Source organism: Parapedobacter pyrenivorans (assembly GCF_014636865.1).
GTDB classification, from domain to species: Bacteria; Bacteroidota; Bacteroidia; order Sphingobacteriales; family Sphingobacteriaceae; genus Parapedobacter; species Parapedobacter pyrenivorans.
The window spans coordinates 304,255-360,007 of record NZ_BMER01000005.1; the positions used below are offsets into that span (position 1 = coordinate 304,255).

Annotated in this window: 63 protein-coding genes and 1 pseudogene (2 of these 64 running past the window's edge); 42 read left to right on the forward strand and 22 right to left on the reverse strand. The window is 46.6% G+C overall.

What is annotated here, in order from left to right; translation table 11 throughout:
• The 4 genes from IEV98_RS20360 to IEV98_RS20375 form a co-directional block, all read left to right on the forward strand.
• Positions 1-403, forward strand: partial view of a hypothetical protein gene (locus IEV98_RS20360; protein WP_188507875.1) — the final stretch only. It extends 503 nt beyond the left edge of the window; only the last 403 of its 906 coding nucleotides appear in the window; its start codon lies beyond the left edge, outside the window; the stop codon is at positions 401-403.
• Complete coding sequence (locus IEV98_RS20365) at positions 400-705, forward strand: hypothetical protein (RefSeq protein WP_188507876.1); 306 nt, start codon at positions 400-402, stop codon at positions 703-705. Before IEV98_RS20360 ends, IEV98_RS20365 begins: the two co-directional genes overlap by 4 nt.
• An 85-nt stretch (positions 706-790) precedes the next feature.
• Entirely contained in the window at positions 791-1,258 is a 468-nt protein-coding gene (locus tag IEV98_RS20370; RefSeq protein WP_188507877.1) for a MauE/DoxX family redox-associated membrane protein, read from the forward strand.
• Positions 1,259-1,419: 161 nt separating this feature from the next.
• Positions 1,420-1,782, forward strand: coding sequence for a hypothetical protein (locus tag IEV98_RS20375; protein WP_188507878.1), 363 nt, complete (start codon positions 1,420-1,422; stop codon positions 1,780-1,782).
• Positions 1,783-1,826: 44 nt separating this feature from the next.
• Here the strand turns inward: IEV98_RS20375 and IEV98_RS20380 are convergent, their stop codons facing one another.
• Genes IEV98_RS20380 through IEV98_RS20390 form a run of 3 tightly spaced genes read right to left on the reverse strand, consistent with a single transcriptional unit; the run spans position 1,827 to position 7,938 of the window.
• Complete coding sequence (locus IEV98_RS20380; RefSeq protein ID WP_188507879.1) at positions 1,827-3,203, reverse strand: RagB/SusD family nutrient uptake outer membrane protein; 1,377 nt, start codon at positions 3,201-3,203, stop codon at positions 1,827-1,829.
• 4 nt (positions 3,204-3,207) lie between these two features.
• The gene (locus IEV98_RS20385) at positions 3,208-6,405 is read right to left on the reverse strand and encodes a SusC/RagA family TonB-linked outer membrane protein (RefSeq protein WP_188507880.1); all 3,198 of its coding nucleotides are present in this window, start codon (positions 6,403-6,405) and stop codon (positions 3,208-3,210) included.
• A 3-nt stretch (positions 6,406-6,408) separates the two neighbouring features.
• Complete coding sequence (locus tag IEV98_RS20390; RefSeq protein ID WP_188507881.1) at positions 6,409-7,938, reverse strand: TlpA family protein disulfide reductase; 1,530 nt, start codon at positions 7,936-7,938, stop codon at positions 6,409-6,411.
• Between the two features lie 842 nt (positions 7,939-8,780).
• On the opposite strand from IEV98_RS20390, the gene IEV98_RS20395 reads away from it, so the two are divergent.
• The 5 genes from IEV98_RS20395 to IEV98_RS20415 all read left to right on the forward strand — a co-directional run bounded on the left by IEV98_RS20395 (position 8,781) and on the right by IEV98_RS20415 (position 13,179).
• Positions 8,781-9,296 (forward strand): hypothetical protein, encoded by a 516-nt coding sequence (locus IEV98_RS20395; protein ID WP_188507882.1) that lies wholly within the window; start codon positions 8,781-8,783, stop codon positions 9,294-9,296.
• A 334-nt stretch (positions 9,297-9,630) separates the two neighbouring features.
• Positions 9,631-10,257 carry a DUF4760 domain-containing protein gene (locus IEV98_RS20400; protein ID WP_188507883.1) on the forward strand — a complete coding sequence of 209 codons (627 nt, stop codon included), beginning with the start codon at positions 9,631-9,633 and terminating at the stop codon, positions 10,255-10,257.
• A gap of 27 nt (positions 10,258-10,284) precedes the next feature.
• Positions 10,285-10,974: an HNH endonuclease gene (locus IEV98_RS20405; RefSeq protein WP_188507884.1), complete on the forward strand. Its 690-nt coding sequence runs from the start codon at positions 10,285-10,287 to the stop codon at positions 10,972-10,974.
• Between the two features lie 147 nt (positions 10,975-11,121).
• Positions 11,122-12,363 carry a ParB/RepB/Spo0J family partition protein gene (locus IEV98_RS20410; RefSeq protein WP_188507885.1) on the forward strand — a complete coding sequence of 414 codons (1,242 nt, stop codon included), beginning with the start codon at positions 11,122-11,124 and terminating at the stop codon, positions 12,361-12,363.
• Between the two features lie 3 nt (positions 12,364-12,366).
• Entirely contained in the window at positions 12,367-13,179 is an 813-nt protein-coding gene (locus IEV98_RS20415) for an alpha/beta hydrolase (protein ID WP_188507886.1), read from the forward strand.
• A 32-nt stretch (positions 13,180-13,211) separates the two neighbouring features.
• Here IEV98_RS20415 and IEV98_RS20420 read toward each other — a convergent pair whose 3' ends face one another.
• Positions 13,212-14,645: a MutH/Sau3AI family endonuclease gene (locus IEV98_RS20420; RefSeq protein ID WP_188507887.1), complete on the reverse strand. Its 1,434-nt coding sequence runs from the start codon at positions 14,643-14,645 to the stop codon at positions 13,212-13,214.
• 59 nt (positions 14,646-14,704) lie between these two features.
• A complete protein-coding gene (dcm, locus tag IEV98_RS20425; RefSeq protein ID WP_229738879.1) occupies positions 14,705-15,937 on the reverse strand; it encodes a DNA (cytosine-5-)-methyltransferase in 1,233 nt (410 codons plus the stop codon).
• 158 nt (positions 15,938-16,095) lie between these two features.
• On the opposite strand from dcm, the gene IEV98_RS20430 reads away from it, so the two are divergent.
• Positions 16,096-16,368 carry a hypothetical protein gene (locus tag IEV98_RS20430; RefSeq protein WP_188507888.1) on the forward strand — a complete coding sequence of 91 codons (273 nt, stop codon included), beginning with the start codon at positions 16,096-16,098 and terminating at the stop codon, positions 16,366-16,368.
• Between the two features lie 33 nt (positions 16,369-16,401).
• On the opposite strand, the gene IEV98_RS20435 is transcribed toward IEV98_RS20430, so the two are convergent.
• The 3 genes from IEV98_RS20435 to IEV98_RS20445 form a co-directional block, all read right to left on the reverse strand.
• Positions 16,402-16,851 carry a very short patch repair endonuclease gene (locus tag IEV98_RS20435; protein WP_188507889.1) on the reverse strand — a complete coding sequence of 150 codons (450 nt, stop codon included), beginning with the start codon at positions 16,849-16,851 and terminating at the stop codon, positions 16,402-16,404.
• Between the two features lie 23 nt (positions 16,852-16,874).
• Complete coding sequence (locus IEV98_RS20440) at positions 16,875-17,291, reverse strand: DUF3037 domain-containing protein (protein ID WP_188507890.1); 417 nt, start codon at positions 17,289-17,291, stop codon at positions 16,875-16,877.
• Between the two features lie 106 nt (positions 17,292-17,397).
• Entirely contained in the window at positions 17,398-17,733 is a 336-nt protein-coding gene (locus IEV98_RS20445; RefSeq protein WP_188507891.1) for a hypothetical protein, read from the reverse strand.
• 156 nt (positions 17,734-17,889) lie between these two features.
• On the opposite strand from IEV98_RS20445, the gene IEV98_RS20450 reads away from it, so the two are divergent.
• From IEV98_RS20450 to IEV98_RS20475, 7 genes are all read left to right on the forward strand, one after another.
• Positions 17,890-18,267, forward strand: coding sequence for a hypothetical protein (locus IEV98_RS20450; RefSeq protein ID WP_188507892.1), 378 nt, complete (start codon positions 17,890-17,892; stop codon positions 18,265-18,267).
• 18 nt (positions 18,268-18,285) lie between these two features.
• A complete protein-coding gene (locus IEV98_RS20455) occupies positions 18,286-18,975 on the forward strand; it encodes a KilA-N domain-containing protein (RefSeq protein ID WP_229738880.1) in 690 nt (229 codons plus the stop codon).
• Positions 18,976-18,977: 2 nt separating this feature from the next.
• Positions 18,978-19,118, forward strand: coding sequence for a hypothetical protein (locus IEV98_RS24545; RefSeq protein WP_229738881.1), 141 nt, complete (start codon positions 18,978-18,980; stop codon positions 19,116-19,118).
• A 34-nt stretch (positions 19,119-19,152) separates the two neighbouring features.
• A complete protein-coding gene (locus tag IEV98_RS20460) occupies positions 19,153-19,506 on the forward strand; it encodes an STAS-like domain-containing protein (protein WP_188507893.1) in 354 nt (117 codons plus the stop codon).
• 455 nt (positions 19,507-19,961) lie between these two features.
• On the forward strand, positions 19,962-20,450 hold the full coding sequence (locus IEV98_RS20465; protein WP_188507894.1) for an ExbD/TolR family protein: 489 nt from the start codon (positions 19,962-19,964) through the stop codon (positions 20,448-20,450).
• Positions 20,451-20,772: 322 nt separating this feature from the next.
• Complete coding sequence (dinD, locus tag IEV98_RS20470) at positions 20,773-21,618, forward strand: DNA damage-inducible protein D (protein WP_188507895.1); 846 nt, start codon at positions 20,773-20,775, stop codon at positions 21,616-21,618.
• Positions 21,619-21,644: 26 nt separating this feature from the next.
• Complete coding sequence (locus IEV98_RS20475) at positions 21,645-22,019, forward strand: hypothetical protein (protein WP_188507896.1); 375 nt, start codon at positions 21,645-21,647, stop codon at positions 22,017-22,019.
• A 124-nt stretch (positions 22,020-22,143) separates the two neighbouring features.
• On the opposite strand, the gene IEV98_RS20480 is transcribed toward IEV98_RS20475, so the two are convergent.
• The gene (locus IEV98_RS20480; protein WP_188507897.1) at positions 22,144-23,181 is read right to left on the reverse strand and encodes a PDDEXK nuclease domain-containing protein; all 1,038 of its coding nucleotides are present in this window, start codon (positions 23,179-23,181) and stop codon (positions 22,144-22,146) included.
• Positions 23,182-23,653: 472 nt separating this feature from the next.
• Between IEV98_RS20480 and IEV98_RS20485 the strand changes: the two are divergent.
• From IEV98_RS20485 to IEV98_RS20525, 9 genes and pseudogenes are all read left to right on the forward strand, one after another.
• Positions 23,654-23,797: pseudogene (locus IEV98_RS20485) on the forward strand (ExbD/TolR family protein); the annotation flags it as partial.
• 62 nt (positions 23,798-23,859) lie between these two features.
• Positions 23,860-24,096, forward strand: a complete 237-nt coding sequence (locus IEV98_RS20490; protein WP_188507898.1) for a DUF1016 N-terminal domain-containing protein — start codon at positions 23,860-23,862, stop codon at positions 24,094-24,096.
• A 323-nt stretch (positions 24,097-24,419) separates the two neighbouring features.
• Positions 24,420-25,424 carry an aldo/keto reductase gene (locus tag IEV98_RS20495; RefSeq protein WP_188507899.1) on the forward strand — a complete coding sequence of 335 codons (1,005 nt, stop codon included), beginning with the start codon at positions 24,420-24,422 and terminating at the stop codon, positions 25,422-25,424.
• Positions 25,424-26,320, forward strand: a complete 897-nt coding sequence (locus IEV98_RS20500) for a helix-turn-helix domain-containing protein (protein ID WP_188507900.1) — start codon at positions 25,424-25,426, stop codon at positions 26,318-26,320. Before IEV98_RS20495 ends, IEV98_RS20500 begins: the two co-directional genes overlap by 1 nt.
• Positions 26,321-26,530: 210 nt before the next feature.
• Positions 26,531-27,151 carry a DUF6563 family protein gene (locus tag IEV98_RS20505; RefSeq protein ID WP_188507901.1) on the forward strand — a complete coding sequence of 207 codons (621 nt, stop codon included), beginning with the start codon at positions 26,531-26,533 and terminating at the stop codon, positions 27,149-27,151.
• Between the two features lie 476 nt (positions 27,152-27,627).
• Complete coding sequence (locus IEV98_RS20510) at positions 27,628-28,080, forward strand: hypothetical protein (RefSeq protein WP_188507902.1); 453 nt, start codon at positions 27,628-27,630, stop codon at positions 28,078-28,080.
• Between the two features lie 30 nt (positions 28,081-28,110).
• Complete coding sequence (locus tag IEV98_RS24760; protein WP_188507903.1) at positions 28,111-28,305, forward strand: DUF1016 N-terminal domain-containing protein; 195 nt, start codon at positions 28,111-28,113, stop codon at positions 28,303-28,305.
• Positions 28,254-28,433: a PDDEXK nuclease domain-containing protein gene (locus IEV98_RS20520; RefSeq protein ID WP_188507904.1), complete on the forward strand. Its 180-nt coding sequence runs from the start codon at positions 28,254-28,256 to the stop codon at positions 28,431-28,433. Before IEV98_RS24760 ends, IEV98_RS20520 begins: the two co-directional genes overlap by 52 nt.
• Positions 28,434-28,451: 18 nt before the next feature.
• A complete protein-coding gene (locus IEV98_RS20525; protein ID WP_229738882.1) occupies positions 28,452-28,934 on the forward strand; it encodes a GNAT family N-acetyltransferase in 483 nt (160 codons plus the stop codon).
• Between the two features lie 399 nt (positions 28,935-29,333).
• On the opposite strand, the gene IEV98_RS20535 is transcribed toward IEV98_RS20525, so the two are convergent.
• Together IEV98_RS20535 and IEV98_RS20540 are read right to left on the reverse strand one after the other, a co-directional pair.
• The gene (locus IEV98_RS20535; protein ID WP_188507905.1) at positions 29,334-29,885 is read right to left on the reverse strand and encodes a hypothetical protein; all 552 of its coding nucleotides are present in this window, start codon (positions 29,883-29,885) and stop codon (positions 29,334-29,336) included.
• A 331-nt stretch (positions 29,886-30,216) separates the two neighbouring features.
• A complete protein-coding gene (locus IEV98_RS20540; protein ID WP_188507906.1) occupies positions 30,217-30,591 on the reverse strand; it encodes a hypothetical protein in 375 nt (124 codons plus the stop codon).
• 319 nt (positions 30,592-30,910) lie between these two features.
• On the opposite strand from IEV98_RS20540, the gene IEV98_RS20545 reads away from it, so the two are divergent.
• From IEV98_RS20545 to IEV98_RS20560, 4 genes are all read left to right on the forward strand, one after another.
• On the forward strand, positions 30,911-31,675 hold the full coding sequence (locus IEV98_RS20545; protein ID WP_188507907.1) for an SDR family NAD(P)-dependent oxidoreductase: 765 nt from the start codon (positions 30,911-30,913) through the stop codon (positions 31,673-31,675).
• Between the two features lie 18 nt (positions 31,676-31,693).
• Positions 31,694-32,608 (forward strand): helix-turn-helix domain-containing protein, encoded by a 915-nt coding sequence (locus tag IEV98_RS20550; RefSeq protein ID WP_188507908.1) that lies wholly within the window; start codon positions 31,694-31,696, stop codon positions 32,606-32,608.
• Between the two features lie 74 nt (positions 32,609-32,682).
• Entirely contained in the window at positions 32,683-33,072 is a 390-nt protein-coding gene (locus IEV98_RS20555) for a (deoxy)nucleoside triphosphate pyrophosphohydrolase (RefSeq protein WP_188507909.1), read from the forward strand.
• Between the two features lie 108 nt (positions 33,073-33,180).
• Entirely contained in the window at positions 33,181-33,510 is a 330-nt protein-coding gene (locus tag IEV98_RS20560) for a hypothetical protein (protein ID WP_188507910.1), read from the forward strand.
• 13 nt (positions 33,511-33,523) lie between these two features.
• Here IEV98_RS20560 and IEV98_RS20565 read toward each other — a convergent pair whose 3' ends face one another.
• Positions 33,524-33,874: a VOC family protein gene (locus IEV98_RS20565; protein ID WP_188507911.1), complete on the reverse strand. Its 351-nt coding sequence runs from the start codon at positions 33,872-33,874 to the stop codon at positions 33,524-33,526.
• Positions 33,875-34,037: 163 nt separating this feature from the next.
• On the opposite strand from IEV98_RS20565, the gene IEV98_RS20570 reads away from it, so the two are divergent.
• From IEV98_RS20570 to IEV98_RS20600, 7 genes are all read left to right on the forward strand, one after another.
• Entirely contained in the window at positions 34,038-35,186 is a 1,149-nt protein-coding gene (locus IEV98_RS20570; RefSeq protein ID WP_188507912.1) for a glycoside hydrolase family 5 protein, read from the forward strand.
• 78 nt (positions 35,187-35,264) lie between these two features.
• Positions 35,265-35,813, forward strand: coding sequence for a hypothetical protein (locus IEV98_RS20575; protein WP_188507913.1), 549 nt, complete (start codon positions 35,265-35,267; stop codon positions 35,811-35,813).
• Between the two features lie 134 nt (positions 35,814-35,947).
• Complete coding sequence (locus IEV98_RS20580) at positions 35,948-37,522, forward strand: metallophosphoesterase family protein (protein ID WP_188507914.1); 1,575 nt, start codon at positions 35,948-35,950, stop codon at positions 37,520-37,522.
• Positions 37,523-37,627: 105 nt separating this feature from the next.
• Positions 37,628-40,879 (forward strand): SusC/RagA family TonB-linked outer membrane protein, encoded by a 3,252-nt coding sequence (locus IEV98_RS20585; protein WP_188507915.1) that lies wholly within the window; start codon positions 37,628-37,630, stop codon positions 40,877-40,879.
• 18 nt (positions 40,880-40,897) lie between these two features.
• Positions 40,898-42,643 carry a RagB/SusD family nutrient uptake outer membrane protein gene (locus IEV98_RS20590; RefSeq protein WP_188507916.1) on the forward strand — a complete coding sequence of 582 codons (1,746 nt, stop codon included), beginning with the start codon at positions 40,898-40,900 and terminating at the stop codon, positions 42,641-42,643.
• Between the two features lie 81 nt (positions 42,644-42,724).
• Positions 42,725-43,492 carry an endonuclease/exonuclease/phosphatase family protein gene (locus IEV98_RS20595; protein WP_188507917.1) on the forward strand — a complete coding sequence of 256 codons (768 nt, stop codon included), beginning with the start codon at positions 42,725-42,727 and terminating at the stop codon, positions 43,490-43,492.
• Between the two features lie 28 nt (positions 43,493-43,520).
• Entirely contained in the window at positions 43,521-44,132 is a 612-nt protein-coding gene (locus IEV98_RS20600; RefSeq protein WP_229738890.1) for a porin family protein, read from the forward strand.
• 59 nt (positions 44,133-44,191) lie between these two features.
• On the opposite strand, the gene IEV98_RS20605 is transcribed toward IEV98_RS20600, so the two are convergent.
• The 3 genes from IEV98_RS20605 to IEV98_RS20615 all read right to left on the reverse strand — a co-directional run bounded on the left by IEV98_RS20605 (position 44,192) and on the right by IEV98_RS20615 (position 46,711).
• Positions 44,192-44,722 (reverse strand): DinB family protein, encoded by a 531-nt coding sequence (locus IEV98_RS20605; RefSeq protein WP_188507919.1) that lies wholly within the window; start codon positions 44,720-44,722, stop codon positions 44,192-44,194.
• A gap of 13 nt (positions 44,723-44,735) precedes the next feature.
• On the reverse strand, positions 44,736-45,887 hold the full coding sequence (locus IEV98_RS20610) for a DUF418 domain-containing protein (protein WP_188507920.1): 1,152 nt from the start codon (positions 45,885-45,887) through the stop codon (positions 44,736-44,738).
• Positions 45,888-45,955: 68 nt separating this feature from the next.
• Complete coding sequence (locus IEV98_RS20615; RefSeq protein WP_188507921.1) at positions 45,956-46,711, reverse strand: helix-turn-helix domain-containing protein; 756 nt, start codon at positions 46,709-46,711, stop codon at positions 45,956-45,958.
• 121 nt (positions 46,712-46,832) lie between these two features.
• Here IEV98_RS20615 and IEV98_RS20620 point away from each other — a divergent pair, with 121 nt between their 5' ends.
• Complete coding sequence (locus IEV98_RS20620; protein ID WP_188507922.1) at positions 46,833-47,519, forward strand: hypothetical protein; 687 nt, start codon at positions 46,833-46,835, stop codon at positions 47,517-47,519.
• A gap of 158 nt (positions 47,520-47,677) precedes the next feature.
• On the opposite strand, the gene IEV98_RS20625 is transcribed toward IEV98_RS20620, so the two are convergent.
• The 6 genes from IEV98_RS20625 to crtID form a co-directional block, all read right to left on the reverse strand.
• Complete coding sequence (locus IEV98_RS20625) at positions 47,678-48,631, reverse strand: fasciclin domain-containing protein (RefSeq protein ID WP_188507923.1); 954 nt, start codon at positions 48,629-48,631, stop codon at positions 47,678-47,680.
• Between the two features lie 236 nt (positions 48,632-48,867).
• Positions 48,868-49,566 (reverse strand): lycopene cyclase domain-containing protein, encoded by a 699-nt coding sequence (locus IEV98_RS20630; protein WP_188507924.1) that lies wholly within the window; start codon positions 49,564-49,566, stop codon positions 48,868-48,870.
• Entirely contained in the window at positions 49,563-50,021 is a 459-nt protein-coding gene (locus IEV98_RS20635; RefSeq protein WP_188507925.1) for a sterol desaturase family protein, read from the reverse strand. The genes IEV98_RS20630 and IEV98_RS20635 overlap by 4 nt, the downstream gene beginning before the upstream one ends.
• The gene (locus IEV98_RS20640; RefSeq protein WP_188507926.1) at positions 50,018-50,503 is read right to left on the reverse strand and encodes an SRPBCC family protein; all 486 of its coding nucleotides are present in this window, start codon (positions 50,501-50,503) and stop codon (positions 50,018-50,020) included. Before IEV98_RS20640 ends, IEV98_RS20635 begins: the two co-directional genes overlap by 4 nt.
• Complete coding sequence (locus tag IEV98_RS20645; RefSeq protein WP_188507927.1) at positions 50,500-51,336, reverse strand: phytoene/squalene synthase family protein; 837 nt, start codon at positions 51,334-51,336, stop codon at positions 50,500-50,502. Before IEV98_RS20645 ends, IEV98_RS20640 begins: the two co-directional genes overlap by 4 nt.
• The gene (gene crtID, locus IEV98_RS20650) at positions 51,320-52,813 is read right to left on the reverse strand and encodes a bifunctional phytoene desaturase/3,4-desaturase (RefSeq protein ID WP_188507928.1); all 1,494 of its coding nucleotides are present in this window, start codon (positions 52,811-52,813) and stop codon (positions 51,320-51,322) included. Before crtID ends, IEV98_RS20645 begins: the two co-directional genes overlap by 17 nt.
• A gap of 291 nt (positions 52,814-53,104) precedes the next feature.
• On the opposite strand from crtID, the gene IEV98_RS20655 reads away from it, so the two are divergent.
• The 4 genes from IEV98_RS20655 to IEV98_RS20670 all read left to right on the forward strand — a co-directional run bounded on the left by IEV98_RS20655 (position 53,105) and on the right by IEV98_RS20670 (position 55,394).
• Positions 53,105-53,779: a MarR family winged helix-turn-helix transcriptional regulator gene (locus tag IEV98_RS20655; protein ID WP_188507929.1), complete on the forward strand. Its 675-nt coding sequence runs from the start codon at positions 53,105-53,107 to the stop codon at positions 53,777-53,779.
• 122 nt (positions 53,780-53,901) lie between these two features.
• Positions 53,902-54,777 (forward strand): SDR family NAD(P)-dependent oxidoreductase, encoded by an 876-nt coding sequence (locus IEV98_RS20660; protein ID WP_188507930.1) that lies wholly within the window; start codon positions 53,902-53,904, stop codon positions 54,775-54,777.
• 177 nt (positions 54,778-54,954) lie between these two features.
• A complete protein-coding gene (locus IEV98_RS20665; RefSeq protein ID WP_188507931.1) occupies positions 54,955-55,143 on the forward strand; it encodes a hypothetical protein in 189 nt (62 codons plus the stop codon).
• Between the two features lie 35 nt (positions 55,144-55,178).
• Positions 55,179-55,394, forward strand: coding sequence for a hypothetical protein (locus IEV98_RS20670; RefSeq protein ID WP_188507932.1), 216 nt, complete (start codon positions 55,179-55,181; stop codon positions 55,392-55,394).
• On the opposite strand, the gene IEV98_RS20675 is transcribed toward IEV98_RS20670, so the two are convergent.
• On the reverse strand, positions 55,342-55,753 hold the 3' portion of the coding sequence (locus IEV98_RS20675; protein ID WP_188507933.1) for a DinB family protein. Its footprint extends 143 nt past the window's final position; only the last 412 of its 555 coding nucleotides appear in the window; its start codon lies beyond the right edge, outside the window; its stop codon occupies positions 55,342-55,344. The two genes, IEV98_RS20670 and IEV98_RS20675, sit on opposite strands and share 53 nt — an antisense overlap.

The following is a 55,753-nucleotide window of genomic DNA, read 5'->3' on the forward strand; positions in this document are numbered from 1 at the left end:
GAAATATTTAAGTTTTAATTTAGGGCATTACCAGCGTCGGTTTAAGCTGGCGTGGGTAGCCTTGCACAACTATCCGGAGCGCCTGCTTAAAATCCGTTTCGGTCGGCATGTCCGCTTCGTGGATGTAGGCATGGGGGGAAGTCTCTACCTCCACCTGCTGCTGTGCCTCAACGAAATTTTCTGGCCTTATTTCGAAATCCGGCGCTATCGCAACGGAAACACCGGCCCGGGAGGCGTGCTTCCCATTCTATCCGTGTACGACTGGAACCGGCTGGAGCAAATGCATGGCTGCGAAGCCATGGATTCAAAATTTGAGCGGATTACCCCGAAGACGGAGCTCTTTATCCCGACGGACGGAAAGGGGGAGTTCATCCGGCCGTACAACGAACTACTTGGGTTATGAATGCAGTGAAAAAACATCGGGGATGGATACTACCGGTTAGCCTTTTTTCGGCAGCTGTGGCATGGGGTGTAGGTGTCTACATGGGCTACAAGCTAGGACTCCGTGCTTACGATGACATCCTCCTAGACGAGCTGCTGGCAGAGATTTATTACGCAGACAATCCGGTGGATTGCCCGCCATGTGCGGAAGGAAAACAATACGAGTGGTCCGATGTGGAACCGCCAGCTGATATTCACCTGCCAGCGGAAGCATTGGAAGTTCCTAAGGCTAAACAGGAGGGAGATACAGCGATGGGACCGTAATATTCCACCTATCCGGCTAGGCCAAGGCAAGGCTTTCGCGCTATCCAGCAAGATTGAACAGGAAAACGCAATACCCTAATATACTATGGAAAAGAAAATACGATATTTCGATATTATCCTCCGCATCCTTTTCGCGGCCTTGTTTACCTATACAGCCGCGATGAAGCTGATCGACTTTCCCGTTTACCGCATCAAGATGCGACGGCAGCATTTTTTCGAGCCGTTGAAAGAATGGTTGGTATGGGGTGTGCCCATTGCCGAATTGCTTGTAGCCATTGCTTTGGTGCTTCCGTACCTGGTGGCGTCACCGAAGCTGGCGAGGGTTAGTTTGATGGGCAACCTCGTGCTGATCGGCGGTTTCACCTTGTATGCGGGCTTGGCAGCTTCGGGCATCTTCGGCTATACACCCTGTGCCTGCGGCGGATTATTAGAAGGTATGGGATGGTGGGAACATTTCCTGTTCAACCTGGTATTGACATCGATCGCAGCCATTGGCGTCTGGTTGCATCGGATTAAAAAAGACGCCGCATTATTCACGTCGGTTTGTGGTTAATGATTGATTTCATGTTGGAGCGGCAGTATGCTTAGCGAAAAGCAATACATCAACAGGGGCGACAAATGCCCAACCTTACAAAGGCTATTTGCTTGCATTTTGGCAAAAGCGCTGCCAGCATCCGCAAGGAAGCGACACGGGCCGATATAAAACCCAAAGTTATGGTTTTAAGAAAAGTAGTAGGTTTATTTATGGTGGCAGTGATGCTGTGTACTACCTTGATAACGGTAGCCAAGCATCGCGCCGAGCGTGCAGCAGCAGCAGGGCTGCAAACACAAGAATGGTTATTTGACGAAAGTGAACCCGATCCCACCAATCCGGAAAACTATACGATGTATACCGAAGCAGGCGGCTTAGATGCCGAATGCGAAAAGGTATCCGGAATATGCGGTATCATCGCACCGGTGGATCCCTCGAGTTCGCCTTCAGATCCCAAGCCGCTTATCGATGAGCAGCTGGAGGAGCGGATTGAGCAAGAGGATGATTCACAAAATGATGTATTCCTTTTGCCAAGGGCAAATTAAAAAGACGGGAAGTTGCCTCATTGGGGCAACTTCCCTTTTCACTATTACCGTGCGTTTTGTTCGATGCCCGTCTGTTGCACTACGTTAGCCGGTATCAAAAACGTGTATCGAGCGTCATCAGGGTTCAAGGTATAAGTCTCACTACCCATGCTGCGGGTCAATGTTTTTGCAAACCTCGGGTCTTTATTCAGCCTTCTAAGATCACTCCAGCGTATACCGGCTCTAAAAGCCAGTTCCTTGTTTCTTTCTGCGATAATCAGCTGCAACGCTTCATCGGCGTCTGTGGCTTGATAAGGAATAAACTCAGATTTCTCCCATCGGGTTACCAGTAACGTGTTCAGGCTCTCAATTGCGAGATCGGCGTTGCTCAACCTCGCGTGGCATTCTGCTTTGATGAGCCACAGTTCATCGGTTGCCAAGCCGGCAAAGGGAATACCCGGATTGGTGCCGTAATCGCCCTTGAAATGATAGGTTCCATCGGCATTTTGTCGATAGTATACCTGTTTACGTAAGTCGGCGTCGTGATACGAAGCATACAAAACGGAGTCAACCCTGGCTCTGGGCGTTACGAATCCTCCGCCTCCATTCGGTATTTGCGCATGAAACAACACCTCGATGTTGAGCACTTCAATCGGCTTTGTTGCCAGCGGGTCCAAGTCATTAAAGTCCATCAACCCATCTTCCAATTCCAGTGCTGCGTTGGCGTGATCTAAGCTACGCTGGTAATCGCCCATGATGAGGTAGACCCTTGCCAACGCTGCATGTGCCGCGGCTTTATCGGGGCGCACGGCCACTGGAGAACTGGTAGGCAGCAAATCAATTGCGCGGGAGAGATCTGTTATGATCTGTTGGTATGTCTCCGCCAGCGATGAACGTGTAGTAGGAGCCTCGATATTAGGCGAGAGCCGCAGCGGAATTCCTAACGATTGGTCCGCCGAGCCACTATCAAATGGAACGGCAAAAAGTTGGGCCAGTTGGAAAAAGCACCACCCCCGGATAAAGTGCGCAGTACCTTGGATACGTTTCCTGTCCGTCTCCGTCAAATTTCCGGCTTCGGCGCTTCCAGCCTCTTCCAGTACCACATTTACGTCAAAGATATTGAGGTACAAATTGTTCCAATCGCGATCTGCTGAGGCGTCCGGCGCCCACAGGTAAATGTTCCGGGCGTCAAACGCGTCGTTGAGGCGGTTGAAATCGGCCTCCAACAGGTAGTAGTAGTCTGCCGCAACGTCACCCGCGTAGGCATAAGAGGTGTTTCGCCTGGTTTCATTATCCAGAATCGCTTGGAGATCTTTGAGCGTTTTCGGTACGGCGAGTGAACTGTCTGGCTTCACGTCGAGGTATCTAGCGCAAGAGGCCAGCATTGTTATGCACGCAAGCGAGACCAAATGAAGCGTCATATTTCGTGTCTTTTTATCCATGATATTAAAAGGTTAGGTTTAAACCCAATGATAAGCTAAAGGGCGATGGATAACTGCGGGTATCGGGATCGATGCCCAAGTTGTTGGCACGCCAGATAATCGGTAAGTTGCGGGCATATACGGTTATGGACGCTGATCGAGCCGGGAGTGCGGGAAACGTAGCTTTGTCTAACCGATAGCTCAGGTTGATATCTTGCAAGCGGATATGGTCTCCCCGCTCAACGGTTGCTTCCGAATCGCGATATACTTCGTCCCTACGGCTATCCGCCGGGTACACCATGGAAGGTACAGCAGTATGCTGTTCATCCCCCGGCTGCTGCCAGCGGTCATAATAGTCTCCGTGCGCTACGACACCATTATTAAGTAACCCGACATAGCTGACCGTCGGTTTTCTGAAATAATAACCTGTTCGATACGTGATGTTAGCCGAAAGGCTCAAACCAAGCAAAGACCAGGTATTTCGAAGTGAGCCGAACGTACGCGGTAAGGCCGATCCATGAAACACCAAATCATCCAACGTTGCGTTGTTGATGATATCGATATAATTTGAAGACAATTCACCGTTTGCGTAGGCCCTCGGGTTGCCGTTTGCAGGGTCAAGGCCGCCCCAGCGATAGCTCACGATGTTATATGCATCGTGGCCTTCTATCGGAATTAAGTTAGCACCGTTGCCCACGTATGCACTCGCGCGGCTCCGTTCTACAAGATATTTGGTGATTTCTGTCTTATTAACGGAAAGGAAGAAATCGGTACTCCACGCCAATGCGCCTTGCAGATTTCGGCTGTTGAGGCTAACGTCCCAGCCTTTCGTCTTTAATTGAGCAACATTCCGTGTCAGCGTACTAAATCCGGTGGTCATATCAGCCGGAACGGCGGCAATCAGATCCGAAGCGTTTTTTTGGAAGTACTCGATACTCCCCGAGATGCGATGGTCTTTCAACCCAAAGTCGAGCGCCAGGTTTGTCGTCGCTATGTTTTCCCAACGCAGATCAGCGTTGGGCGGATTCATGATCAGGGCATATTGATTCCTTCCCAAAGACGACACGCCGCGGTAGTCGATTGTAGTCACAGCCGCAATGGAATTATTGACATTTCCACTGTGGCCGTATGTTGCGCGCAGTGAAAGTTGCGGCAGCCATTGCCATGCGTAAAATGATGCGTTGGACACCTGCCATTTGTAGCCCGCAGACCAAAGCGGTTTCCATTTGTTGTTGGTGGTTACGCCAAACAGGTTGGAAGCGTCCCGTCTGGCACTTGCCGTAAACACATGGTCGGTTTTGTAGGTGTAGGATGCGTTGGCGAATATCGATACAAACCGGTTCATCCGGCCTGCAAAAGTTGGAGCTTGCCCCAATTGGCTATCAAACGCCATCCCTCCATAAATCGGATACCTGTTTACCATATCAATCGGTTGGGCCAGCATCAGCTCATCGTCATACCCGAATGCGGCAGAAGCGTACGTAGATTCCTCGATCTGCCTGATTTCCCCTCCCGCCAGTACGATCAAGCGGTGGTTCCTTGTCCAATCCTTTGCAAAGTTGAGCTGCCCGCGTATGTTATGCGCTCGGCGGTTGCTTTCCTGCAATTGAAGGATACCGCCTAGGGGCAATGGATGGTACACATTATCGCCATTGATTTGCGTAAACCGGTTTATCTGGTTGCGTGTAGAAAATGTCTGGTCGCTGCGGTGGTTTCTGCTACCGGTTTGCTGATGTTGATACTGGTAGCGCACCTCGGCATTTAAAGCCGGTACCAGTTGGTATCTTGCTGAAAGATTGATTAACAGGTCGTTTACCCGAGCAGTATTGTCGGCCAGATCGATCTCCTCCAGCGGGCGGTAGTGCCAGTCAAGCAACTTGCCGCTGCCTACCGTATCCACGAATCCAAGACGATAAGTATGCTCCAGTATGGCCGGCCGGCCGTCATCGTCTACCAACCGAGCGTACGGATATACCGTTCCGGTGGCGCCGGTCCGCAGCTCGCCGAGACCATTATTCTCCGAGAGGCTGTTTACATACATGATATTGGCCTGTAGCTGCAAATGCTTGATCGGATTGAAGGTGCTTTGCGTGCGTAAAGTAATGCGTTGGGAGCCATCTCCAACCTGATGATTGCGGGCCTTATCCATTCCGCCAGCTATGAAATAGCTCAACCGGTCGCCGCCACCGTTCATATTCAGCGCATACTGCTGGGCGAGCGGTCTTTGGTACACATAATTTGCTAGGTCGTGCCGGATATCGCGTGTGCGCAGCCCATTCAGCAACCGTTGTGCCTCTTCGTCCGATAACTCACCTTGGCGCTGTTTTTCCATGATTTCCACGGCAGGTGTGATGACAGGCCAGCTAACGGTATTTGCCAAGTCGTTGTCAAATGCACCTTGCTCAAACAGGAAGTGCTCGATATCGATAAAATCCGAAGGGCTCATTTGCGGCTGGTAAAAAAGGTCCACGCGATCTTGCATGGAAACATTTGCCGTTACCGACACCGAGAACGGTTTGTTTAGTGCCGCCTTTTTGGTAGTAATGACTACCACCCCATTACCGGCCTGTGCACCCCATATCGATGCTGCGGCAGCATCTTTTAAGAAGGTGATTCGCTCCACATCGTTTGGATTGATGTTTTGGATATCACCCTCATAGGGAAAATCGTCAACAACAATCAATGGTTGGGCGACTTGGGGTGATATGCTGCTTAGGCCGCGTATCCGGAAGGCTGTGTTACTTCCACCCCGTTTGTCAAACAACATGCCGGGCACCAATCCATCAAGGCGGCTGATTACATCCTGGCTGATCTGCCGATTAAACAGCTTGCTGTCTACTTGCTCAAACGAACCGGTAAGCCGGTCTTTTGGTAAGTTTTGATAGCCTGTTGATACCATTACTTCCTCGATGACGTTGGAGGTGCGCTGAAGGTTGATGCTTATGGGCGCAGGCGGGGGCACTTTTATCAGGGTGTCAATCGCGGAATAGCCCAAGTGCGCGATGTGTAACTGCACATTCCCGCTATCGCGGATGATAAAGGAAAAGCGGCCATTGGCATCCGTGTAAGTGCCCGACTGGCTGCTGGCTACTTTGATGGATGCCCCGTGAATGGCCGTACCATGCTGTGCATCGGTGATGGAGCCTGTAACACGATGCTGAGCAAAAAGTGTTGTGGCGTATGATACAAGGGCGATCACCGCGCCGATTATTTTAATGTTCATGGTTTATTGAGTGTTGGTTGATAAATACGTATATCCAATATCGGTAAGCTGAAGTGACGCTGGATTGGGATGAAATCCATTTTCGGTGAGTACAAACATGTCCATTTCGCGCTCGGCCCAGCAGAGTTCCAGTCCTTTGGCATGCAGGAAATCGTTGACGGTTTCTAATGAAGCCTCGCCCGGCGAAGGAAAGTCCAGATCAAATTCACCTTCGTATCCGGTCTCGTTTAGTATGACCGGTAAGGGTTTGTCGATGATCTGATCGATAACATCGGCTACGCCCGCAAATTTGCTGTACCTCACGTAGGTGTCTACGCCGTTTGGGAGAGAGCCAACAGTCTTTCGTTTGTCAAAGAAGCGGCTGTTTATGTTGCCGCCTATTACCCTTACCCGATCATTGCCTGCAGATACAAATCGCCTATTGGAGTCTATGGCAAAAAGAACAAGGCAGTTGACCATGCGGCGTTCTATGCTGCCGGTGAGACCGAGGTATATATCCAGATCATCTTTCATGTTGCTCCGGATTTGCGACTCGCTCATCCCTAGGGGCGAGATGCTTTCATAGGTATAGAAGTTTTGGCGCCTTGCATCGATATCCCTGTAATCCTCGGGAAAAACATACCTTTCTGGTAATGAAGCTTCCAGTATCCGCCTTTTCGGATTGAGGGGCAATGCCGATCGCAACCCTATCGTGTAGAGCTTGGCGACGAATATATTGCTGACCAAGAACCGCTTGGTTTGAGATGCTGAGTCGGTTTCCAAGCGCGTGTCGTGTGATAGCCCATCGATGAATCCACTCAACGCCCGATGGTAAACACCATTGGTGATAGCGGCATCTCGGTATTGCTCGGCGACCTGCAATAACGGCTGTTGTAAGCTCTGCCTTTTCGGAGGGATGTATACGTCGGGTTTCCCGGCGAGCAACTCCTCAATCACACGTTTATTGAGGTATTCGGCCATAGTGATTGCCCTTACTTTGGCCTTCTCGTCTATCAAAACGATATGTGGCAACGTCTGCGATGGGAATACCTCGTACAGCGCATCGCCTTTGGTGATGGATGAAATATGCAGGTCTTTCAAGGTGACGTTGGTTTGAAGAAACCGCATTACCCGATTGGAGTCTTCCCTTGTCACCGGAACAACAGCTAAGTTTTCGGAGAATGTGTTTTCCAAACCATGGAGATAAGGCATGTTGAATATGCAGGTCGTGCAGAAGGTACCCCAGAAATCCAATATAATCAGCTTACCCCGGTATTCATCCAGCGTAATTGTTGCTTTTCCTTCCGTATGATTCACCACCTGCAATGGCTGGTGCCACAAGTATTCGGGGATGGTATCCCCGATTTGCAGGGGAGTAGTAGTGTCTGGTAAATTGCCCGACGCGGCAGCCCCGGACTCCCCCGGAGACTGCGCGTGGGCATACAAACACATGGTCGTTAAGGCAGCCAATATGCTGCTATATCTTGGCTTTAGGTAGCTAAAGGTACAAATAATTTGGGTAAAGCAAGCTTTTAAGCGTAAATTTTGCTTCATTTGTTGGTTGGTTATTAATGGTTTATAAAATCATTTGTTCACAAACCGACTCCTGCGCAAACAAGAAAAACAACCGAAAATTTGCAAAAGTGGAAATGACCATCTACCTTTAGGGTGAGAAATTTATAGACCGAAAAGCAGACAACCGCTCCTCACCTAGGCAAACCGTGCAGTTTCCTTATGGCGCAGGGTCGGTGGCTACCGGGCAGCGGCCAGTGGTGTTTATGCCAATGGCAAGCGTGGCTTAGCGCCAGTGCTTTTTTACTGCCCGATATGTCTTTCGGCCGCCTTTATTCGGGGGCACATATGATATTTTTTGTAAGTTCCTTGAACGTAACCACGCTCGGCCGTAAGGTAGAGCGGAATTGAGGAACGCCTGCAAACGAGTTGCAAGGATAATGGGATTGGAGGTTTGGTTTTCTCGTTTTCATAATTTGATGGTTTTGAAAACGGGCCTCATGTGACGAAGCGAATTGGTTAAAACCAAAAGGGTGGGCTTCGCTACTTTTGCCGAGAGGTACTGTCGAACCCATTCTCTAACCCGAAGGTTGGAGTTACCCACAAAAGGTCATCGCTAGGCCCACCCTTCTGGATGGTATCCGCAAAGATACGAATATCCAGTTAGGTGGAGAACTAACGGCCTCATCGCGGGTGAATTTGACAGTTTTCTCGGGCGCGAGACGTCGTTCAAACTCTCTATATGGAGAGCTTATGTTTTATAAATGTCTAACTTATCATATAGCCGTAAATCATTCATTAACAAAGTATTTGATACACAAATATAATATATCGTATTGATATTGGAAAATATATTTTCCAATATCACAATAAATAGCATGCAAATGGCTGATAGCAAAGGAAATAAAAGTAAAAAAAAGCTAACCCGATTTGGACAATATCTGAATAAGAAAGGAGATGTTGACGCAATAGTTCTCGAAAGAACGGGTCTAACTCAACTCCAACTTGATAATCTAAAAGAGAATGAAAAATCCAACTTATATGGAGCCATTTTAAATGATTCAATAAGAGCTATCGTGAATGACGATGATAATGAATTTGATTTAGCATGCGATTTCATATATATAGACATCAAAATCCCTACGTATACAAAGAAAACAGAAAATGATCCAGAGCTTACAGATTTTGGAAATTATATTCAGCAATTTGTCGTAGAGAGACGAGATATAGCCGATAAAATGGCGTTTAAGCCCGCAAAGCTTAGTAAGTTGATTTTAAAGAAGTATAACAAGACACCTTTAGGATCTGATATATTCATTTTAGCAAAGACACATAGCCTGAGACCCAGTCAAGTTTTTAAAGATTTGTATGGAAACGGTAATCAGACTGGGAATGGGTAAGAGTGGTATTGATCATCATAAGTTGCGATGACCTGTGAACAACTTTTGAGGTTTAAATTGTATCTCAAAGGACGTTTGATAATAAAGATCGATGAAATGCCACAGTCTTTTGATCAGGTTGAAGACGCAACGTCCGAGCTGGGCAAAATGTTGGAGCACCAGTGAACTGCAATAACTGCTTGGTTACGGAAAATGGGAAGATTTCGAGAAAGTAATCGACAAAGCAAAAGATTTAGACAAAATGCCGTGGAAAGCGTTCCTCATCATTTTTCTGATGTCAGGACAATGATAAATCTGGATAAATATTGAAGCTAAATTTAAAATAGAAATTTATATGCGCCGTCAAACTAAATCTTTTGCAATAATCGGTTCAATAATGCTTTTGTTGCTATTTGCCAATGCATTATTCGGACAGACACCTGTCGATTCGAAAAAGCTCGAAGAACTTACCCGTTATGAACTAATCTCTTTAGTGATCTCCGCAATTTCAGCTGTCTTCCTTCTAATTGGCTTCTACGTTACCGTTATTACTATAAGAAAAAACCATGACTGGAATCGAAGGTACAAGTCAATGGAAGCATTGGCTGCTGCGACCGACCAATCCAGAATAGCCGACCTTCAAATCCTTAATAAATGTCTCAAATACTCGGATTCATACGAACCAATTCAATTGGACTTGATTGATTCTAAAGTTGAGGAGAACCCTCAGCTGCTACATATTTTATTAAACCGACTAAACATCTTTGAACTATATGCCATTGGGGTATTTAATGGAGTTTACGATGAAGAAGTCATGAAACACGCCGTAGAAGCAGTAATGGATAGGGCGTATTTTCGGTTCGAGAATTTCATAAAGCGACGTAAGGAGAGCAATTCTACTTTCTGCGAACATTTTGAGTCTATTGTCATTAAGTGGCGAAATGACAAACGTAAAGTAATTCCGAGGAGAAAAACTGCCTAATAAGGTTTAAGCAAACCAACTTAGCAAATGAGAAACCCGAAGTGGCATAAGGACGAATTGATACTTGCACTTGACTTGTACTTCAAGTTGGAGCCTGGACAGATTCATGCGCGGAATCCAGCCACTATTGAGCTTTCTCAGGCTTTGAACACTTTGCCTTTTTCCGCGACAAAAACGGATGCCGAACGATATCGCAATCCTAATGGGGTAGGGCTTAAGCTAAGTAATTTTTTGGCGATAGATCCAGATTACAAAGGAAAGGGTATGCAGTCCTACAGTAAGCTGGACGAACAGGTCTTTAATGAGTTTAGAAATAACCGAGCGTTGCTTCGGAGGCTCGCAAATAATATCACAGCTACACTCGCACATGAAAAGCTGGTCGAAGAGTTGAAAGCGCCTATAGCGGAGGATGAGGAAGACGAGTATTCTGCGCCTGAAGGCAGGTTACTTTATAAGCTTCACCGCTACCGTGAGCGCAACAGAACACTTGTCAATAAAAAGAAAAAAGAACATTTAAAGAAGCATGGTTCGCTTTCTTGCGAATTGTGCACATTCGATTTCGAAAAGACTTACGGTGATGTAGGGAGAGGGTTCATTGAATGCCATCACCGTACACCGCTATCAGAATTAACACCGGATACAAAAACGACATTAAACGACCTTATGCTCATCTGCTCGAATTGTCATCGGATGGTGCATAGGGGGTGGACAACCTGAACAGTATGACATACGAAGAAGGAACAGAATATTTGTTACGAGCGATACAATGCATTTGTCAGCTTTAAGCGACTAGATAGTTGTGCTTATATAACATCAAATTTTTAAGCCATTAAGTCTTATGCAACCATTAAGTCTTACACAATTATGACAACGGAAAATAGAATCACGGCAATTAACAATGCCACATCAACAGGAGAAAAAAAAACAATTCGATATAAACACGTTGATCATCTGCTTGATGTCAAACAAATCCCCTTAGGAGCATTACTCTATAATCCATATAATGGACGAATCCGAAGCTTGATTAAATCTTTCGAGTCAGCTCAACAGCGAGAAATTAATAACGAGGACGAAAAAGATATTGAAATAATCGAACAATACCTATACGACTCGGCCAAAGGAAAGAATGATAAAACGCTAGAAAGCCTACGCGAAAATGGGCAACAAGAGGTTGGTATTGTAACCAAGGATGGCGTAATTATCGACGGCAACAGGCGAGCATGTCTACTTAATATCATCCGAAAAGGAGATGAATCTAGAAACTATTTCAAAGCGGTAGTCCTTCCTGACCAATTAAAAGACAATGAAAGGGAAATCACTCTTCTAGAAACCCGATATCAAATGGGTGTAGACAGCAAAGTGGATTACAATCCTATTGAAAAGTATATTAGATGCTACGAATTGAAAGAGGATCATGATTTAGACTTAAGTGAGATTGCTGAAATAATGGCCGAAAGCGAGCCTCAAATTACAGCATGGTTGAGTATATTTAATCTTATGGAGGAGTATCTAATATATTTAAAGACTCCTCGTATCTATACCAGATTGGAAAAAAGAGAGGGACATTTTGTTGACTTACTTAATTATCTAAATCAGCACGAAAAAAACCTCATATTTTCAGACGATGATTTGGCCAAACTTAAAGAAGTGTACTTCGATTATATCAGACTTGGTATCCCGGTATTAAGAGCGAGAGTAATTGGGCGGCCAACGGGGGCTAATAGTTTCTTCTCGAGGAAGGAAATTTGGAACGACTTTATAAAAGACCATACTGAACTAAAAGCTAGTTATACAGATTTGAGTTTTGACGGGATAAGGGCGAAAAACCCGTCATATTCTAACGAAGATGTAATTAGACAAATTGATAACGCTTGGAAAGATACTTTGGAAGATTCCTTAATCGAAAACCTCTCTTATTATGAATCCGATTTAAAAGACTTAATAGAAACATATGCACCGCTTAAACTTTTGCAACGCATTCAAAATAATGTAGATAGAATCAATGTCGAATCTATGGAACCGACCACAAAAGAAGATGTTATTCGTTTAATTAATAAAATACAAAGTAAACTAACTAACTTGTTACACCTAGTCAACCAAAATTAATTAATGGATTTGCCGAAATTTTTGAAATCGAACAACGACGACACGGCGGTATTATTTATCCACGGACTAAGCGGGAACTATTTAACGTGGAAAAGATTTAGTATTCGCCTAAGTGAGGACTGGAAAGAAGAAGACTCTTTTAATTTAGAATATGATGAATATTATAGCTTGTCATTCCAGATTCCAATTCTGTCGTTTTTCATAAAATGTTACGTTGGAAAAAGCATAGGTGACGTAGCAAGCCACTTAAACTCTATTTTAATATCAGTGGGTAAAAAATACCAAAATGTAATTTTAGTGTGCCACAGTATGGGTGGTTTAGTGGCTAGAAAACTAATAGTGGATAAGCTAAAAGCTGAAAAATCTCTAGGAAATATTAAAGCGCTCATTACGTACGCCACGCCACACCATGGTGCTAGATTAGCGAATTGGGTAAGTTTATTCTTCCACAAACCATTAGCATTAATCAGAATAAAAAAATTCCTACAGCTAAACGATTTGTCCAGAAGCAGCGCTTTCATAATGGATTTGAATGCAGATTGGAGTCGATTAAATGTAAACGACAAGATTGACTTTTTGAGAATCGTTGGTTTAGCCGACGGAATAGTAAGTGTCGATAGTGCTGAGCATGAAGCGGGGACGAACGTATTTTCCTTCGCGAACAAAGGACACTTTTCTATAATTAAGCCGCATAGAAGCATCACAGATGGAGCATTGATGGTTACCTACAACTATTTGAAGGACTTTAAAAAGAATCAAGAATCAAAAGAGCTTTTGGAAATGGGGTATGAAGAAGAAAGTGAATACGATTATTGAAACTAATGCCCCTCACTGAAATCTTCGATCAGTTAAATGCCTATAACTCTTCTAATATACGACGCGTTCAACCAATAACACTTTTTCTTTTCCATCCGGTCAGTCGGGGTTTCCATTAAATCGTGGGAATCTGTACCCTTGGGTCGTACATGGCAAATCATGTCATCGCTGATGCGGATGAAATGCGTGTAGTCATCTGCTTCGATTTTGGCCTTTGTGTCTTCCCAGAATTGACGGGCAACTTCCAAATCCTCCGGAGGCATGGTCCAGAACTTTACACTTTGAAGGCGTAACGTGTTGGTGGCATCACGTTTGAACACCACGAAAAAGAATCGCTTGGTAAGCGTATTGTACCAATAGGAATCTTCCCAAGTTTCGTGGATGATTTCCTTATATTGAATCTGTGCAAAGGACATGCTTTCCTTGAGTGTGCCACTACGCTCCAACCGGATGGTCTTCATCGCCACGTCGCCCTTTTCGAACTCTTCGATTTTTTTGTTGGAAACACCCATAACGGCTTTGGCGATGAGGTAATAACGGCTTTTGGCGGCGCTGTGCTCCAAACCGAGTGTTTGTACCAGCTCGTCTTCGGACATGCCGATATATGGCTGGAAGCGCGCGATGACCAATTCCTCAAAGGTCTGTCCAGGAGCGTAATCCTCAATTGACTTGACCACGGGCTCTACCTCACCAAGCCGGATGCGATCATAGCCGCCGGTGGAATCCGCAAAGCCATCGCCCTCCGCCAAAACGCGCTCATACTCCTTCTCGTCTATCGTGTTTTCGATACCCTGCCGGGTCTGCTCCACAATGAAATTGAGGTACTTCGATTTGAGCGAAAACGCCCGTTGCATGGCAGGTTCAGCGCTGAACGGCTGCTTGCGCAGGCTCTCTTTGTTGGCACCCTTGGTGCAGGCGCCAAGGTAAAGGGTATCGCCCTCGGAGAGTTCATGGGCGCGGCCTTGGCGAATTTTGGTGACGATTTTCTCCCAGTCGTCTTTGATAATCTTTAGGTCTGTGACCGGAAAGCGCCATAACCGAATAATCTCGAAAACGTAATCGACGTTGAGCACACCTGCCTCATGTAAGTAGAATAAGAGTAGCAAATGCTGGTTCTTTCGCCAGAAACTGCTCGTGCGGAAGACATGCTCGTACTCTTCTTCATAATTGATGATGTTGAATACTAGGCGCTCCTTAGATACCATGCCCCTGCCGATTTTTTTGAGCGGTGTAGTCTTGAGCTCTACTCCGGCTTTTGGGAAGTCAGGCTCGGCTTTGGAGTTGGGTTCGTACAGAAAATACAGCTTCTCGACGAGCTGGCCAAAATCTCCCTTGCCCTTCATCGCTGCCGCGGCTTGCTCTGCATCATCACCCAAAACCTGGCGCAGGCTCTTCTTGAGTAACCCTTGGGCATACCGATGGATAGATTGCGGGTCTGCTGGATTGTACGGAAGGGGTGGTGCCATAAGCCTGTCGGTTCAAAAACTGCTTAATAGCCAAAATAAACGAAAAAATTTGATAAATACTAACGGATACGTCGTGAAAGTTCTCTGCTGATTTTTTCGATGATGCCAACCACCAATGCATTGCCCATGAAGAACGCCCGCTGTGAGTCAGATGCTCCAGCAGTATGGTTGTCAGGAAACATGTTGAGTCGTTCGAGTTCCAACGGGGTGAGGCGGCGTAGGCGACCATCTGCCGTCTTGATGACGTGCTTGAAACGTGAAGGCGACGGCCCTCCCTCACCGGTGATGATGGTGCGCGAGGGTTTATCCAATGGGTCAGGAAAAATCATGGCTCCTTCGTTGTAATGATATTCGAAGCCATTCGTTTTATTGACGCGTTTTTCTTTCTTGGCGCCCTTTAGGTAATTCCATTTATCGAGTTCTTCCTCGGGAATGTAATAGTTTGGAGGCACAGCTCCATTGAGAAGGATTTTGTTGCCAAGGGTCTCGTAGGGGCCATCGTACTGTGGCGTGGAGTCGATGGTATATACGCACCGGCCGATGATGACGCCGCTATTGTGAAATGGTGCCCGCGCGGGATGATTTGCATTGAACTCCTGGGTGATGGTCTCCAATGTGCCTTCTATTTCGAATGTGCGTACTGATTCGGTACTGCCTTCCACCGGAAATGCATTTGCGATGATACCCTGCTCCAATATCCAGTCGGCTGGATTTTCCAACGCGCTTACCTCCTGGTGAAGATGGGTGTCTTGGTGGTATGCGAGGATAAATGTTCGGCGCCGGCGCTGCGGCATGCCGTAATCCGCGGCATTGATAACACGCCACTCGACTATGTAACCCAAGTCTGCTAGCGATGCAAGCATGATGGCAAAGTCGCGACCGCGTTGTCTTGCGGGTGATTTGAGCAAGCGGTCCACATTTTCGAGGAATACATAGCGGGGCGGATTGGGCTTTTCAGCAAGAATACGGTGGATTTCCCACCAGAGCACCCCCTTTTTGCCTTGGATGCCGCCCGAACGGTTGAGGGTGCTAGCCACCGAGTAATCCTGGCATGGGAAACCGCCAACGAGCATGTCGTGGTCGGGGATATCTTGAGTAGGCACTTTGGCGATATCCATATTGCTGTGGTTTTCGGCGCCGAAGCGCAATGTATAGATATGCGAGGCCGGCTGCGCTTTAGTAGCCGGTTCCCATTGGTTGCTCCACACTACGCGGAAAAGCTCGCGATCGGCCTCTTCTAGGCCTACACGGAAGCCACCTACTCCTGCAAACAGTTCTACTACGTCCATCATTATCTAATCACGCTTTTGCAAAGTTAACATTTGGAAGAGATTTACCAACCTCTATCTTCTCCTTTAGGTGCAGCAAAAATGTAAAATTTATTTTGATTTATTGCTATTTTTTTTAGTATTTTTACATCATTATGTGGAGCACATTAATTATAGACCTGATGGCGCGACCAAACCATGAAGGACGCGACAGATATTCATTGATGACCTTGCCAGAGGATAGACTACTAACCGAAGTACGGGCGATGAGCCGGGAGCAATTGATTGACTGGCTAAGTTGGAACGACAGAAACGGCATTTATAGGGACGAAGATTCGTTGGCGGAATTTGGTAACCTCATGACAAAAGAAGAAGGAGAGGAAATCATGTTCAGGCAAATCATGTCTGAGCGTGATGGATGGGATGGAAGGATGGACAGTAAGCAGATTTATTGAAGCGTTAATCATTTTCCTGTATGATGATTGAAATCAATAGTCGGCTGGATAGGGTACACGCCCTTCCCCGGCCGTCTCGACGTAAAGCTGTATCTGATTGACGCACCTATTCAGGTTCTTTCGCACATCTTCACCCCAAAACCTGAACACGGTATAACCCAAGGCAATAAGTGCAGCATTGTTTTCCTTGTCGCGCTCGATGTTCCGTTCGATTTTAGATATCCAGAAATCACGGTTACTTTTGATGAGACCTTTGGTCTTTTCCCATTGGTGACCGTGCCAAAACTCCCCATCTACGAAGATGGCCAATCGGTATTTGCGGATGACGATATCGGGTCTGCCCGGAAAATCTTTGACGTGTGTACGGTAGCGAACCCCTTTTGCCCAGAGTGCCTTGCGCAATAGCAGCTCGGGCTTGGTATTCTTGGCCCGAATACGGCTCATGATATAGGAGCGCTGCGGTGTGGTGGGGAGATGGGGCATAAAGCAAAGGTAACCAACTTTGCTTAGTGTTGGAATACCGACAGATATTGGTTGTAAAGCTGGGCTTTGATGTGTTCGATATCGTCTGTATAAAGTACCGACGTACAGTATTGACCAAACTGTAGCGCAGAAGAATCTGCAGGCAGGAATTCGTTTTCAACGAACCGTTGAAAGGATTCATCGATTTTGCCTTTTGGAAACAATCCCGGATTAGCGTTAAATTCTTCCACTCGCTTGCTGAAAACACTGAAATAGCCCCGGATGGTCTTTTCGGGAATGATGTTGTAAGCAAACCGAAGGCGGTTTAAATTCTCGGGGTACAAAAAAGCGAGCTGTCTATGGGTTGGAAAATAGGCGATAAGGCCTATATTCATCACTTCGCCAAGTGCTTGGGAGTGGCGGTATTGCAATAGCGCATGGTTGTAAGTCTTCGCGTTCATGGTAGGGGGTACCCATGTAGAATGTTCCAGCGCCTCTTTTGACGCTGGGCGTTAAAAGTTCTCGTTTAACTAATATCGCCAAATCACTATTTACCGGCCCAAAATATTATTCTACAATGCGCCGATACAATTCTCGCGCACTATCAATGCCTATACCCCGAAATTTTGCTAATATCACCTCAATATCTTCCATGTTTCTCGGATGGTTGCTCATAATATAATATACGAGATCCTGAACGGTGACAATCCCCGCGATTTGCAAGGATTTTAACGTATTTTGGTGAATTCGGAATTGCGATAGTTTTTTAGCAAGTTTATGATCGTCTATTTCCAGTAAACTAATGAAGAAATCAGACGTTTCTACCCTTTTTTTACAGTTTAGCAGGTATCGGTATTTTTTATAGGGTATGGTTATTAATTCATCTCCATCAAATTGTTCCATACTCAGCTGTTATTTGGTTAGCGTTTTATAATTTATTGCTATTGCAATGGTTGTATTGGCCGAAACTGCAAATTACAAACTTGCTTTTAATTATCCAAAAATCAGCTGAATTCGTATTGCTCATCGGCAACCTGGATAAAGGAATAACGATAATTGATGGACAAGCAAGTGTGCAGGGATTGGTTTGTGTGCTCGATCGTAAAGGTAGGAAAGTTGATTAACTTTTCATTCCGAAGGGTGGTGTTCGACACTGGAAAACCGGGGGTTCGTCACAGGATTTGGGCGTCCGTCACAAAAAAGCCAGGTATATTAAAAATTTCACGTGGCGGGCAGTACTTTGCCAAAGTGGAGGAAAGTGGGAAGGAGGTGCGGTTTTTGAGCGGGGTTTTGGCGGCTAGGTGGGAGGTTGGTGAAAGATTTTACTTTTACAAGAGGTTAAAAGATACAGTTGTGGGAAAAGAAAATAAAGCTGCCAGAAGGGGTTTGCTAAAAATATTTGCATTTTGTTTGGTAAGATGTATCTTTGCTGTATAACCAAATAACAACCTACCCATGGCAAAGAGTAAGAAATTGGAAGTAAAAGGGACGGAGATAACAATATTCCAAGAGAGTACAAGTGATTTTATATCCTTGACAGATATCGCTAGATATCGGGATCCGGAGCGCAGCGACTACATTTTGCAGAACTGGATGAGGAATCGGAGTACCATTGAGTTTATTGGTCTTTGGGAATTATTCAACAATCCAGACTTTAATTCCATCGAATTCGATGGAATTAAAAATCACTCGGGATCAAACAGCTTTGCGCTTACCCCAAAGAGATGGATTGAAGCAACGAATGCTATCGGTATTTTCTCGAGGACCGGAAGGTATGGCGGTACGTTTGCACATAAAGATATCGCTTTTGAGTTTGCTACTTGGTTAAGTACGGAGTTCAAGTTTTATTTGATTAAGGAATTCCAAAGGCTGAAAGAAGATGAAAGTAGTAGACTGAATGCTGAATGGGACTTCCAGCGTACACTTGCCAAGGTAAACTACCACATCCATACGGATGCCATCAAAGAAAACCTGATCCCTGAGACATTATCAAAAGCACAGGTTTCTTTCGTTTATGCAAACGAAGCTGATGTGCTGAATATGGCCTTGTTTGGCAAGACAGCCAAGCAATGGCGTGATGATAATCCGGATAAGAAGGGCAACATTCGGGATTTGCATCTATCGAGCAACTGGTGGTATTATTAAACATGGAAAGTACAAACGCGCTGCTTATTCACCAGGGCTTGGCCCAATCAGAGCGCTTGATCCAATTGAACCGGATGGCAATTATGCAATTGCGTTCGCTGGTGGCGCATCGCAAATCGGTGGGAAAACTGAAGAATGGGTAGGACAATGACTGATAAGTAATAAAGGAACTATACGATGACACCTGAATTGAAGCTTATCAACCTATTGCCTGTTACACTGGACTCCCGCGAGGCAGCCACCCGGCTTGCTGATATGGTGAGGGAACACAGCGGTAACAAGCAGATAGCATTGGACTTTTCAGGCATCGAATTCATGTCGCGTTCGTTTGCGGACCAATTCCATAAAGAATTATACCTCCGTGACGAAGATGCTTTTGAGATTGTGATTAAAAATGCTGATGCTTTCATCATACGCATGCTGGATGCTGTATCCAAAACGCAGACTAAACGCAAGGCTGTAAAGAAGACCCACCAAGTAGCTTCATATAACGACTTGAAGCAAATGGAAAGCTTTTTGATGAGTTGGTAAATTCTCTGTATCGCCTGGGCTACGCTAACGCCTAAATATATGTTCCCTATGCCAAACCAATTATCAAGTTGGGGTAGGTATTTTGTCGACTGTGGCCCATTGATTACATGGATGGCTGAAAAAATGATTCTACGGATGTTGGTACGATTTCCGCATTTGGGGCACGTAGTCGGCCGGTCAGCGTAGGTATAGAACGTGTGAGGTTTTGAATCTGCTTCTTGTTGTTTCATAATAGGGATTGGTTTGTGTGCTCGATCGTAAAGGTAGTAAAGTTGCTTAACTTTTCATTCCGAACGGTGGTGCTCGACAAAGGAATACCGGGGGTTCAGCACAATAGTTGAACGTTCGTCACAAAAAAATCGATTTATTCTTACTATAAGCAATGTCCGGTGGTGTATGGAAACCAATCCGGTTTTTCATCCTATTGGTAGATACAAGTATAAACCTTAAATATCATGGCTGAATTGAACACCGGACGGAGGCTGCAACCCAGGGTTGACCTCGCCGCAATGGTAGACCTGGCATTTTTGCTGATTACCTTCTTTATGCTTACCACTACCCTCAACAAGGAGCAAGCGCTTGATGTGGCGATGCCAGATAGCACGGACTCCACTGACTTCGCTCCGCTGGCAGACAACCGCACCGTTACACTGTTGCTGGGAGAGGATGGCCGTGTAGACTGGTATTGGGGTATGCTGGACAAACCGCTGGCAGGCCCGCACTCGACGGTAATGGGCAAAGATGGTATCCGGGAGGTGCTACTGCAGAAAAAAGACGAGGTGCCGAAACTGACCGATGACGGTAAGGGCCTTATCGTGGTGATACGGCCGAGTGCACGCGCGGCTTACGCCAGCTTGGTGGACGCATTGGACGAGATGCGGATCTGTGGCATCAACCAGTACATGATCGGCGAGATCAGCCCGGAAGAGGAGACCATGCTTTGAAGTGCGCTGCTCGGCACTGGAAAACCGGGGGGTCAGCACAGGATTTGGGTGTTCGTCACAAAAAACCCAGGTATATTAAAAAAATATCATATAGTAGGCTGTAATTCGCCAAAGTGGAGGAAAGTGGGAATGAAGTGCGGTTTTTGAACGGGGTTTTGGTAGTAAGGTGGAGGTTGGTGAGAGATTTTGCTTTTACGAGAGGTTAAAAGATACATTTGTGGGAAAAAGAGAATAAAATTTCGGAAAGGGTTTTGCTAAAAATATTTGCATTTTTGTTTTGCAAAATGTATCTTTGCCTTATAACCAACACGACAACCTGCTCATGGTAACACATTTACAAACGCAAAGCATTTTCGAACAAATTAAACAGGTTGATACTGACGGAAATGAGTTTTGGAAAGCAAGAACCTTAGCCAAGGTACTTGGATATCTGGAATATAGGAATTTTAAACCCGTCATTACCAAAGCCAAAGAAGCATGCAAAAATAGTAATCAAGACGTATTGGACCATTTCGTGCAATTCCACGAAATGGTCAAAATCGGCTCTGGCGCAATCAGAAAAGTCGAAGATATTAAGCTATCCCGCTATGCTTGCTACCTCATTGTCCAGAATGCAGACCCAAGCAAAGAAGTGGTTGCAGTGGGGCAGACCTACTTTGCAGTACAGACGCGCATACAGGAAATCCAGCAGATGGAAGCCTACAATAGGCTGGCAACTGAAGAAGAGAAGCGGCTGTTTCTGCGCAATGAGCTGAGCAGACACAATACCCAGCTTGCGGCAGCCGCCAAAAATGCGGGGGTTGTAGAGCCTGTGGATTATGCGATTTTCCAAAACCACGGATACAAAGGATTATACGGTGGATTGGATGCCAAAGCGATTCATGCACGAAAAGGACTGAAGAAAAGCCAACAGATTCTGGACCATATGGGCAGCACCGAGTTGGCGGCAAATCTTTTTCGCGCCACGCAGACGGAGGAGAAGCTGCGCCGGGAAAATACCAAAGGGAAGACCGCTGCCAACCAGACGCATTATGAAGTGGGCAAAACCGTACGCAAGACGATAAAGGAATTGGGAGGTACGATGCCAGAAGACCTCCCAACGGCAGATAGTATCAAAAAACTGGAAAAGGGGAAAGAAACTAAGAAGGTTAAGGGAAAAAAACCTTAATTAAACTGGCATATTCTCTGACAACTATGACAACCAAACTTTTCAACACGCATGCTGATTATTTAGTCTCTACTGGGTTGCTTGATTTAAACCCGGATAGTCCCCGCTTTACATCATTGCGGAACAATGAGCCGGATGAGGTATTTGATCCGTTTGAAACGATCTGCAAGGTATTCGAGGTCCGGAGTTTGGTGGCGTCAATCGTTATTCGTTTCAACAAATCGCTGAAAAGATTCATCGATTTTACTTTTTGGAAACAATACGGCGTTGGCGTTAAATTCTTCGACCCGCTCACTGAAAACACTGAAATAGCCCCGGATGGTCTTTTCGGGAATGATGTTGGCGTTTGGAGTGGCGGTATTGCAATAGCGCATGGTAGCAAGTCTTCGCGTTCATGGTAGGAGGTACCCATGTAGAATGCTCCAGCGCCTCTTTTGCCGCTGGGCGTCAAAAGTTCTCGTTCAACTAATATCGCCAAATCGGTACTCGCCGTGTTTCTTTAGCAATCATAAAGAAGTTATCCGTTTACTGGTTGGATGTTTCGTCGATTTCCCTGATTTCATGTTCCAAATCTTCGATTTGGGGAAGAACCGATTTAAGTTCTTGCGGTATCACACGGCTTAGTTCATAATCCGATATGCTGATGGCATTGTTATATCCCCTTAGTGCATATTCTGCAACTACCTCATCTTTTCCTTTGCAAAGAAGTAAGCCAATGGTGTCATTATCTGCCGAAGTCTTTAACTTGTCGTTCACCACATTGACATAAAAATTTAACTGGCTTGCGTCACCGGGTTCGAATGGACGTGCTTTAAGCTCAACGACGATCAATTGTTCTTCAATATCGCGTTCATCGGCTTTCTCTTTTGCCTGTACAAAGTCGAATATGTAAGGATCTTTGAGTATATAATTGGCAAAGTCCGTTTGTGGAGCAGGAAGCGTGTGCTCAAAGTTGTTTATTTTCCTCTTGGAAACCTGCCTTTCAAATAGATTACTTTCAATCTGCATCGCTAAAATATTCCGGCTGATTCCGTGCTCAATGGAATTGAGCATATACCAAAGTCGCTTTCCCAAATGAGGTTCTTTCTGGCGTAATATAATGTGGTGTGACCAACTGACCCGTGCAACTATGGAAGAAAGGAAAGTGTCTTCAGGCGTCGCTTCATTGGTGGTTTCCTGAATGGTAAAATTCTCATTGTCAGCTTGTAGTAATTTCGCAACAGGTTGTTGCGAAATTGAGGAAGACCTAAGCTTTTCTTCAATCTGTTTGAAAAGTATAAGGGTTTGGACGGTGTAGTCTTCTGCAAACTGCTTCATATAAAGAAGATTTCTAGGAGACAACCCTTTGATGGCAGGAAACTCTTTTTTCAAATCTGCAGATAGTCGATCGATGATCTTGGCACCCCAACCTTCTTGTTGCTGGCTGATAAGGATAGACCGGCCTAATTGCCAATAAACGAGCAGCATCTGACTGTTGGCAGCGATAGCGATTTTAACCTGGCTGAGCTTTATTTTGTACTTTATATCACTTAGGAGTGATTTATACTGTTCTTCGTTAATCATGGTTCATGATATTTGGTTTTTAGATTGATACAAAGATATGACAATATGTTAAGCTAAAAAAATTAGATTTGAATCATGGTCCCCCGCACCGGAGGTTGATTCATTAGATGCGACAACCACCATTGGTATAAGGTCAAAGCCCGGCCATTATGTAGTGCTGGATATAGTTGGTCTATTGAATTTCCTCGGATTGTTATATTGCATAAATCTAATCCGTAAGGGGCTGAATGATCGGGAAGCCGAACTGGGATTGTTTGCTTCGTCAAAGGTTACCGACTTCATCACGATTTGGATACTGCCAATAGGCATCTGGTTTGTGCAACCACGGATACAGCGGGTTTTGAAAGCTTGGGGATGATTGTGATCGAGATGACCTAACCTTCTGGGTATAGTTCTACAAACTCCGGTGGCGTATGGAAACCAATCCGGTTTTTCATCCTATTGGTAGAGACAAGTATAAACCTTAAACATCATGGCTGAATTGAACACCGGACGGAGGCTGCAACCCAGGGTTGACCTCACCGCAATGGTAGACCTGGCATTTTTGCTGATTACCTTCTTTATGCTTACCACTACCCTCAATAAGGAGCAAGCGCTTGATGTGGCGATGCCAGACATCACGGACTATTTGTAATAAAATAAGGGTAGATTTTTACTTAGTTTGTAATAAAATAAACCATGGTGGGGATCGGAAAGGATATTTCTGAAAAAGAGTTCCCTGGCATAGGTGGTTTCTCTGTAGGGAACCTTTGGCTAATGGCCCAATTTTATAATGAGTATCAAACCAACTGGGAAAATACGTTGCCAGATGTTACAAAAAAGAACGCTACGTTAGCTATAAAAGACCATTACACTTTCCAGTTTCTAAACCTTTCGGACGAACATGGCGAAGACGTGCGCAGGTTTCTTTCCTGAATTGAAGCTGGAAAAATTCCTATATTTGTCTTAATTAGTCTTAAATCACCCAATGCAAAGATGGTTGACTTGATTTAATTCGAAAAATTCCCCTAAAAGTAAAGCGGTATGGAGAAAATTCCCAAATCTCCTGAGGTATTTATATGGCGATAAAATTGTTTCTCGTGATGGCTATTTTTTCACTTTTACTTCAAAAGAAATACCATAATCGGGCTATCGGTGGCGTGATGGGATAACGTGCATTTTGCATACGATATTCGGGGTTTTGCATACAAGGTCTTGGCGCATCTTAACGAATTTTGAATCGTTAAAAATATCGCATTATGGAAATTAGAAAAATAGCATTAGGAGACCAGGGTTTGGTTGTGCCGAATATCGGTTTGGGTTGTATGGGCATGACGGGTTTTGAAGATGGCCACATGTATGGCCCTGCAGATGAACAGGAAGCCATCGCTACCATCCACCGCTCGCTGGAACTGGGTGGGAATTTTTTGGATACGGCAGATTTGTATGGCCCCTTTAAAAATGAACAGCTTATCGCCAAAGCTATTGCGAATAAGCGCGACCAGTATATTATCGCAACCAAATTTGGCTGGGAGATTGATGATCACGATAAAGTGACCTGGGCAATCAACGGTAAAAGGGAATATGTAAAAAAGGCGGTGGAGCGCTCACTGAAAAATCTCAAAACGGATTTCATCGATTTATACTATATGCACCGGCTGGACAAGAATACACCTATTGAGGAAACCGTAGGCGCCATGAGTGAATTGGTTAAGGAAGGGAAAATCGGTTATATTGGTCTATCGGAGGTATCATCAGAAACCGTAAAACGGGCACATGCCGTGCACCCGGTAACTGCCGTGCAAAGTGAATATTCCATATTTGAGCGTACGGTTGAAGAGCGCGGTGTTTTAAACACGTTAAAAGATCTGGGCGTAGGCTTTGTGGCTTATTCACCGCTCGGCCGCGGGTTCTTATCTGGCCAAATCAAAAGTATAGACGACCTCCCCGAGAATGATTTTCGCAGAGCAATTCCGCGCTTTCAGGAAACGCATTTTTACAAGAATATCGAATTGGTAAAAGCGATTGAGGCATTAGCGGCAGAAAAGGATGTGACATCTTCTCAACTTGCCCTGGCATGGATCATCAGTAAAGGTATTGTGCCGATACCCGGAACAAAACGCCGTCGATACCTGGAGCAAAATCTGGAGGCCACGCTGATCGAGTTAAATGAATCGGATTTGTTGCGACTGGAAAGCATTGTGCCACTTGGTACCGATACGGGTAAGCCTTATGATGAATTTAGTATGGGTTTGATTGACTAATGAACGCTATTAAATCAATTTCTCAGTTTCACCGACTTTTGTCGCTTCCCGAGCCCCTGCATCCGTTAGTCAGTGTCATCAATCTGGATCATTGCATTTTTCTGGATGATGAAATCTGGAAAGGATTTGTGAACCGCTTTTATTGTGTGGCATTAAAAAGGGAAGCCACCGGCAAAATCAGATACGGACAGCAGCATTATGATTACGATAAGGGTGTGCTGAGTTTTACTGCCCCTAACCAGGTGCAGCACCTCGATTTGCAAGCCACGGAATGTGGTTCAGGCTATTTACTGATTTTTCATCCCGATTTTTTATTGAAACACAGCCTGGCCACCAGCATCCATCAATATGGTTTTTTCTCTTATTCCGTAAACGAGGCTTTACATTTATCGGCAGAAGAAGAGGAAAATCTTGTGGCCATTCTGGACAAAATCGACAAAGAGTGTATGCACATCGACAGGCATACGCAAAAAATTATTCTCTCACAGATTGAACTGCTGTTGGACTACTCAAACCGTTTTTACGAACGCCAGTTTATTACGCGTAAAAACAACAATCATCAATTGTTAGCAAAATTTCATCAGCTGGTTGATGATTATTTTAGCGGGAAGCAAACAGAAACCCGCGGCTTGCTGACTGTGCAGCACATCGCAGAGCTGATGAATCTTTCTCCCAACTACCTGAGTGATTTACTCCGGGTACATACGGGCCAGAATACACAACAACATATTCACGAGAAATTAATAGATCAGGCTAAAGAAAGATTGGCAACTACCAATTTATCGGTGAGTGAAATTGCTTATGCGCTGGGTTTTGAACACGCGCAATCGTTCAGTACGCTTTTTAAGAAAAAAACGAACATGTCTCCAATTGCGTTTCGGCAGGCTTTTAATTAAAGTGCGAATTGCCCATCCCGGCGATATTACCTCACAGAAGCTACTGAACAAACCGGGCGGTGCGAACCTGGGAACGAAATATCGACACCTTATGTTACCAACGGCTCCCTTCGTGGCAATGAGCAAGCTGTTAAGGACTTTGACGGTATGTCTGCGGGGTTGCCAAATGTCGTTTGAGAATCCTACATTTGGCGAATAGACCGTAAAATTATGAAACACATCCTATTTGCATTGATAAGCTGCTTGGCTAGCACAACCTCCTTTGGCCAAACCGGTAACGACACAATGGAAAACCTTCGCTTAAAGCGGGGCATCTACTTTTCGTTTCGGGAAATTGTGGAGAACAACCCATCTTATACCGACACCGTATCGGTTAAAGAACGAACTGATGGGCACATCGCTATGTGGGGTGGCGGAAAATACACCTTTGAATTGGCTGATGCGGCTAAGCATGAGGTTAAACCATTCAAACGCGCGCTTGTAGGCGTATCTGACGGTGAAACCTTTTACATTTCCGACCGGCATACCATTGGAGGCTGGCAGGGTTTGACCAAATGCTTACTTACTGGTCCGTATCTGGTTGCGCCTATACGGGCATCTGCCTCAGCATATACCGGTGGGGGGTTAATCCCGGCGATGATAAAAGTGGGTGAAGGTTTTGTGATAAACGTAAACGCCGGCACCTCGGCGAAGCTGACCGAAAAATACCTGAAGGGCTTGATGTCGAAACACCCCGAAATCGCTGACCGGTATGCGGAAGCGGAGAATCTGATGGATGCTGCACTGGAAATAATTGATGAAATAAATCGTGTAGAGCAGGGTAGCAGGTAGCCCCTTTTGCAATCTTTTTCCTCTTTATGTATATCTGGTAGTTTTTATAGCTGGCGGTTGATGGGGGTATCCTTGCCTGTATGCGGCTCATGAGCTTATGACGATAATTAGCTTAAGTGGAGGAAAGTTCGCTGGTGCGACACAGCAACGCTAATCATTCCGAACGGTGGTGTTTGACACTGGAAAACCGGGGGGTTCAGCACAGGATTTGGGCGTTCGTCACAAAAAATCCAGGTATATTAAAATATCACATAGCGGGCAGTACTTTGCCAAAGTGGAGGAAAGTGGGAATGAAGTGCGGTTTTTGGGCGGGATTTTTTCCCCTTGTTCCAGATCACGTACAAATTCAATCCCCACTCCTTGGAAGTTTGTACTGCCTTTTGTAGCTTTATTTCTAATTCCTTCTACTCAGTTTTTTTCTTTTTCCAAGAGTTGAGATATTTAGAGAAAAACAAGTTGAACTAAAAATAGTATTTATGATGCCGCACATCAAGTATTCTGTAATTCCTTTATTGGTATTGATGTCTTTTTCATGCCAACAAACGACGAAACCATCCCAAAAAAGTAAGCCGGAGAATCTTAAAAAAATCGAAGAAACAAGCAATAATTTTGGGTTTTATAAAAGCTTTGGATTTTGTAATAGTAAGGTAGGATATTTTTCACAGCAGGAAGCGGATGATTTATATGCTGATAAAATCATAAAAATTGATAAAAAGAATGAAATAGAATCTGATGCATTTTCAGCTTTTGACGAGGAGCAATGGAAATGTATAAAGGAGAATTTAAATCTGAAAAACGACACGAGTGTTAAAATAATTAATACTAACGACGATTTCCCGTTTGAAAAGTTGGTGTTGATAGACGACAACTATATAGTTGTTTCTCGTGATGGCTATTTTTTCACTTTTACTTCGAAAGAAACACTATGATGAGGTTGCCGGTGGCATCAAGAGGATAGCGTGCGGACTTTTCCGGATGAAGGTCAAATTCAGCAGACGCTGTCTGCTAAATTGAGCTGGTCTCATTTTCAGCTCATCATGAGAGTCTCCGATCCGAAGGCCCGGCAATATTACCTTAAAGAAGCTGGTGAACAAAACTGGGCATGCTGCTATGTACAGAAACAGACAGGACGATCGCCAAGTATTCGGTACTAAATGAAAGTAAGCAATTGTTTGCTAGCAAATATTTACCGTATCTGCCTACGGAAGAGGAGCTAGCGGCCGAAATTGAACGGGAAAAGCAGGTGTTTAGGGAGCAGGCAGAGGGGTACTTTGCTGTATAACCAAACAGCAATCTTCTCATGGGAAAAAGTTTACGCATTAACGTGAAGTTGCGAATGACGATTGAAATTAAAAAACTGGAAGTAAGTGATCTGGAATTATTTTCAAGCATGGTCAGATTATTCGAGGATGTGTTTGAAATGAAGGATTTCGAAATGCCTAGTGCTTCACATCTTCAGCACACCCTTCGGAATGAAGGTTTTATGGCATTTGTCGCGACATCGGAAGGTGAGGTTGTTGGGGGCATGACGGTGTATACGCTCGCGCAGTACTATGCAGAAAAGAAGTTGGCTTACATTTATGACCTGGCGGTTTTGGGTAAATACCAGCGGCGGGGGATAGGAAGCAGGCTGATTGAGTTGCTGAAAAATTATTGCAGGGATAACGGCTATGAAGAAATCTTTGTGCAAGCCGATACCGTAGACGATTATGCACTTAGGTTTTACCGCGCTACGGGTATCAATGAGGAAGAAGACGTGCGGCACTTTTATTATACGCTCTGATTCCGTTGATGCTTTTCATTCCGAACGGTGGTGTTCGACACAGGAAAACCGGGGGTTAAGCACAATAGTTGAACGTTCGTCACAAAAAAGCCGGTATATTAAAAATATCACATAGCAGGCAGTAACGCGCCAAAGTGGAGGAAATTGGAAATGAAGTACGGTTTTTGAGCCAGTTATTTGGTAAGACTCAATAGTCATAGACCTCAAACATGAATTTCCGGAAATGAATGGTTTTTCGCGAAACTTGTATGCCATGAAGCAGAGGTATGAATTCTATAGGCAGCACTTCGAATTTGTGCCACAATAATTGCTACCTCATTAAAGTTATAATATTTTTGGATTTAAATCCCGGATTATTATAACGTGTAAATACCAACGGTATTCCGAACGCGGCTACCACTACACCCCAACGACGAACGTGTAAAACGTCTTAACCATAACGGTTAAGGATTTAGTCGTACCTCTCCTTGGTTTGACATGTAGCGTATAATCAAACTTTTTCTTCATGATATACGGTTTCAGATCTACCGCCCCGTCTGTTACCGGAATGGATAGCGACGTTTCGTATACATCCGGATTGTTGGCAATCTCCGCGATAACCTTATCGCCAACACCATCGGCTCCGACCGCCACCCGGATAGTTTCCAGGTTCTGGAGGTTGTTGTCTTCGTCTGCACCCGCCACTTCGATGGTAATGCCGGTGAGATTAATCTCCCTCACATTATTGGCACTGACCAACGGGGCATTTTGCTGGATGATCGCATCCAGATCCATCGCTACCTCCTGGGTCACTTCAATGCCCTCGCCAACAATCGGTACCGCTGGCATGGTGAAGGTAAGAGGCGCTGCTTCATAGTCAAAATCTGCTTTCAGATTTTCTTTGATTTTGCTGCAAGAAGTTAAAAAGCCTACTGCGAAAATCAAAACTAAAACTGGGTGAATCGTTTTCATACGAATGATTATAAATTTTGTCGTAGCGTGAGTTATTCATCAGAACGCTTATAGTGTTTAACCAAAACGGATGCCAAAATATATGTGAAAGAATGTTTGCCGTTTTCCCGAAAGGATCCGTCACATAGAACCTTCTGACCCCCCAAGGCTCATTTGCTGGGCCATAGGTAATAGGGAGTATATGATCGGCGAGATCAGCCCGGAAGAAGAGGCATGCTTTGAAATGCGCTGTTCGACATGGGATAACCCGGGGGGCCGTCACAACATATGAGCGTTCGTCACAAAATTATTTTAGGGCGGGGGGTGAATGGAAGTGTTTTTTTGCCCACACTTAATCGGGGTGTTCCGCTAAAACAAATACACCGACATACCAACGCATATGTGCAAGGCAGGGGTGTAATTCTTCCGGCGGAAATTGCCCGATCTTCAGTATAACGGTTTGCCCTTCACGGTAATTTTCCGTTAGATTAACCGCCGACGCAACCCGATTCTCGCGGTATTCTTCAGTGAATTCGACATCAATCAACCGCGCTAGCCGATCAATATCCTTTTTCTCAAAACGGACCAAAGATCCGCCCGGACAGCCATCAGACGGGCCCAGATAGGTAGTACGGAAAACATCTTCGCCCAAATGCTCGGCTTTATCGCACGCTTGAAATGTGAAGAATAGCAATAGGACGGCTAAGGGAAACAAGTTGACTTTCATAATTGGCTATTTTGGTATGTAAAGATAAACGATATCAATTGACAGACGAAAAAGAATGACGAAGTGCTACTGGATTATATGCTAAAATTAAGCTGCAATAGGTACAACTTTCGGATGCGGAGATTATCACTTATATTTTCCGTATAATTTGCGGAGAATGTATATCGCCGGAAGAAAGTCAATTAAAGAAGCTTCGCCGCCACAATAAGATTATCAAGCCTGTCGCTTCCGCAAAAGTGACTACAACAATCATAGATTTGGCTACACTTATTTTATGAAGTTGCCGGAACTTTGTTTTCAATAAATTGAATAAGGAATCATGAACACAAAAAACAAAATCGCAGTCATAACAGGCGGAAGCCGTGGACTTGGAAAGAATATGGCTATCGCAATTGCCAAAAAAGGAATAGACGTGGTAATAACTTACAACAGCAACAAAGAAAAAGCCGAGGAAGTGGTTAGCGAAATCCAGTCGCTAGGACAAAACGCATTTGCCTTTCAGCTGGACACGAGAAAGGTAGGCACGTTTGATGCTTTTATCGAAGCGGTAACCGACCACCTACAAGAAAAAACAGGTAGTCCGAATTTTGACTTCCTCATCAACAATGCAGGAACGGCGCTGTATGCCCCCATTACCGAGGTTACCGAGAACCAAGTGGAGGAGATGTTTGACATACATTATAAAGGGATGTTTTTCTTAACGCAAAAAGCGTTGCCGTTCATCAACGCCGGCGGGGGAGTTATTAACGTTTCATCCGGATTGACCCGGTTTACCTTGCCGGGCTCTTCCGTATACGCTTCTGTCAAAACTGCCGTGGAAACCTTTACACGCTATCTGGCCAAGGAATTGGGCGAACGAAGAATCCGGGCCAACGTAGTCGCTCCCGGAGCAATTGAAACTGACTTCGGCGGCGGAAGAACGCGTGATAATAAGGACATCAACGCGATGATTGCGGGAAATACCGCACTTGGCAGGGTGGGTTTGCCCGATGACATCGGCGGTGTAGTAGCCTTTTTGTGTACCGAAGAGGCGTATTGGATCAATGCGCAACGCATTGAAGTTTCGGGCGGACAATCGCTGTGATTTTTTTACCTTAGTGGGATGAAGCCGTTAGCAATTAAAACCATCAGCGAATTTCATCAGCTGCACCGGCTGGCACCACCTGAGCATCCACTCATTAGCATAGTGGATTACGGCCAGGTGGCAGAGGCCAAAAGAAACAATCCGATGCCACCGCTGGTTGCTGAGTATTATTCGATCTCGGTAAAACGTGGGTTGAACGGAAAAATGCGCTATGGCCAGCAGGAATACGATTTTGATGAGGGCGTGATGTATTTTTTGGCTCCGAAGCAGGTATTGCATGCATCGCCGGCTCCGGATGAAAATTCCCATCCTTCGGGTTGGATTCTGTTGATTCATCCGGATTTTCTGTGGGGAACGTCACTTGCCAAAGCCATCAAACAATACGAGTTTTTCGATTATTCGGTAAGCGAGGCGTTATTTCTTTCGGAAAAGGAGGAAGCGACCCTCAATGGGATAATTGCCAACATTAAACAGGAATATCACGCCAATATTGATAAATTCAGTCAGCGTATTATTATTTCGCAAATTGAAACCTTATTGAATTATTCGGAACGCTTTTATGAACGGCAATTCATTACCCGGAAAATAACGAATCACCAAGTTTTAAATCGTTTGGAAGATTTGCTGGATGATTATTTTAACAGTCATGATCTCATGTTAAAAGGAGCACCAACGGTCCATTTTGTGGCAGATGAATTGAATGTGTCGCCTAATTATTTAAGTGGTTTATTAAAAGTGCTAACCGGGCAAAGTACCCAGCAGCATATCCACGAAAAGTTGATCGAAAAAGCGAAAGAAATATTATCAACGACCAATTTATCGGTTAGTGAAATCGCTTATGAACTCGGCTTTGAACACTCGCAATCGTTCAGCAAACTGTTTAAAGCAAAAACCAATCAATCGCCTTTGGAATTCCGGCAGGCGTTTAATTAAAAAAGTTGACTGAGACCCGACAGGGCGGATAGGAAGGAATGCAAATGTACCTTTAACCAAACTTCACAATCGCTATGCTCATCGTTACCTGTGCAGTCATCATCCAGCACGGCAAAATACTGATCTGCCAGCGCAGCAGCACTATGGACTTGCCACTGAAATGGGAGTTTCCGGGAGGCAAGGTGGAGCCTGGGGAAGATGACGCACTGACCATCGTGCGTGAGATAACCGAGGAGCTGCATTTGGAGATTGAAGTGGTAAGACGGCTCCAACCGGTGGAACACGATTACCCGGCCTTTCGGATTCGATTGGTGCCTTTTGTGGCCCGCGTGATCGGCGGCCAACTACGGCTGGAAGAACACGCGGATGCCAGGTGGGTAACCGTAGATGAGCTGGCCGGATACGACTGGGCGCCGGCGGATGTGCCGATTGTGGAGGAGGTGAAAGGAGCAATTCGGTTTTAACATATAAGGCACTGCCTTTATCTGTCTCTCGTTCAATGCGAGTGTCTATTCCAATTTACAGCGGTGCAGACATTTTCACACGTAGAAATGGGTATTTATAAAATCCGTATGATAAGGAAATTTGCTACCTTTAACCATGAACCAACGAATATGAAAAGGGCTTCCGGCATTTTGGCTTATTTATCGCTGTTGCTCAACATTGCTTACCTATCGCTTTGGATAGGTGTATTTAATGCTTATGAAGGTAGACCTTTTGAGGAGGTAAAGGCTAAATTTGAATCTTTTATGCCGTTTTCGCACGGGTGGACGGTATTCCTCCTTATATTGCTCTCGGTTTTTTCGTTGATTATCTTGGCGCGGAAGCCAGCCGTACTCCCCAAAATACTGGCAGTTTTGCAATCCTTTTTCGTGTTTATGTATATTTGGCAGTTTTTATAGCCATAGGTAAGTATTACCTATGCGAAAGGATATTTACCGTTTTGCCGAAAGGATCCTTTACATAGAATCTTCTGACTCCCCAGGGTTCGTTTGCTGGGCCATAGATAATCGGAAATCCCGCATCTTTCATTTTACCGTGTATTTCACCAACGTCATCAACCTCTATGGAAATATCAGGAACCGGCGTACCAGACCCGCCTTGGGTAGCGAAGCTGATTTGGACCTGCATCTTGTTGTCCGTACCGTAAGTGCGGATCCACGTCTGATCCATCAGTACCTCCAACCCGAGGATTTCGCCATAGAAAAGCTGCGCTGCTTCGATGTTTGCCGTTGCCGTGTTTACAACAATTCTTCGTACCGCCATGGCGCAAAGATAATTAATGGATAAAATGCAGACAACACTGGTAGATAAAGCTGCATAGGCATAGGATTTGAAAATGGCACGATACTGATATCGGCTCGTGATTAGCCGTCAATTAATGACTATATTGGGGAAGTATAGAGTTAGTACCCAATAAAAAACTAAAATGCAGCGACGAGAAATGATAAAACATGCTGGGGCGCTGGCCTTGGGGCTGACGGGTTTGCCTTTGCTGCCAGGAGGGAAAATGCTGGCTGCCGCGCCAACCAATGCGCTTCCGCGATGGAAGGGATTTAATGTGCTGGACTTCTTTAACCCCGACCCGAAGCATCGGCGGCAGCACACCACGCAGGAACACTTCCGCTGGATGGCGGATTGGGGTTTCGACTTTGTACGTGTGCCGATGGCTTATCCCTATTATGTGCGTTTCGACCGGTCGAGGCCCATTATGCCACATGAAGTATACCAAATCGATGAACAGCAGGTGCAGCATGTGGTGGATTTGGTGGAGCATGCCAACCGTTGCGGCTTGCATGTGTGTTTAAACCTGCACCGGGCGCCCGGATTTTGTATAAATGCGGGATTTGAAGAACCTTACAACCTGTGGAAGGACCCCGAGGCCATGGAAGCGTTTGTATTCCATTGGGCATACTGGAGTAAACTCTTCCGTGCGAAAACACGCGATCAAATCAGTTTTGATTTGCTGAATGAACCTTGTTTGCGTGAGGACATGAACGATCAGTTTTCACAGCGCAGTGCCGTACCGAAAGAACGGTACCGCAGCTTGATTGTAAAAGGCTGCGAAACGATACGTGCATCCGATCCGGGCCACCTGGTCATCGCCGACGGCAATAACATCGGCAATGAGGTGATCGATAATATCCTGGATTTGGACGTGGGCCAAAGCTGTAGGGGATACGCACCGGGACTGGTATCCCATTACAAGGCGCCTTGGGTATTCGAGCATCCCGAGCACCTACCCGAAGTGACGTGGCCGAGCGTGGAAAACGGGCAGGTGCACGACAAGGCTTGGCTACGGGAGCAATTTGCGCCGTGGATAGCATTGGTGGAGCAAGGAGGGGGGGTGCATTGCGGGGAATGCGGTGCTTGGAAAGAAACGCCCCATCATGTTGCCTTGGCCTGGATGGACGATATGTTTTCCGTACTGACTGAACACGATATCGGATTTTCGCTTTGGGAATTTGACGGAACGTTCGGCATCCTCAATTCGGAAAGGAAAGACGTGGCATATGAAGATTGGTATGGGCAAAAGCTGGACCGGAAAATGCTTGACCTATTGACGAAGTTTGTGTAAACACGTAGCACTACGGAAAACACGGATTGCGGTGTAGTACGGAGAAATACGCATTGGCCACACGCTACTTTTGTGGCGATGAAAACACTGCTATTACTTTGTGCTGCTTTGCTAACAAGCGGAAAAACGACCCCCGAAGCAACCTTGCCCGCCGATGGCACCTATTTTTACGGTACGCTCAACGGAAAGAAGTTTACCGGCAGGCCGGGCGAATTTTACTACTGGTTTGCAGGCGAAGATTTGTTTCTGTCTTGTAATTTTTCGGAAAGCGAAATGTTCTATGCAGCGATAAACGGCATGGGGGCCAACGCCCGGACGGGTACGTTTGCCTGGTACGACGGATCTTCCTATGCAGGGCAGAAAGGTAAAGCCATCCTACAGCAGATCATTCACGGAGACTCCTATTTTCGCCCAGATACGTGGCGGAAAGTATGTGAAACCGGCGAGCATACGAAATATCAGGCATCCGAAGGCGGCATCACAATCTCCAAGATTGAAACGGCCAACGGTGAGACCTACCTCGAAGGCACGATGACAGCGACTTTGTGGGATAACCGGACTCGGTGCAATGCCGCGAAGACTGCCGACGTAACGATTTCCTTCCGCATCGCTGAATCCAAGCTGTAGCATCACAGGGTTCGAATGGCGCTCAATAGCGTTCTGGTACAACCGAGCTACTAGGCGTAACCGTTAGGTAGGCAAACCATAATATTGAGGTAACATGGGCATGCTATTTTTGCGAAAAAATAGACGAATCGCTCATGTACAGAAAGACAGTCATCTCACTCGTTTGCCTAGTTGCTTTTTCCGGCGCATGTTTTGGGCAGTTCAGGATATCGCCCTACCTGCTGCCTGCTGATAGCGCGGGCGCAGTACGGCTCACTTGGTTTACCGATGAGGAGGTACCGGGTAAACTGGCCGTGTGGGAACTGCATGCGGCAGATACCCAATATTACGCACCGGCATCGGTTCTTGTAAAGGCGCTGGACTACTCGGCGCTGGAAGAATCCGAACGGGATAGCTTTCCGGACATGTTTCGCAATGCCAACTGGAAGCACACGGTGGTATTGAAAGGCCTGAAGCCAAGGGCAACCTATGGATACCAGGTGATACAGGGTGCGGAGCGCTATACCAATGAGTTTGCCGTTGCACCGGAGAAGGGCCGGCGAGAACGCATCCGGTTTGTGGCATTTGCCGATAGTGAGACTGACCCGGAAGGCCGGCATACCAAGCGCCCGTGGACAGCAGGGAAACAGGCACCGGAGAGTTCTGGCCGGCCGCAGGGTCTGGATAACTACCTGCTCACCGAGACGGCCGGTTTCAAAGCAAACCTGAGGCAAATCAAGATGGAAAAGCCGGACTTTATCGTGCTACCGGGGGATATTGTGCAGGGAGGGGGCTACCAGCGTGCCTGGGACGAATTTTTCTTCCACACGGCGGGCAAATTCGATGATGTGCTTGGCCAGGCGCTGCTGCTGCCGGCGATCGGCAACTGGGAAAATTTCGGCGCGCGCAACGGCGGTTATGATCCGCAGGCGGTGTTTCAATCCAGGGCTAAGTACAAAGCCTACTTTTCGCTGCCTGGCAATGGACACCGAAGTTATCAAGACACCTATTACCGCGCCGACTATGGGCCGGTAACCGTTATTACGCTGGATTCATCCAACGGGTTGCCCGACAGTACGGACAACGATACCAACATCAACATCAGCGCATCGACCTATCCGGGCGATGACCTGCCCGACATCAGCCGCGGCTCTGAGCAATGGAAATGGGCAGAGGCACAGTTGAGGGATGCTCATGAGGCTGGTCAGTTGATCTTCGTGCAGTTCCACCACATCCCGTACTCCAGCGGTGGGCACATTTTGCCGCTGACCGCGGAAAAGAGCTCGGGGCAAGCGGGTGTGCCGATGCGCGCGTATACCCCGATGTTTAAAAAATACGACGTCGTGGCGGTAATCTGCGGGCACAACGAGTCGCTGGAGCATTCGCTGGTAGATGGTATCCACTTTTGGGATGTGGGCATCGCCGGCGATGGGCTCGGATATTCGCTTGACGACTTGGACCCGCGCCGTTTCAATAAATACCGGCAGTGGGTGGCCCACGTCGATGCGCCGGAAAACTGGCGCGGACGCCAACTCCTTTCGGGAGGCAAACATTACGGGCATCTGGTGGTAGACGTTGTGCCGAAAGGAACACAGGGCTATGAGGTAACCATGACCCCGCAGTATATTTTTCCGCTCACGGATGAGTCGGGGCAGGTGATTGCTACGGAAACGCGGATTTATGACCATGTAGTCACCACGTCGTTGCGGATACCGCCAGTACGCCAGTAATTTTTTAGCATGTTCTCCTAAAACAAACATAGGCTTAATATCTCCGTCACATTGCCTGTTTAGGTTTGCCGGCGAAATACAGAACGAACTAATTTTTTAACAACAATGAAAGTAGGTGTACCAATAGGTTTATTGGCAGGGACGATATTGTCGTTTCCATTTCTTGGAGAGGCCGCTACGGCTTTTTTAGCAAGCAGCAACGTGCCGATTGCAAACAGCAGGCAGCAGACAACACTTTCGGGGCGGGTGGTGGACGGCAATGGTCAGCCGGTTCAAAACGCTACGGTTGCCATCCAAGGCGCAGGCAAAGCCGCGTCTACAGATGAAAACGGACGGTTCGCCCTGGAATCCGATCGGACAGATGCGACGCTGGTGGTATCTTATGTCGGCTTTGAGACCAAGACTTATCAAGTGAGCGGCAGTACGCGTGACATGGTCATCCAGCTGGATAGCAAGAACGATTTGGAAGAGGTGGTGGTGGTTGGTTACGGCACCCAAAAGAAAATCAACCTTACCGGAGCGGTATCCCAGATTAGCTCAGAAGTGCTTGAAAACAGGCCTCAGCCTAACCTGACCCGCATGCTCCAGGGCACGCTGCCAAACCTCAACCTGAGGATGGCAGACGGCGGGCCCACGCGTGGCGCCGCATTTAACGTGAGGGGGATAACCTCTATCGGAGCGGGCGGTAATGCGCTGGTGCTGATCGATGGCGTGGAAGGGGATCCTAACTTCGTGAATCCCAATGACGTGGAAAGCGTGACTGTCTTGAAGGATGCTTCTTCTGCCGCCATTTATGGCTCCAGAGCAGCGTTTGGCGTGGTGCTGATTACGACCAAAAGCCCGGCCGATGGCAAGTCTACGCTCGACGTAAGGGTGAGCCAAACGGTCAATGAGCGTACGGTAGTGCCTAATCTGGTGACAGATGGTTATACCTGGGCCAAAAATTTCGATGATGCGTTTTACGCCTGGTATGATTATAAGACACATCCCATCACCATCAATGCCAATTTTCCGTTCTCGCTGGAATGGCTGGAGCGGCTGAAAAACCATGACCCTGCTCAGGGTGAGGCGGTGTATAACGAATCGCTGGGGCGATATGAATACTTTGGCAGTACCGACTGGTTTGCCACCCTGCACAGGGATAGAATGCCTGCCACGGAAGCTTCCATCAGCGCATCCGGGGGAAATGACCGGGCACGATATTTCGTATCGGGGCTTTACTACCATCAAGACGGGATATTCAGGCACTCTCCGGACGATTTTGATAAGTGGAATGTGCGGGCAAAGGGAGAGGTAGACCTGAACGATTGGCTTTCGTTCGACAATAATGTCGATATCAGTACATACCAATACGGCTATCCGTTGCTTGCTAATGGTGATGCCGGTATCTGGAGGTATTGGGCCGTATCGGGCTTTCCCGTTGCTACGATGTACAATCCCGACGGCACGTTTACCCGGCAGGCGGTTGAATCGGGCGCTTCTTTTGTGGATGGCAGCAGCCGTTCGGATCAGGACCGGTTTTTCGTGAGAACCACACCGAGCCTGACAGCCAAGCCCTTTGGCGATCTGGTAACATTTAAGGCTAACTTTACCTACGCCAAGACTTTCAATAAGGACAAGCGCTACAATAACTTTCTGTATAGCAGTGACGCACCCGGGCAAACGGCCCGGTTTGGGAATAGTTTGTACCGGACTTTATCTGACAATACGACCTATTGGGGATCCAACATTACGGCCGACGTGAAAAAGACCTTTAACGATGTGCATGATCTGGGAGTTTTGGTAGGATATAATATTGAATCTAACCGGTGGGAAAATTTCGATGCGCAACGGGATGGCATTTTGGTGCCTGACAAGCCTGATTTCAACCTGATGGACGGACTGAACTACAACATCGCGGGGGGAGGTAACGAGTGGAAATACTTGGGGCTGTTCTATCGATTGACCTATGCCTATAAAAACCGGTACCTGCTGGAGTTCAATGGCCGTTATGATGGGTCTTCAAAGTTCCCCGACAATCAGCGCTATGGATTCTTCCCCTCGGCTTCTGCCGGTTGGAACATCTCCGAGGAGCCGTTTATGGCTAGCAGCCGCACCTGGCTGGATAACCTGAAACTCAGGGCTTCTTACGGATCACTCGGAAACGGAAATGTTGCGCCTTACCGGTATATGGAAACCATGTCTGTATCCAAAACCAGTGTTATCCTGAATGGGGTGCAGACGCCTTATACATCCATTCCGGGCGTGATTCCGGACGGATTGACCTGGGAAAAGGCCACCACGCTAGACTTGGGTATGGATGCTACCCTTTTTTCGGGAAGGTTTAACCTGACGTTTGACTGGTACAGCCGCATCACCACGGATATGTTTACGGTGGGGCAACCACTGCCTAACGTATTTGGAGCGGCGGTGCCTTTCGGCAACTATGCCGACCTGAAAACAAACGGCTGGGAACTGACGCTGGGCTGGAAAGATCAATTTGACGCAGGCGGAACTCCGTTTCACTACAGCGTATCCGGCTCGCTTTGGGATAACCAGTCTGAAATCCTCAAATTCAATAACCCGACCAAGTTGATTTCCACGTATTACGAGGGCATGAAGGTTGGAGATATCTGGGGGTATGAAACGCTTGGATTCTTCGCTTCAGACGAGGAGGCGGCGAACTGGGCAGATCAGAGCTTTCTGCTGAACTCGAATACAAACGAATACCTGGCGGGCGACCTGAAGTTTGCCGACCGGAATGGTGATGGGGTGATTAACCAGGGCAAAAACACCGTAGACGATCCGGGAGACCGGATGATCATCGGTAACAACTCGCCGAGGTATCAGTATGGTTTCAACCTGTCTGCCAATTGGAAAGGCGTGGGACTTTCGGCCTTTGTGCAAGGCATTGCCAAACGCGACTGGTACTTTGCTCCTGAGGCCGACCTGTTTTACGGACCGTATAACCGGCCCTATGGCTTTCAGCCGAAGATCATGATGGATGACTATTGGACACCGGAAAATCCGGATGCGTATTGGCCGAGATACAGGGGTTATACTGCTTTAGGTACCAACCGGTCGCTGGGAGCGCCACAGACGCGTTATCTTCAGGATGCGAGCTACCTGAGGCTGAAAAACGTTTCCCTCGACTATACCCTGCCGCAGTCATGGACGGCCAAAGCGGGTATCAGGAAAGCCATGGTATACATCAGCGGGCAAAATATCCTGACATTCTCCAAACTGTATAAGCACACCGACAACTTTGACCCTGAAATCATCGAGAACCCAGCCGGAGACATGACCAATAGCCATGGTCAGGGAGATGCTTATCCGATGCTGAAATCGTATACGGTGGGACTTAATCTTACATTCTAATCGTTAGTAACATTGATCATGAAAAAGTCGATCCTATATATAACTGCCAGCCTAGGCCTGTTGTTTTCCCAATCCTGCAGTGATTTTCTGGAGACGGAGCCCTTTGACAAACTGGTGCCCAGTTCCTTTTTTGCAACAGAAGTGGATTTGGAACTCTATACCAACTCATTCTACCAGCAGATGCTTCCTTCTGCGGATGCGGCGACGCAAGGCGATGGTATGGCCGATTATTCTTCGATAACGCAGAGTTCAAACTTTATCTCCGGGAACTATTCTTCGGTAAACGAAGGCGCCTGGAACTGGTCCAACCTGCGGAATATCAATTATTTCCTGGCTAATTATAACAACGAGGCCATTCCGGAGGAAGCCAGAAACCACTACGCGGGCATCGCCCGGTTTTTCAGGGCTTGGTTTTATATTGAAAAGGTACAGCGATACGGAAACGTGCCTTGGTATGATGCGCCATTGGCCACCGATGACGAGGCCCTGTATAAAACACAGGACCCCAGAGAAGTGGTGATGCAGCATGTATTGGAAGACCTGAACTTTGCAGCGGAAAACATCCGCGAGGCTAAAGACAACACGTCCTCGACGATTACCCGTCAGGTAGCTTTGGCTTATAAATCCAGGATAGCGCTTTACGAGGGAACCTACCGGAAATACCATACCGAGCTGGACCTGGCTTCTACAGCAGAGCAGTGGCTTACCGAAGCGGCCAATGCCGCAAAAATGGTGATGGATGCCGGTACCTATTCGCTTTACAACACCGGAAACCCCACGACGGACTACAGAACATTGTTCATATCCGAAAATGCCGTTAATCAGGAAGTGATGTTTGCACTGGTCTTCAACAACGCACTGAGAAGGTGGCACGCCCTGACCTGGAAATTCAATTCCGCTACCTACGGTTCTCGCTGGGGGCTGAACAAGCAGTTCATCAACACCTATCTGATGTCCGACGGAAGCAGATTTACGGATAAGGCCGGCTACGACGAGCTGTTATTTGTGGATGAGATGGCAAACCGCGACAACCGGCTGGCACAGACTGTGAGGTCCCTCGGTTATAAAAGAAGCGATGGAAGCGCAGCGCCACCGAACTTCGGCTATACCTTTACCGGCTATCACCTCCTCAAGTGGAGCATGGATGACAAAAGGCTGGACGGACTCGGTGAAGCATATAATACCATACCAATGATGCGCTATGCGGAAGTACTCTTGAATTACGCCGAAGCGAAAGCCGAGTTAGGAGAATTTGACGAAACGGTGTGGGCGCAGACCATCGGACTGCTCAGGCAGCGGGCTGGGGTAAACACGGCCATCCCGCAAACGGCAGACCCCTATCTCCAAGAGGTATATTTTCCCGAAATTGCAGATCGGTATCTGTTGGAGATCAGAAGAGAGCGCGGTATTGAGCTATGCTATGAAAACCTCCGATATCAGGATCTGATGCGGTGGAAAAAAGGGAAATTGGTGGAAATGCCATGGAAGGGCATCTATGTGCCGGCCATGAACCGCCCCATGGACCTGGATGGGAATGGTACACCCGATGTATCGTTCGTCTCCGAAACGCCGGATGCCCCGCAGGCAGGGGTAACGTACTTTGTGATCGATGGCAATATTTCCAAACTCAGTGACGGAACCTCCGGCCACGTGATCTGGGGCGCGAATGAAGCGCGTAGTTTTGATGACAAAAAGTATCTTTATCCGATTTCCAATTCGGATATCGTACTCAATCCGGATCTGGTCCAAAATCCGGGTTGGTAGCGAGGCGATATAGACTGGATAACGTAAATAGCTGTTTGTTGATGCTCCAAAAAGGGGCATCAACATTTAATTTATTTGAACATGTCAAGCAAGAACTTCCTTTTTACCATCGTCAGCCTGTTGCCTATGCTGTGCAGTTTACCTTCACAGGCCCAAAACCTGAAGGTGATGAGCTATAATATCCATCACGGCGCAGATGCCGCAGAACGGATGACACTGCACGAAATCGGAGCGTTCATCAAAGAATCAGGGGCAGATCTGGTAGGTTTGCAGGAAGTGGACAGCCTTTGCGGGCGATCCGGAAACGTAGATCAGATGAAAGTGCTTGCCGAGATCACGGGCATGCACTATGCATTTTACCGGCATTTTGCCTATGATGGCGGTGCCTATGGCTTAGGGATTCTGTCCAAATATCCGATCAAGGAGCAAAGCAACAAACGCATCACTTCCATGAAGAACGGAAGGAAAGAATCGTTGGCCTTCTTGGCCGTCAAACTCCATACGGGTAAAAAAGAACTGGCGTTTGCCACGGTGCATATGGCGCTGGACCAGGCGACAAGATTGATCCAAGCGGAGGAAGTCATGCACCATTTAGCGGGGAGCGAACCTGTGATATTGACCGGCGATTTCAATGCCCTGCCCAACACCGAAGAGATTCAATTGATTTCGGAACGGTTAACGTTTATGGATCGGGGTCTGGCACATACCTTTCCGGCAGCCGAGCCTGTCAAAAAAATAGACTATATTTTCGTATCTCCATCACTTCTTAAAAAGAAGAGCAGTACCTTCGTCTGGAAAGAGATCCAATACTCCGATCATTTGCCCCTGGAGGCAAAACTCAAATTATAGGTAAATGAAGCGACCGCTATGCGTTGCAATGCTCGGTATAATCTGCAGCTTGCCCTGCGCTTTTGCGCAACAGGAATTTGGTATAAAAGCTGGTGTTAACCTGAGCGTTAACAAAACGTATGAAATGTACGATTCGTTCAGCGGCCGATCAACGACAGCTGGTCGGCGAACAGTAGCCCGGTTTATGGGCGGACTTTACGGGAGCTTCCATGTGGCCAACAAATTTTACGTTCAACCTGAATTGCTGTATTCACAGCAATATAACATGATTAAGAACAGCGGCGAAGCTAACGGCGGATACTGGCATTCACTGTATAGTGGCAAGGTAGATTATTTGAATATACCTGTTTTCTTGCAATACGAGGCGACCGACGGGCTGAAGCTAGGAGCTGGTCCTCAGTTTGGTTTCCCTATATATACACCAGAGATGGTGGACGGAGCGCCTAATATCTTGGAATCTATGCGCGCGTTTGACGTTGGGGTGGCGGCAGAGATAAGCTATCGATTCCGCGACCTGGGGCTCGGGGTCTTTGCGCGCTACAGTGAGGGGCTATCCAATATTGCCAAAAAGGAAAAAGGCAGCGATAAAAACAGGCTCTTTTCTTTCGGGCTGAGCTATGCCGTAAGTGAGCTGTTTTAACCTTGCCGTAATGGGGATGGGACCGCCAAGATTGAGATAATACCATGGTTATTGGGATATCACCACTCCTGTGGTGGGTGCTGATCGGCCCACCAAGTGAATCCCGTTATCCCTTTCGCCTTTAATCGTTCGATGATTTGTGCGGTATGGTGCTGTATGTGGCGGATACTGTTGATGTGGAGCTCCAACCGGCTGTATGGATACCATTCAAAGCCCGAATTTTCGTTAAGCGCCAACTTTGCAATGTCGTTTTGTAAGTTGCTTTCTAGGGAGCCGATAAATGAAAGCAGCTCTTCTTTGGTATGGAATCCTTCGACCGTTACGTTGTCATCGGGATTTTCCCAATCACGTGTTCCGCCAAGGCTTTCGGCACCTTCAATGGCATGCTCCAAGGGGGTATAGCTTGCCGGATTGGCACCCAAATAGAACTTTACACCCCATAATATATGGTATGCCAGTTGCCAGTTTGGGTTGTTGTATTCTTCATTGTTCCATTGCGCCTCGGGTATTTTTTCGATTGCACTGCGCAACATGCCGAGGCCGGCTTTGTACTGTGAGGCAAGGATTTCGATAAGGACTTTGTTTTCCATGATTATATGTGTTTTAGTTAATGCTGCGGTTGGCTAATTTTCTTAAAAGATGGTCGAAAGGCCCCGCTAAATGATTGCGTTCAAGTACATGGGAAAAGGTAACGGCGGCTAGCCAAACGGCTAGACCTACTAGCGCACTTTGAAAATCGGACAATTGGGTGCCGAGGTTTCCAAAATGGGCTGCCATTATTAACATGATGGCGGCACTTTGCAACAAGTATCCTGTAAGGCTTCGTTTTCCGAGTGCAGAGACTGCTTGTACGACAACGGTATTTCGATCTCGTATATTAAGTACAACGACACCCAGCAAAGCTGCGTAGCCTACGCCGCCTACTGCTCCGGAAATGAGATGCAAAGCGTGGGCAAGCGCATCAATCTCATACACGGATCGCCAAAACTGAAATTCCTTGAGCAAAAGCGGCACCGCGCCTAAAATGGAAACCGTGATTCCAACCCGAGCTATCCGTTTTAGGGATTGACGATGCGCGGGTCTATCGTCCAACAACTGTTTCCGGGCGGCCAGCATTCCGATAATCATGAGGGGGATAATGGGATATCCCAGCACCATGCAAGCAGACATGGGGAAATTGATGATCCCATTAATAACCGTTTCCCAATAGGTACTTACCTGTGTAGCGGTGGCCCCGCTTCCGTACGTTTCGGGCGGCAGGGCGTACATAAAGCCAACGCCGATAAGCATCAAAGTAAATACTGGTATCAGAAATTTCAGTATTTTTTTTAACTGGATGTCTGTTTTGAATAATAGAGGTGCCGTGATTAGCAGGGCAATACCATACGGAGCCAGTATTTCATAATTGAACACCAATACGGAATGAAAAAATCCGAAAATCAATAACCAGCATGCCCGCCGCCGTAACCGGCTTAAGATCTGTTTACGATCGAAACCGGCGCGTTCCATCTTTTGGAACAGCAATACACTTCCGTAACCAAATAAAAACGCAAACATGGGATAAGCCCGGTTGTCTCTGAATAGGGTTTTAAACGCAATCGCTAACCGCTCGGTTGGCTGCAGATCGACTGCTTGATTTGCTGGTGTGCCCCAGTTGCCCAAATGAGCGTCTGTATAGGCCATCGCGATGAGCAGCAACATGAACCCTCTTGCCAAATCTGGCGTTAAACTTCTTGATGATTGGATGGTTTGCATCTTGTCTATCTATTTCTGCCGCAAAAATAGTTGAGGGATTGATGGCAGAATTGTAAAAAATAGACATGCTAATAGCCGCTCAGTGCAAGGAATTTATTGGGGCTGTAGCCAGCAAATGTTTTAAAATCGTTGATAAAATGGGCTTGGTCATAATAGCCGGTTGCGTAAGCCGCCTCGGTCAGATTTGTATAGTTGGAATAATTGTTTAGGACAGTTTCAAAACGGACGATCCTTGAAAATAATTTGGGATTAAACCCGGAGGCAGCTTTGAATCTGCGTTCAAACTGTTTCTGGGAAAGGCAGAAATGATCGGATAATGCTTCAATGTTGACATTGCCCTGGCGTTGTCGTATAAATTGTGTCGCCTGTTTGATGAGGGAATCTCCAATACGTTGTTTACGTAGCTGTGAAACGAAATGGTCCGACAGGATGCGGATACGATCTGGTGTTGAACGGGCTAACGCAATTTTTTCAACGAGCGTTTTCCCGTCAGTGCCCAACAGGGTTTCAAGTGAGAAAAAATGCCCGTTGAGCTCCGAAGCGGGCATATGGAATAGGAAGGGGATGGAATGCGAATAGAGCGAAACACCAAACATACGGTAAAAGCCGCCGGCCGGGAATTGGCCGTGACGATGGGTGTGTCCCTGCACGGAAGAGAAGACCAGGTCAGAACCGCGAAAGGCAAACGCGATTTCCGTAAGGCTGTTTGCGGTCATGTAATACGTTGAGCTTGCCTCCAAGGATTGAACGGTCCATGCTGCCGCCCAAAAATGACTGACAAAATCGCTAAGCTCTTCACAAGGAGCGATGGTGATAAGGCTCATTAATATGTGATTTCCGTGCCGGTAAAATTAAGAAAATAACTTGGAAGGCAAACGAGAGGGTATGCATTCCGAGTTTCGCCCGCAAATCATATATTTGGTGTTGTAAAAAACGGCAAGTAACATGAAGTCTAATCTTATCCTGCTTTTAGCAGCTGCAATAGCAATGACTGCCTGTAGCAAAAATGGTGGCGGTGATCCCGCAGGTGCGTTCCCGATGGAGTTGAAAGCGGTGGCGCTGGAAAGCCGAGGTGATGTTAAATTATACACGAAATCCGGTGAAGTAAAGGATAAGGAAATGATTGCAAATTTTATTGCCAGCGAGGCGGGATTTAATGCATCGTTTGAACCACAGCCCGACAACATCATCACGTTTATGACGGACAGTACGGCCCAACTCGGAATTTCGGCGATACGTTACAAGGCAGCTCGTGAGGGTAGCGATGCCATTGTGTTCCGCTCCCCTTTTATACTTGGGCCTGCTGGGCCGCGCGAGGTGCAGTGGACGGCGCTGGATACCTATCGATTGAGTAAACACAATGATCCGCTGCAGATGTTTCATTCGCCGGGCGAAATCTTGTATAAAGGGGAGGCTGTAATCCGTTGCGAAGGAATCGACGAATCTTTTTTGCTACCCATCATGATCTATAAGCTTAGCCGCCGTATTGGAGACGCAGGACAAGCCAGCATAAATGTCGTTTCCGGTAAACTGTTTAACGAATTTAATGAAGATTTCTTAACTACACTGGGTGATAAGGACACGGTTGCTTATCAGCAAAGCTATGTGAGGTATAGTATTAACAAAGAATGAGATGAAGGTTTGTGGCATAAACCAGTTTATGATGACATTCTTCGTAATACCACGGGTTGACGAATGTTATTAGCCAAAACTACAAAAATTAATGGAGGGCGCTCCCCAACGGGGACGCCCTTCGATTTGATGGTCCGTATTGATTGAGATACCCAGCGTTACGGCATGAGCACTTGATCGATTGTATGGACGACCCCGTTTTCCGTAACCCAATCCGCTTGGGTAATGGAGGAGGGGGTTTCGTTGCCATTTCCTGCTACCATCGCACCATCATCGGTGAGGGATATACTAAGGTTTTCACCGTTTACAGTGGTCGGTGTAGCACCATCGACCAAATCCGTCGAGAATACCCATGCGGGTATGACGTGGTAGGTAAGGATCGTGGTAAGCATATCGGGGTCAGCCGCCTGAATGGCCGCGACGCTGCTGAAACCGGCATCTATAAAAGCTTGGTTGGTAGGGGCAAAGATCGTAAAGGGGCCTTCGCCCATCAGCACTTCGGCTACATTTGTGGACCCCTCACTTGCCCTGACCACCGCAGCAACCAGCATGCTGAAGTTATCATTATCCATCAATGCTTCTACGGCATTTCCCATGGGTGGCATCAACACCTTGTTAATGACATGGATAACACCGTTGGTGGCCATAACGTCGGCCTGCAAAACGGCAGATCCATTGATCGAAGCTGACCCGTCTGACTTGCGGGTGACGTAGGCGTCTACCTCGGCAGCGGTTTCGATGGACGTATTGGCCGCTTCAGGAATCGATGACGCGGGCACCGCTTGGCCTAATACATGGTACATCAAAATGCCGCGAACCGTCTCTGCAGGTAAGGCTTGTATGGCGGCCGTTGAATTAAGCCCTGCTGCTACGAATGCGTCATTTGTAGGGGCGAATACCGTAAACGGACCGGACCCGGAGAGGGTCTGCACTAAACCCGCATGCGTAACTGCGGCAGCTAGCAGCGAAAAATCGTTGTCTGACGTAACGACCTCGACGATGGTCTTTTCGGGCTGCGGATCGGGATCATTGTCCTTGGTGCAGGCAACTGGTAACATGCCGACCATGGCAACTGCCATGGCCAGCTTTGGAAAGGAAATCAGTGTTTTCATGATACTGTAAATTAATTCAGTTATAAAGTATAATAATATACCATTATATCAAAGAATTGTTTGTTCCTTGAAGAAATAAGTTCAGCAATATTCTAGCGTGAAAATGCGATAAAGATGTATATTGTTGAAAAACCAATAACCGATGTGGTTTTTAAAGTGAGTGGGTTGGCGATCGTCAGTCCATAAAAAGTTTATTTATATACTTTATTTGTGGGTGCAATTAAAACAATGCACGCCTAGGTTTCATCGGACGGCGTTTTTTGAAAAAGCTTAAACAAGTAGATATTGAGGAGAAAAAGGGTATAGCCGTAAACGCTGTCTTCGATCGGTATGGAGAGTATGCGGATATTGAGTATTTCTTTTGCGTTATAGTTGACGATGGGCGATTCCAGCCCGGTGCCGGTAAGCACACCGTTTACCGGTATGAAGCCCAGCATCAAAATGAGGTATACAAAGGAGGCTTTCCCAATCCACCGTGCCTTGGCGATAAGCTTTAGGTACACCAGCGCGGCAGCTGTCATCATGGCGGTAAGGGTGGTGTAGATACGGTCGTGAAAAAAAAGGACAACCATGATGCAAACCGCTATACTGAACCAAGCGATGTGAGTGCTGAACTTTTCCGCCCACTTCAGGTCGAAAAATTTATCCAAGCAGTGGTACGTAAACACGCAGGAAAAAGGAATGCAAATGAAAAAAAGCCATTCTTCAACAGGAAGCCCCAGTAGGGTGGAGCCTATTGTATAGCGGTAATCAAACCACCAAACGCCCATGTTGGTGAACCACACATCCCACAGTAGGAAAGGAGTGGCTACCAAAACTGCTGCCTTAATGAAGGCTGCGAAATGCCGGTCGAAACGGATCTTGGGATGGAAAGAAAAAATAAAGCAGATGATGATGGTAAGAAAATTGATGAGGAGGTAGGTATAAGGTGTCATCGCTGTTTTTTCGTAAAGTACATCTTGAAATATTTGATCGGTACCCACAGAAAGCCGAAACATTCGCCTCGTTCCTTACCGGTATGTTTGTGGTGTTGCTTGTGTGCCCTGCGGATGGCAAGCAGGTAGGGGTTTTGGGTGTTTTTTAAGAAGCTGATGCGCTGGTGGATGAAGATATCATGCACAAAAAAATAGCCCATCCCGTACAGGGTAACGCCCATGCCGATATAGAACAGGTAATTGAAGCCCTGTTGGCTGCCGAAATACATCAGTGCGAAAGAAGGGATGGCGAAGATGATGAAGAAGTAATCGTTTTTTTCGAGATGCCCCGTGTTGCTGTGGTCGTGATGGTCGCGGTGCAACACCCAAAGCAAACCGTGCATCGCGTATTTGTGAATTGTCCAGGTAAGCCCTTCCATCGTTATAAAAGTAATGAGTATAATCAGTAGGTTCATGTCTCCTGTTTTTTGTTGTTAAACAGATTATCCAACACTCCGCACCGGTAATCAAAGATATGGTGGATTTTCTTCTTAACGATCCAACGATGGGCGACCTCTCCCAATACGCCAAACGGTAGTTCATACTCCACGGTATCTTTCATCAATACGCCTCCATCCCAGGGTAAGAATTCATGGACATGTTTCCAAAGCCGGTATGGTCCTTTCTTCTGGTAGTCCGTGAAGCTTTTGTACGGCTCTACCTGTGTGATTTCCGTTTGCCATTTCATCGGGATGCTAAACAATGGCGATACCCTGTAATCGATGATCATCCCTTCATAAATGCCGCTTTCCGGTAAGTCCGAAATCACGGAAAACCGCATTTCCGGAGGGGTGATACGCGCGAGGTTGTGCGGCGAGGAGAAGAATTGCCAGGCGGTATCGATGCCGCAATGCAAGTATTGTGCCCAACGGAGCTGATGTGATACTGCGGTCTTCATGAGATGGCCATTTTATATTGGATATAACTGGTCATCATCAACCGCAATTTTTTACGGTTGGAGATGCGGATACGCTCTTTTAGCATATGCTTTGCAGGTGTTACCTGTATTTTTTTGAATAAAGACAGGTAGTAGCTATAGGCCAGGTAGACGCCAAACCTGGAACATAAGGGCAGCATTTTTATGCCGATCAATGCCTCGCGGAACTCGCCTTCGATTTCCTGTTCGATAGCCGATTTGATATGATCGTCAAACACCGCCATATCCACATCGGGAAAGTAATTGCGGCCGAGGATCCGGTAATCCTCTTGCAGGTCTCGCAGGAAATTTACTTTTTGGAATACAGAGCCGAGTTTCATTGCGTACGGTCTCAACGTTTCATGCGCTGCTTTGTCTCCTTCAACAAATACATGAAGACACATCAGTCCCACTACTTCTGCCGAGCCCAGGATATATTCCTGATACCGTTCCCGGTTAAAATCTACCGGTTGTAGGTCCATCTCCATACTTTTAAGGAATTGGCTGATCAGCTTTCGGTCTATGCCGTAGCTGTGGACGGTTTGCTGGAAGGATTGTATAATCGGGTTGAATGAGATGCCTTCTTCCAATGCCTGGTGGGTCTGCTCCCTAAACCGCCGGAGCAGCGTAGCCCTATCAAAACCGTGGAAACTATCCACGATTTCATCCGCCAGCCTTACATAGCCATAAATGGCATAGATAGCCGGCCGTATGGATGGGTGCAGGGCCAGGATACCAAGCGAAAAACTGGTGCTGTATTTTTCGGTGGTGGATTTACTTACCTGATGGGATAACTCGTCATACAGCTTTTTCATAACGGTGTAATTTCAGTTTATTCACTTCAGTCGCTGCAATGTTTCCGGAAATGATGGAAGGTGGCACGCCAGGACCGGGAACCGTAAGCTGGCCGGTATAAAAGAGATTGGCTAGCTTTCTGTTTTTTATGGACGGCTTCCACACCGCCGTCTGTCGCAAGGTATTCGCCAACCCGTAGGCATTGCCCCGATAGGCATTGTAGTCTTGCAGGAAATCACTGATGCAGTAGCTTTTTTTATAGTCGATTTGCTTGGCTAAATCGGAAGCGCCCGTATGTTTTTCCAAGCGGTGGATCATTTCCGACAGATAGCGTTCGCGTATCGGTTCGCTATCGTGGATCCCAGTAGCCAAAGGCATGAGTAAAAACACATTCTCATGGTGCTCAGGAGCGACACTTGGGTCGGTCTTGGATGGGCAGCAGGCGTAGAAAAGCGGCTTTTCCGGCCATTTGCGATTAATATAGATATCGTTGATATGAGTGTCCAGATCATGCTCAAAAAAGAGCGTGTGGTGTTTCAGGTTTGGGATTTTTACGTTAAAACCCAAGTAATAAATCAGGCAGGATGGCGCAAAGGTGCGACTTGACCAGTATCGGTCGTCGTAGTTCCTGTACTTTTTTTCCAGTAATGTTTCGGTATGGTGGTAATCCGAAGAGGCAACCACGGCATCAAAACGGTGAGCTTGCCCATTGATGACCAACTCCGTGACCATACCACGGTCGGCACGGATATGTTCCACGGTGTGGTTGAAGTAGAACCGGGCACCGAGCTGCTCCGATATGGCTTTCATGGCTTTCACCACTTCATGAAACCCGCCCATGGGATACCAAGTGCCCAGTGCGTACCCACCGTAAGCCATGAAACTATACATGGCTGGAATGTCCTTCGGCGAAGCGCCCAGAAAGATAACCGGGAATTCCATAAGGGCAATCAACCTGGGATCGGAGAAATATTTTTTTACATAAGACCGGAAACTTGATAGCAAATCCAATTTGAGCGCACTGGCGACAATCTTCGGCGATACGAATTCCCACCAGGTATGGCAGGGTTTATTCACAAACTCGAGCATACTTACCTCATATTTATATTTGGCTGCCATCATAAAGGCGTCCAACCGGTTACCGGCTCCACGCTCGATAGTTTCAAACATTGCCCGTAGTTGAGGATAAGTGCCCGGTACGGATAACGTGCTGTCGGGAAAAATCATATCGAATTGAGGGTCAAGCGCAGTTAGCTCATAGAAATCAGTGGCTCCGTGTCCGAAATCGCGAAAAAAACGGTCAATGATATCAGGCATCCAATACCAGCTTGGTCCCATGTCAAACGTATATCCATTTTCAGTAATAAATTGCCTGGCGCGACCGCCAGCACTGCTGTTCTTTTCGAAAACATGAACCAAATGACCTTCTTTGGCCAAATAGGCGGCAGCGGAAAGACCGGATATTCCCGAGCCTATGATGGCAGTCTTTTTAGTCATAATTAATCTTTTACCGTATAAGGGATTGCCTTGCTTGCAGAGTTTCCCATATTTTACAATAATGGTTTACAAATATACTTTATTTCATGATTTGCAACAAGGTATAAGCCAATTATTGTGGAGTAAAAGTATTTTATTATACCAATTAAATTTTTTCACTAATATAGTTTGCTGACGAACTATGGTTCAGTAATGCACTTATTTTAAGGTGAGATGCGTAAATCCACTAGATATGCAGTTAATTAATGTATTTTTGTAAACCAAATAAATGCAGACATCAGCAATCTTTAAATGACGAATTATACATTGATAAAAGACACCATTAAGCTGCTGGAGTCGTTTGAAGCGGCGAGGCTAACGAAAGATAATTACACCAACGACATCAACGGCCTCAAGCAGTGGATCGCTGATGATGCCGGCACGCATGTGCCTTTGTCGGAACCAGATTGGGAAGGTAAGGAAGACGGCAGAAGCGCGGAAAGCGTGATTAACACGCTCATCGTGCACATGAATAGGTATGCAAAAGCGTATTCCAAATCTGCCATATATGATTCTGACTTTTCAACGCAGGAGGATTTTATTTACCTCATCAACCTAAAGGCCTTTGGTGCAATGACCAAAATGGAATTGATAAAAAAGAATATCCAGGACAAGCCCGTTGGTATGCAAATAATCAACAGGCTTATCAAGAATGGGTGGGTATTACAGAAGGATTCGGAAACAGATAAGCGAAGTAAGATCATACAGATTACAGCGGAAGGATTGACTGCCCTACAACAACAGATGGGAAAAATTCGGCGTGCTACGGAATTAGTTACCGGCAACCTGACCCGTTCCGAAAAAATGGAACTTATACGATTACTGAAGAAATTGGAAGACTTCCACCATCGGATATTCGCTCAAAACATGGACAGCGCTGAATTATTGGAACGGGTAGCAAATGAATATCTGCCTTTAAAACCATGAACTCGTATGTGAGATGCCGTTGTTGCCACATTAAACACGGTTTTCAAGGGTTGGCATATACCTGCGATGAATAATCCTCCTATTAGAACAATAAAGTTATTTAGCAAGAAAACCGCCGCACAATGGCTGAGCCTAAGCGAGTTTTAATTACCGGCGCAACGACAGGTATAGGAAAAGAAGCCGCTTTTCAATTGGCCAGGCGGGGCTATGAGGTCATCTTACATGGGCGCAATGCGGAGAAAGCCGCATCGGTAAAAGCGGATATACAGGCCAGGCATCCGAATGCGAAACTAGATATCTTGATTGCCGACTTGGAAAGCAAGGCGGACACGATTAAGCTTGTAGACACCTTCTATCAACGGTATGATGCGTTGGATGTGCTCATCAACAATGCGGGCGGTGTAATGAACAAGGTGCGACAGGAAACCGTGGATGGCTGGGAAAGGACAATTGCATTGAATGTGTTGGCTCCATTTATGTGTTCGGCACTGCTACTGCCCGCTTTGCAAAGAGGAACCGATGCCAAAATCATCAACACGTCTTCGATGGCCCATATCATGGGGAAACCCAGCTTCGACGACTTGATGTATGAAACGAAGTTCAATACGCACCGGGCTTATGGAGATGCCAAATTATATGTTATTCTCTTGGGCATTGAGTTTGCAAGGAGGCAGCAGTTGATAGACGAAAACAATCCAATCGGTATGTATGCGTTCCACCCCGGCGTGATTGCTTCTGATTTTGCCAAAAACAGCACATCTTTATACCATCATTTTTTTAGGTTGTTCCGTCCGTTTTTGAGTTCGGTGGAGCGGGGTGCAGATACGATGGTTTATCTGGCGACGCAAAATAATGATGCCTTGCAGAATGGCGGTTATTATGTAAGAAGGAAGGCCAGGAATGCAAGGCTGCCTACTAAGACCCTTGATGCGGCTGCGCAGTTATGGGAGCGATGCGAATCGCTGACGGGAATCCGCTTCGGGGTTGAAAGCCGGTAGGCGGTGCTAAGAAACGCATAAGATTTTGGAAAATCGGCAGATTTTAGTATAATGCAGCGCGGTAATAGTCCGTGCAGTGGGCGAAATCCGGTATAACCAAGGATAAACAATTGATCAAATCGGTTTTGTATAGTTCGGGACGGAGAAACGGGAATGATAGCTCAAAAATAAAAAGCGATGGCAACCATACTGCGATTGACTAAACTGAAAGGAGAAGAACCCGTACGGGTGAACTTTGACAACGTGGCGTATTACAAAGCCAAGGGCGAGCATACGGAAATTTTATTCGTAGCACCTCGATATTATGAAAATACAATCACGGTGAAGGAGTCGTTGGCCCAGGTGGATAGACTTTTGGGGATTTGAGAGCCGGATCGAGTATCCGGAAAAAGGAAATAACAATGAATGAAATTAATAAATCAAAACTATACCTCGCCGTACTCATGATTGCAACCTTGCTGTCCTTCGCGGTGCTGGAGGGGTTGAAGAAAATGGGGCGGCTCCCAGAGTTCAGCGATGATCATCGGCTATACGCGATTACAGCGGGCATAGTCCTTGTTGTCGTCATCGGGGTGGTTTCGGCGGTGCCGCGGCAACGGGATAAGGCGAAGGGGTAAGTATGCCATCCAATTGGTGGTTATGCCGCATGGTATGTACACGTACAAAATTCAACCATTCAATTCGGGTAAGTGTGCCGAGTGTGGGTACTTCAAAGTCGAGGCAAGTCAATGTCATATCCGCATCGCTATCGGCAAATTCGATTATCGAAGCCATGCGGGCACGTAGCCCAGCTAACAATTCTTCTTTGCTGATTGTGCCCGTGCTGGGCAAAATAAAATCCGGAGATTCCATCTTGATGTCGAAATTGAGAAATGCTTCACTGAGCGGCGCTATCAGGGCTTCCGGATCCCGTTGGGTGTGGGCGGTCTGCCCCGTAAGGCACCCCACCACATCATATGATCTTAGCAGATGATCT

Bases quoted from the DNA above. Each gene is read 5' to 3' on its own strand.
- IEV98_RS20365 (WP_188507876.1), top strand. From the start codon at position 400: ATGAATGCAGTGAAAAAACATCGGGGATGGATACTACCGGTTAGCCTT.
- IEV98_RS20370 (WP_188507877.1), top strand. From the start codon at position 791: ATGGAAAAGAAAATACGATATTTCGATATTATCCTCCGCATCCTTTTC.
- IEV98_RS20375 (WP_188507878.1), top strand. From the start codon at position 1,420: ATGGTTTTAAGAAAAGTAGTAGGTTTATTTATGGTGGCAGTGATGCTG.
- IEV98_RS20380 (WP_188507879.1), bottom strand. From the start codon at position 3,203: ATGGATAAAAAGACACGAAATATGACGCTTCATTTGGTCTCGCTTGCG.
- IEV98_RS20385 (WP_188507880.1), bottom strand. From the start codon at position 6,405: ATGAACATTAAAATAATCGGCGCGGTGATCGCCCTTGTATCATACGCC.
- IEV98_RS20390 (WP_188507881.1), bottom strand. From the start codon at position 7,938: ATGAAGCAAAATTTACGCTTAAAAGCTTGCTTTACCCAAATTATTTGT.
- IEV98_RS20395 (WP_188507882.1), top strand. From the start codon at position 8,781: ATGGCTGATAGCAAAGGAAATAAAAGTAAAAAAAAGCTAACCCGATTT.
- IEV98_RS20400 (WP_188507883.1), top strand. From the start codon at position 9,631: ATGCGCCGTCAAACTAAATCTTTTGCAATAATCGGTTCAATAATGCTT.
- IEV98_RS20405 (WP_188507884.1), top strand. From the start codon at position 10,285: ATGAGAAACCCGAAGTGGCATAAGGACGAATTGATACTTGCACTTGAC.
- IEV98_RS20410 (WP_188507885.1), top strand. From the start codon at position 11,122: ATGACAACGGAAAATAGAATCACGGCAATTAACAATGCCACATCAACA.
- IEV98_RS20415 (WP_188507886.1), top strand. From the start codon at position 12,367: ATGGATTTGCCGAAATTTTTGAAATCGAACAACGACGACACGGCGGTA.
- IEV98_RS20420 (WP_188507887.1), bottom strand. From the start codon at position 14,645: ATGGCACCACCCCTTCCGTACAATCCAGCAGACCCGCAATCTATCCAT.
- dcm (WP_229738879.1), bottom strand. From the start codon at position 15,937: ATGATGGACGTAGTAGAACTGTTTGCAGGAGTAGGTGGCTTCCGTGTA.
- IEV98_RS20430 (WP_188507888.1), top strand. From the start codon at position 16,096: ATGGCGCGACCAAACCATGAAGGACGCGACAGATATTCATTGATGACC.
- IEV98_RS20435 (WP_188507889.1), bottom strand. From the start codon at position 16,851: ATGCCCCATCTCCCCACCACACCGCAGCGCTCCTATATCATGAGCCGT.
- IEV98_RS20440 (WP_188507890.1), bottom strand. From the start codon at position 17,291: ATGAACGCGAAGACTTACAACCATGCGCTATTGCAATACCGCCACTCC.
- IEV98_RS20445 (WP_188507891.1), bottom strand. From the start codon at position 17,733: ATGGAACAATTTGATGGAGATGAATTAATAACCATACCCTATAAAAAA.
- IEV98_RS20450 (WP_188507892.1), top strand. From the start codon at position 17,890: ATGGACAAGCAAGTGTGCAGGGATTGGTTTGTGTGCTCGATCGTAAAG.
- IEV98_RS20455 (WP_229738880.1), top strand. From the start codon at position 18,286: ATGGCAAAGAGTAAGAAATTGGAAGTAAAAGGGACGGAGATAACAATA.
- IEV98_RS24545 (WP_229738881.1), top strand. From the start codon at position 18,978: ATGGAAAGTACAAACGCGCTGCTTATTCACCAGGGCTTGGCCCAATCA.
- IEV98_RS20460 (WP_188507893.1), top strand. From the start codon at position 19,153: ATGACACCTGAATTGAAGCTTATCAACCTATTGCCTGTTACACTGGAC.
- IEV98_RS20465 (WP_188507894.1), top strand. From the start codon at position 19,962: ATGGCTGAATTGAACACCGGACGGAGGCTGCAACCCAGGGTTGACCTC.
- dinD (WP_188507895.1), top strand. From the start codon at position 20,773: ATGGTAACACATTTACAAACGCAAAGCATTTTCGAACAAATTAAACAG.
- IEV98_RS20475 (WP_188507896.1), top strand. From the start codon at position 21,645: ATGACAACCAAACTTTTCAACACGCATGCTGATTATTTAGTCTCTACT.
- IEV98_RS20480 (WP_188507897.1), bottom strand. From the start codon at position 23,181: ATGATTAACGAAGAACAGTATAAATCACTCCTAAGTGATATAAAGTAC.
- IEV98_RS20490 (WP_188507898.1), top strand. From the start codon at position 23,860: ATGGTGGGGATCGGAAAGGATATTTCTGAAAAAGAGTTCCCTGGCATA.
- IEV98_RS20495 (WP_188507899.1), top strand. From the start codon at position 24,420: ATGGAAATTAGAAAAATAGCATTAGGAGACCAGGGTTTGGTTGTGCCG.
- IEV98_RS20500 (WP_188507900.1), top strand. From the start codon at position 25,424: ATGAACGCTATTAAATCAATTTCTCAGTTTCACCGACTTTTGTCGCTT.
- IEV98_RS20505 (WP_188507901.1), top strand. From the start codon at position 26,531: ATGAAACACATCCTATTTGCATTGATAAGCTGCTTGGCTAGCACAACC.
- IEV98_RS20510 (WP_188507902.1), top strand. From the start codon at position 27,628: ATGATGCCGCACATCAAGTATTCTGTAATTCCTTTATTGGTATTGATG.
- IEV98_RS20520 (WP_188507904.1), top strand. From the start codon at position 28,254: ATGCTGCTATGTACAGAAACAGACAGGACGATCGCCAAGTATTCGGTA.
- IEV98_RS20525 (WP_229738882.1), top strand. From the start codon at position 28,452: ATGGGAAAAAGTTTACGCATTAACGTGAAGTTGCGAATGACGATTGAA.
- IEV98_RS20535 (WP_188507905.1), bottom strand. From the start codon at position 29,885: ATGAAAACGATTCACCCAGTTTTAGTTTTGATTTTCGCAGTAGGCTTT.
- IEV98_RS20540 (WP_188507906.1), bottom strand. From the start codon at position 30,591: ATGAAAGTCAACTTGTTTCCCTTAGCCGTCCTATTGCTATTCTTCACA.
- IEV98_RS20545 (WP_188507907.1), top strand. From the start codon at position 30,911: ATGAACACAAAAAACAAAATCGCAGTCATAACAGGCGGAAGCCGTGGA.
- IEV98_RS20550 (WP_188507908.1), top strand. From the start codon at position 31,694: ATGAAGCCGTTAGCAATTAAAACCATCAGCGAATTTCATCAGCTGCAC.
- IEV98_RS20555 (WP_188507909.1), top strand. From the start codon at position 32,683: ATGCTCATCGTTACCTGTGCAGTCATCATCCAGCACGGCAAAATACTG.
- IEV98_RS20560 (WP_188507910.1), top strand. From the start codon at position 33,181: ATGATAAGGAAATTTGCTACCTTTAACCATGAACCAACGAATATGAAA.
- IEV98_RS20565 (WP_188507911.1), bottom strand. From the start codon at position 33,874: ATGGCGGTACGAAGAATTGTTGTAAACACGGCAACGGCAAACATCGAA.
- IEV98_RS20570 (WP_188507912.1), top strand. From the start codon at position 34,038: ATGCAGCGACGAGAAATGATAAAACATGCTGGGGCGCTGGCCTTGGGG.
- IEV98_RS20575 (WP_188507913.1), top strand. From the start codon at position 35,265: ATGAAAACACTGCTATTACTTTGTGCTGCTTTGCTAACAAGCGGAAAA.
- IEV98_RS20580 (WP_188507914.1), top strand. From the start codon at position 35,948: ATGTACAGAAAGACAGTCATCTCACTCGTTTGCCTAGTTGCTTTTTCC.
- IEV98_RS20585 (WP_188507915.1), top strand. From the start codon at position 37,628: ATGAAAGTAGGTGTACCAATAGGTTTATTGGCAGGGACGATATTGTCG.
- IEV98_RS20590 (WP_188507916.1), top strand. From the start codon at position 40,898: ATGAAAAAGTCGATCCTATATATAACTGCCAGCCTAGGCCTGTTGTTT.
- IEV98_RS20595 (WP_188507917.1), top strand. From the start codon at position 42,725: ATGTCAAGCAAGAACTTCCTTTTTACCATCGTCAGCCTGTTGCCTATG.
- IEV98_RS20600 (WP_229738890.1), top strand. From the start codon at position 43,521: ATGCTCGGTATAATCTGCAGCTTGCCCTGCGCTTTTGCGCAACAGGAA.
- IEV98_RS20605 (WP_188507919.1), bottom strand. From the start codon at position 44,722: ATGGAAAACAAAGTCCTTATCGAAATCCTTGCCTCACAGTACAAAGCC.
- IEV98_RS20610 (WP_188507920.1), bottom strand. From the start codon at position 45,887: ATGCAAACCATCCAATCATCAAGAAGTTTAACGCCAGATTTGGCAAGA.
- IEV98_RS20615 (WP_188507921.1), bottom strand. From the start codon at position 46,711: ATGAGCCTTATCACCATCGCTCCTTGTGAAGAGCTTAGCGATTTTGTC.
- IEV98_RS20620 (WP_188507922.1), top strand. From the start codon at position 46,833: ATGAAGTCTAATCTTATCCTGCTTTTAGCAGCTGCAATAGCAATGACT.
- IEV98_RS20625 (WP_188507923.1), bottom strand. From the start codon at position 48,631: ATGAAAACACTGATTTCCTTTCCAAAGCTGGCCATGGCAGTTGCCATG.
- IEV98_RS20630 (WP_188507924.1), bottom strand. From the start codon at position 49,566: ATGACACCTTATACCTACCTCCTCATCAATTTTCTTACCATCATCATC.
- IEV98_RS20635 (WP_188507925.1), bottom strand. From the start codon at position 50,021: ATGAACCTACTGATTATACTCATTACTTTTATAACGATGGAAGGGCTT.
- IEV98_RS20640 (WP_188507926.1), bottom strand. From the start codon at position 50,503: ATGAAGACCGCAGTATCACATCAGCTCCGTTGGGCACAATACTTGCAT.
- IEV98_RS20645 (WP_188507927.1), bottom strand. From the start codon at position 51,336: ATGAAAAAGCTGTATGACGAGTTATCCCATCAGGTAAGTAAATCCACC.
- crtID (WP_188507928.1), bottom strand. From the start codon at position 52,813: ATGACTAAAAAGACTGCCATCATAGGCTCGGGAATATCCGGTCTTTCC.
- IEV98_RS20655 (WP_188507929.1), top strand. From the start codon at position 53,105: ATGACGAATTATACATTGATAAAAGACACCATTAAGCTGCTGGAGTCG.
- IEV98_RS20660 (WP_188507930.1), top strand. From the start codon at position 53,902: ATGGCTGAGCCTAAGCGAGTTTTAATTACCGGCGCAACGACAGGTATA.
- IEV98_RS20665 (WP_188507931.1), top strand. From the start codon at position 54,955: ATGGCAACCATACTGCGATTGACTAAACTGAAAGGAGAAGAACCCGTA.
- IEV98_RS20670 (WP_188507932.1), top strand. From the start codon at position 55,179: ATGAATGAAATTAATAAATCAAAACTATACCTCGCCGTACTCATGATT.